Below are 57,671 nucleotides of genomic sequence, written 5' to 3'. Positions count from 1 at the left end.
AGAAGATTCAAGCGAGGCGCACTCCGGTACAAAGTTGGTTTTTAGACCAAAGTTTGGTACTGGGGTATTGGAGTGGCAAAGGTAAGCGCAGCTACCACCATACAGCCCCGGTAAATAGTCTATACGCTCTTCATGAGTCTTTAGTTATGCTAAAGAATGAAGGGCTTGAAAACACATGGAAACGTCATCAAGAGATGCACAATAAACTTAAGAATGGCCTTGATAAATTAGGCTTTGAGTTTGTTGTTGAGCCCGATATACGCTTACCGCAGTTAAATACCATTTTGGTACCTCAAGGTATAGATGATGCTAAGGTCCGAGGTCAGCTGTTAAACCAGTACAACCTTGAAATAGGTGCTGGGTTAGGGGACTTAGCAGGTAAGGCATGGAGAATAGGGCTTATGGGCTATGGTGCGAGAAATGAAAATGTATCGCTATGCTTAAGGGCGTTAGAAGAAGTTATGGCTTTATAAATGGCAATAATTCTATCGGGCGGTCTATTCGACCGCCAGTACTTACTCTGATAGTTGATTGATGTCTGGTTTGAGCGCATCGATGTTTGGGGCAATATATTGAACATTAGAAAAATCACGTTTGGGGAATAGATACTGCGCTTCGCTACGTACTTGCTCTGCTCTAACCGTGTCTCCTAACCCTTGATAGGCAATAATCAGGTTGTTATACAACGCGGGCCTTGGCTTGTTTCTAATGGTTCTAAGTGACCAATCTATATAAGGCTGGATATAGTTAGCTTCTTGTTGAAGCAGACCTATATTGAGGTAAGTGCTGTAAATATCCCAATCGTACCTGTCTTTCCATAGGATAGGGTTTGTGACCTTATCAAGAAGCTTTGGATCTTTGACAGTCGAAGTTTCAAACTTAGTCAGTATGTAGTTAGTATGTAAAGCGGTGAGCATATAGAAGCTGACAACAACAGGGATGATTAAACTCATCACTCTAAGAGAAGTTCTTGTGATAAAAGTAATTGAAGTACTTCTGTATGAACGTGCACGTTGATCAACCCAAAAAAGTAAAATGATAAATGTTATCCAATGGATTGCCGAATGGTAGAAAGGATATTCGAGTTGACTATGCAATACGATAGGAACAAACAAAGCAAACATTGCAAGCCGAGTTCCTTTTTTGGCACTGTAGATCCTTAATAACACGATTATCGCTGCGATAATGATAGCTAAAACGGGTAGTAGCCCACCTTCAACGCCCCAAAAAAGCAATTCATTATGAGGGTGATCTAACGAAGGAAAGCCAGGATCGTAATTGGCATTCAGCTGATGCTGTCGAGCAGTGTAAGTGATATATTCTGGTTCAAATCGACCGTAACCATAGCCGGTAAAGGGCTTTTCAATCAACATATCCAATGACTGTGGAAAAAACAGAGATCTAGCTTTATCGCTTACCCGAGCTTTCTCTGTCATAAGTTCCGTATCACCTATTAATACGGTGATACTACTACCAATAATGAGTCCTATTAAAACTGATACAATCCAGCCCCAGAATCGTTTCGCGGTTGCAAATCGATATAGATAGGGTAATAGCAATAACACAGCTAAAAAGCCACTTAACCAGCCTGTTCGAGAAGCGAGAAATAGTATTAATGGAATAGTCAAAGTGGGCATCAGGTATAGAAGTGAAACTTCACTGATCCTACTGTGATATTTTTTTGGGTGCTTGGTAAGCAGGTAACCTGATAAAACTAGGCCAGTTATAAGGAAGCTAGCCATAACATTGGGCTGCTGAAAAATCCCATAGGGACGATTGACACTAGTACTATAGCCAAAAGCATTGTTGGGTTCGAGTACAAGATATTGCACCCAACCAAATAAAGCCTCAATCAATACGGCAATAGTAATAAACCACAGTAAGCGCTGTTTTTGTTTGTTACTAAATCGAAATTGCTGAAGCAATAAAAATAACGCCATGCCAGACCATAGCCCAAACAATCGACCCAATGAAAGATAAATATCTGACTTTGGATAGAAAACAGGGAGAGTTAATAATACGCAGCAAATAAATAAACCTATGCTGAGTTTGTTGTATCTTATGATCCCTTGGGTGCCTATCTGATAAAGCCCTATTGCCAAAGATATGCTAACTGCAATCCATGTTGTCGTATTGAATGACAACTCAAGTCCAGAACCACCCGGATTAGGCATGAATACATGCATGCCAAGAAGAAAAATGATTGCAATGGATACAAGAAAAGGCTTAGTCATTGGCAACTTAGGCTTCTGGGGTTCCAAATTTGTGCCAGTAAGGTGAGTACTTGCCATTGGTTACAATATCCTTGAGAGATAACAGGCCAAAGGTGGCCTGTTATGCTTAGTTTTTTGTTTATTTTAACATAGGCTTGAGAAATCTCGCTGTGTGAGAGCCAGTTATTTTAGCGACATCTTCTGGTGTGCCTTGAGCAATAATCTCTCCTCCTCCTTGTCCACCCTCAGGTCCTAAATCGATGATCCAATCGGAGGTTTTGATGACATCGAGGTTATGCTCAATGACTACCACTGTATTACCATGATCTCGAAGGCGGTGAAGTACGATGAGTAGCTGCTGGATGTCATGAAAATGGAGACCTGTGGTAGGTTCATCCAAAATATACAATGTTTTTCCAGTGTCTCTCTTCGAAAGCTCTCGGGCTAGCTTTACTCGTTGCGCTTCGCCTCCTGATAAGGTTGTTGCGGCTTGACCAAGACGGATATAAGACAGCCCGACATCGATTAAGGTTTGCAACTTTCGAGCAATAACAGGTACAGGATCAAAAAATGCGCGTGCATCTTCGACTGTCATGTCTAGAACTTGGTCAATGGTTTTGCCTTTGTAATGCACCTCTAAGGTTTCGCGATTATAGCGCTTACCCTTACACACATCACAAGGAACGTATACATCTGGTAAAAAGTGCATCTCAACTTTTATGACGCCGTCGCCCTGACAAGCTTCACACCTTCCTCCGCGAACATTGAAGCTAAAGCGTCCGGGTTTGTAACCACGCGAACGTGCTTCTTGGGTTCCAGCAAACAATTCTCTAATTGGAGTAAAAATACCTGTGTAAGTCGCTGGATTTGAACGTGGAGTACGCCCGATTGGGCTCTGGTCAATATCAATGACTTTGTCAAAGTGTTCTAGACCCATTATTTTCTTGTACGAGGCTGGTGTGGCAGTGGTTGCCCCATTCAGTTGGGTATGGGCAATTTTAAAGAAAGTATCATTAATTAATGTTGATTTTCCAGAGCCAGACACGCCAGTGATACAACTAAACAGGCCGACTGGAATATCTAATGTGACGTTTTTTAGGTTGTTTCCTGATGCGCCGCTAAGTGTTACTACTTTATTCTCATCTTTTGGCGTACGTTGAGTGGGTATAGTGATTTCTTTCTTTCCACTTAGGTACTGTCCTGTGAGCGATCTTGGTGTTGCAATAACATCTTCAACTGTGCCTTGTGCAACTACTTCTCCACCATGCACCCCAGCACCTGGGCCGATATCAATCACATGATCAGCCATTTTTATTGCATCTTCATCGTGTTCGACGACCAGTACTGTATTACCTAGGTCACGCAGGTGAGTTAATGTTTTTAATAGTCGTTCATTATCACGTTGATGCAGGCCAATTGACGGCTCATCAAGCACATACATCACGCCAACTAACCCGGCACCTATTTGGCTTGCTAGTCTGATGCGCTGAGCTTCTCCGCCAGAAAGTGTCTCTGCGCTTCGTGAAAGATTGAGGTAATTTAGGCCGACATTGACTAAAAACTGCAGGCGGTCATTCACTTCTTTCATCACCTTTTCGGCTATTTGTGCCCGTTGGCCTTCTAATTTCAGTGATTCAAAGAATTTTAGCGCATCCGCAATGCTAAGTTCGACAATTTCCGGTAGGCTGGTTTCGCCAATGAAGACATTTCGAGCTTCAAGCTTTAATCGGCTTCCATCACAGCTGCTGCAAGTTCGAGTGGAAATATATTTGGCCAGATCTTCTCGAACAGAATTGGATTCAGTATCCCTATACCGGCGCTCCAAATTATTTAGAATACCTTCAAAAGGGTGACGTTTGACTCTGATATCTCCTCTGTCATTGATGTACTTAAACTCTATCTCAACTCTTCCTGAGCCTTTAAGAATAATATCCTGAATTTTATTTGAGAGGGACTTAAAAGGAGTGTCTAGGTCAAATTTGAAATGCTCAGCCAGTGAAGACAACATCTGAAAGTAATAGTAGTTCTTTTGATCCCAACCTCGTATTGCGCCTTTTGCAAGACTAAGATTGTCATCAATCACTATCCTTTGAGGATCAAAGTATTGCTGAACACCTAGTCCATCACAGGTATGGCAAGCTCCAGCTGGGTTATTGAATGAGAAAAGCCTGGGTTCGAGTTCTTGCATACTGTATCCACAATGTGGGCACGCAAAATTAGCAGAAAAAATGATTTCTTCTTCATCGCCTTCCATTGAAGTGACAACAGCAATGCCTCCTGATAACTCAAGTGTCGTTTCGAAAGATTCAGCCAGTCTTTGCTGAAGATCTTTACGTACCTTAAATCGGTCAACGACCACTTCAATTGTGTGCTTTTTATGTAGCTCCAACGTAGGTGGATCGGATAAGTCACAAATGTCACCGTCAATTCTTGCTCGGATAAACCCTTGCGCTGCTAGATTTTCAAGTGTTTTAACATGCTCTCCTTTGCGCTCCTTAATGATAGGGGCGAGTAGCATCATTTTAGAGCCTTCAGGGAGTTCGAGTACTTTGTCGACCATTTGCGAAATGGTTTGGGCACTTAGTGGAACTTGGTGCTCTGGGCAGCGTGGCTCTCCAACTCGTGCATAAAGCAAACGAAGATAGTCATAAACTTCAGTGATGGTCCCTACGGTTGAGCGAGGGTTATGAGAGGTTGACTTTTGCTCAATAGAAATGGCCGGAGATAAGCCTTCAATATGGTCGACGTCGGGTTTTTCCATTAATGACAAAAATTGTCGAGCATAGGCAGAAAGGGATTCTACGTAGCGACGCTGCCCCTCGGCATAAAGAGTGTCAAAGGCTAAGGAAGACTTACCAGAACCAGATAACCCAGTAATAACGACAAGCTTATCGCGTGGGATGGAGAGGTTAACATCTTTGAGGTTGTGAGTTCGTGCTCCGCGAATATCGATCTTATCCATTACTATCGCCCAATGTAAAAGTAAGTGGGCTAAGTATTACATAGAGTGATTGATGTTCAAAGAAAATACTGGATAAAAAAACAGTGACCTATATCTAGTAAGCTATGGGTCACTGTTTAGTCTAATGACTACGACTCTTTTGTTGTCGATTGCTTATCCAGCTCAGACTTTTTGCTGTCTTTAAGGTATAGATTTTCAAAGCAGTAGTTGGTTGCTTCGATGTAACCTTCAACGCTTCCGCAATCAAAGCGCGTTCCCTTAAATTTATAAGCGAGTACACAACCAGCTTGCGCTTGCTTTAATAGAGCATCGGTTATTTGAATCTCACCACCTTTTCCTGGCTCCGTATTCTCGATTAACTCAAAAATATCGGGCGTCAAGATATAGCGACCTATGATGGCTAAATTACTTGGTGCCGTTCCTGGTTCTGGTTTTTCAACCATGTTGTCAATGCGATAGATATCATCTTTGATCATCTCACCTGAGATAACTCCGTACTTATGGGTTTCATCAGCAGGCACTTCTTGAACCGCAACAATAGAACAGCGAAATTGCTTAAATAGCGCAACCATTTGTGCCAAAACACCGTCTTGATCGTTAACGCATAAATCGTCAGCTAAAACCACAGCAAAAGGTTCATCACCAATCAATTCACGGCCAGTCAATATAGCATGCCCCAATCCTTTCATTTCACGTTGACGGATATAGGTGAAATTGGCACTGTCAATAATGTCACGAATGTCAACGAGGAGTTCTTCCTTGTTGGTACCACTGATCTGGTGCTCTAATTCATAGTTCTTGTCAAAGTGATCCATGATTGAATGTTTGCCACGGCCAGTCACAATGCACATGCCGTTCATTCCAGCTTGGATTGCTTCTTCAACACCATACTCAATAAGGGGTTTGTTGACGACTGGCATCATCTCTTTTGGCATTGATTTGGTTGCTGGTAGAAAGCGTGTGCCATAGCCTGCAGCCGGAAAGAGGCACTTTTTAATCATGATAATACCTTTGTCATCAATTGTTCTAAAAAATCGGCGCTACTATAGCATTTTTTATTCCATTACTAAATTTTAATAAAGCTGATTTGAGCTCCTTGACTCATATTTAAGACAGCATATGCTGATTAGCCCAAGCAATAGCCTGCACTCTGTTTTTTACTGATAGCTTTTTAAAAATCTGATAAAGGTGCGACTTTACAGTGAATTCACTGATAAACAGGTCATCCGCAATTTGCAGGTTGGAAGCTCCCGTTTTTAGGCAGCGTAAAATCTGGATTTCTCTTGAGGTTAGGTCGACCGTTGCTGGAGAAGTTTGACTCAGTATGACGTGCCTATAATAGTGAATCAGTTGTGCTGTGACTTTGCGTGGCAACCAGTTTTGACTATTGATGACTTCTCCACATCCTCGAGCAATCGACTCTATAGACTCATGGCGATAAAATAGGGCTTTTATATTCCCAAAGCAGAGTATTTCCTCTGTAGTTAGCCGTTTTTCTACATTAAATAAAATCGTTTCAAACATTTTATTGGATAGTGGTAGATCACGAATTTGATTGTTTAGTGTTTGGTAATTCTGATGATCTATCATCAATATCTTATGCTTGTGTAGTTGCATCGCGTACATGAGATCGTTAGGCTCAATATAAGGAATTTCAACGCACAGCTGTTCTTGGACTTGGTCGATGACAGGATCATTTTGCTGATTTTTTTCGGTAAGAAAGTAAATCGTTCGAGCATAGATATTTTTAGCCATAGAAGTTAATCATTACACTTAATTGAAACATGCCCACAGAGTGAAGGAGAATGTTTCAAAGTGCGAATCTTGATCACAGTATTGCGTTAAGTTTCATATAAATAAGTAAATTTTAGATCTATCAATCACGTAGTGACCGGTGTTTATTCTAGAATAGTGCATGAGTATTGGTGGGAAAGCTCCATTGCGTGGATTGCAATTTGTTCATGGACTAAAGCGTGTTATCCTTGCTGTTTATGTGTTAGTGAATCAATTTAGACGGAGCGAAACATGGCGAGCCGTGGAATCAACAAAGTTATATTAGTCGGTAATCTGGGCTCTGATCCAGAGGTACGTTATATGCCAAATGGTGGCGCCGTTGCAAATATTACAATAGCGACCTCTGAAAGTTGGCGTGATAAGACGACAGGAGAGCAGCGCGAGAAAACAGAGTGGCATCGCGTGTCTCTGTTTGGCAAGTTAGCTGAAGTAGCTGGTGAGTATTTACGCAAAGGTTCCCAAGTCTACATTGAAGGTCAACTTCAGACGCGCAAGTGGCAAGATCAGAATGGCCAGGATCGTTATTCAACGGAAGTGGTGGTTCAGGGCTTCAATGGTGTTATGCAAATGTTGGGTGGTCGTGCTCAAGGCGGTGCGCCAGCTCAAAGTATGGGACAACAGCAACAGCAAGGTGGTTGGGGCCAACCTCAACAGCCTGCAATGCAACAAAATCAAGCTCCTCAAACACAGCAAAACTATTCTCAGCCCTCGAATCAAGCGCCCAGTCAGCCTCAGTATAATGAGCCGCCGATGGATTTTGATGACGACATCCCATTCTAACTATCTGAATCTTGAAAAAAGCCGCGAATTTCGCGGCCTTTTTATATAGTAAAAAAATAAACTTATCACTGAGTATAATCAGAGTTCATTTCCCCATTATTTAGGACTTTGAGCTAATAATTTCCATGAAAAGGAATTCGTCATCTATGAGGTATACACCTACCTTAAAGCTGAGCACTCGCTTAGTTGCTTTTGTTACTCTTATTGTCATTAGTGCGATGTTTATTTTGTTTTTAGGTGGAACTCTTTCATTCAAACGCTTGGGCCAAGAATACCTTGAGCATTCATTACAAGGCATTGTTGAGGTCTTAGATAAGGAACTGGAAGATCCAGATGCAGCGGACTCGCTACAGCGATGGATGCCTAAAATGCTCAGAGCTTCAAATATCATAGAAATGGAGCTTCTGTCTGATAATGGCGCCATTTACCGCTATATAGATACTTCTTCTAATGTCGAACCAGCATTGCTCTATGACACTGAATACAAGTTGGAGCGAAACCCTGACTACCGCCTTCATTTCAAGGCTGTTCCACCATATATTGGTTATGGCTATTCTCTTGAAGCATTGTGGTCCATTACTCTGGCTGTCATTTTGATTATTTTTTGTCTTGTTCGCGGAGTTAAATGGTTAAAGGAACAGCTGGCTGGATCTGAGTTGCTTGAGGAGCGCGGAAGAATGATCCTTGCAGGGCGTGTAGAACAATATGCGAAAGGCGACATTAAAGAATGGCCTTACACGGCTAGTGAAGCTTTAGATAGTCTAATCGAAGAATTACAAGATGCTCGCCAAGAACGCAGCCGCTTTGACACTTTTATCCGTACGCAAACTTTTTTAGATCAACTGACAGGAACAGCTAACCGAGTTTTATTCGATAGCAAACTTGAGGCTGCTTTATCTGAACATGGTTCTCATGGTGGTGTTTTACTGCTGCGTATTGATGATTGGGAGCAGTTGCGAGAAGAGTCAGGTAAACAAATGGCTGATGATTTTGTGATAAGTGTTGGTGAGAGTCTAAATAATATTATTCAACGCTATCCTGATGTGATTTTATCTCGATACTATGAATCAGACTTTGCTATCTTCGCACCTCACCTAGGCAGTAAAGATGTATCCAACATTGCCACAAGCAGCCTCAATCAATTAACTAAATTGCAAGCTCCAGCACCATTAGACAAGGATAACTGGGTACATATAGGTATTACTATGTATCGTGAGGGAGAAAGCCAGGAGCGAATTTTAGATGAAGCGGAAACTGCTTTAAAAAGTGCTCAGTTACAACGCGTCAATACGTGGAATAAGTTCAAGAAACGTCAATCCCAAGATGAAGAGCGAGGCAATGTGCGTTGGAGAACCTTGTTTGATTTATCTATCCAAGCAGACAAGTTGGTTATCTATTATCAGCCTTGCTATTTGTTGGATTCCCATAAAGAAAGAATATTTGACCATAATGAAGTATTTATCAGGCTCAATGAGCCTGATAAAGGACTGATTAAAGCTTCTCGATTTAGTTCAGCTATTGAATCTGTTGGGTATGAAGCGGTATTGGATCGTGAAGTATTTACATCTATTATAAAATTTCTAAAAGTATCACCAAAATTAATGTGTTACGCTATTAATATACATGTAGTTCCATTTGCAGATAGAAGTTATCTGAAGTGGTTTCAGTATGAGCTACTACAATTGACTTCAAGACAACGCAAACAGTTAGTGTTTGAATTTGCTGAGGCAAGATTGATTAAACATTTGGACTATATGAGACCAGTAATAAAAATGATAGCTGGATTGGGCTGTAGAGTTGCTGTTGGGCAAGCGGGACGTTCTATAGTCAGTACTCACTATCTCAAAGATCTCCCAATTGATTTCCTAAAACTACATAGGAGTTTAGTTAAGCAAATCGAGCAGCGTGATGAAAATCAACTTTTTGTTCGAAGTCTATTGGGAGCCTGTGAGGGACTAAAAACACAAGTTATTGCTGTTGGTGTGGACAACAAACAAGAATACAAAACCATGATTCGTTTAGGTGTCCAAGGAGTTCAAGGGCGTTATTTTCAGCCGGAACAACAGTTGTTGCCAACAGTGACACCAAAAACAAAAGCGTTGATGCCCAGTCAAGTTAAGATCGGGCGTCGCAATCGGTGGCGAAAAGTTAGCGGTAAATGAATATTCAGTCATTAATAGAAAAGTTCAAGTCTAACAATCAAGTACGTAATTGCTTGACAGTTGTCGTTTTGCCGAGCGAACTGTATTTTTCACGGCTAGATAAGCATGATCTAGCTTCCAAAGTCGCGGTCGAAGGAACCTCTTGGCAAGATACCTTGCGTAGTGCGCTTGATGAGCTTGATATTTCCAATTTGACTCTCGACTTAGTTCTAAACTCAAAGCTTTACCAGACATATCAAATCGATAAACCCAACATCCCCGCAACGGAACTAACAGGGGCCCTGCCCTTTTTATTAAAAGATCTAATCAGTGAAAAAGTGACAGATATTATTGCCGATGCGACAGAACTGCCTGCTGGCAACAAGCTGCAAGTTTATGTAGTGGCGAAGAGCCTGATTATTGAGCTGCAACAAATGCTATTGGCACTAGATATACAACTCGGGCGAGTCTTAGTTGAAGATGAAGTATGGGGCGTTTCAGCGCCTGAAGAGAAAAGTTTTTTGCTGTTACAGCGAAGTAAACAGCGGAGTTTTAGAGTCAGTGCCTTTGTTGAGCAACACTGTGCTTTCCAGAGAACCATGCGTGGGATAGCGTCACCACTAACTGGTGTAGCAACCAGTGTTCTGCAACTGGACGGTATTGCTTTAGAGTTGCAGCGATCTATCGATTATCTTTCATCACAACTAAGAGGCACCTCTTTGCACAAAATGAAAGTGTGTTGTGATGAAGAAGAATTACATGACTTAGTGGAAGCATTAAATGAGCGCCTAAATGTCGGTGTGTCCGCCTTAACAGAAACATCGTGTGAGTCGGGAGAGGTCTTAGTTAAATTTGCCTCTGATTTAGGACCGAATGCAATTAACTTGTATCCAGAGTCACTTAAACCTAAGACCGAATATTTTACGCTAGCTAACATAGCCATAGGTTGGGCTCTTGTCGCGGGCTTTTTGCTCACAATAATCGGTTATCTCTACTTTCAGCATGCGTATTTAAACGGTGATCTTGAGGAGTACCTTAGTCAACAGCAGCAAGCCGAGCAAAAACTATCCGAACTTAATCAGAAGCTTGCCAAACACAAACCTTCTGCTGCCAAGATTGCGGCGGTTGAAAGACTCAAAACAGATATCCAAGCTAAGCAGGCTTCACTAAAAGCGGTGGCCAAGTTTGATGAATCTCAGCAGTTGGGGTATTCGGGAGTAATGAAAGCCTTGGCTAAATTAAGCCGCCAGGACATTTCTCTTAATCGTATCTTTATTGATGCCGATACTATGGATATACAAGGTTTTGCTCGTGAGCCTAAAGTGATACCAAATTGGGTCGGTCAGTTTCAATCAGAGGTCAACTTAGTCGGTCGTACATTTGAGCAATTGCGTATTGGACGTAACGACCAAGACATAGTGACTTTTGAATTAAACAGTCAGCGGGAGCGGGAGTGATGCATCCTCTATTGACTCAATTGGACACTAAGTTTAAAGCTCTAAACCAGAGAGAAAAGCTTTTGTTGGCTATATGCGGTTTAGTCGTCATTACTTTGACAATGTCGGCTTGGCTCATCGAACCTTTGGTAAAATCAAATCAGGAATTAGAACGCCAAGTCACCTTGACATCGCAAAATTTCCAAAGGTTAGAAGCAGATATATTGATAGTAACTGCTAAGCTGAACAAAGACCCTAATGAAAACTTGAACAAAGAGTACAAGAAGCTTCTCACTGAGAGTCAAAGGTTATCCGAGCAACTCGCCTTACTAATGGAAGACTTTATTTCACCCAGCGAAATGGCTCAGTTATTAGACAAGGTACTTGCTGAAACTCAAGGGTTAAAGCTGGTGTTACTGGAGTCGTTGCAACCTAAACCGATAATGGGAGTTGATAATCAAAATCAGACTGGGTATTTCATGCACCCAGTGAGAATCGAGCTTACTGGTGGTTATTTTTCAATCCTGGCTTATTTAACCACATTGGAGACTATGCCGGTCAATTACTATTGGAGTAGCTTTACCTATGCAGTCGATGCTTACCCTAACGCACGAGTGACCCTAGAGGTTTATACTTTGGGGACAAGACAGGAGTTTATTGGTGGTTAGAGTACTAGGTAGTGTGCTGTTTGTTTATGCATGTGTGGTGGTTGCATCTCAAGATCCCACTGCACCGCTTGGCTGGCAAAAGCCTGATTTAATAGAAGCAAAAAATAAGAAGAAACAGCAACCTTTGCCTAAACTGCAAAGTATAGTGTGTACAAACCAAGTTCAATGCCGAGCGGTACTGAGTGATAAGGCAGTATTGGTTGGTGACACAGTAAATGGTTTTAAAGTCAGTCAGATTGAAGCTCAATCGGTGACGATTTCTCGGGGAGGAAAGCAATGGAAGCTAAAGATTTTTACTCAAGACATCAAAAATTAAGGTAACTTGTATTGTATGCGTAAACTCGTTTTGGCAGTTGTTGTTGCATTACTAGCTGGTTGCTCAATGGGGCATCGTGATCCGGTCGAAATAAAAGATGAACTTGACCAAGCTATCGGTGATCTAGAAATATTGCCTCCTTCTGTTGAAGCAGATCTAATGCCGGAGCTTGACCAAGCGGGGTTGCTCGAATCTAAAACGGTTAAGCGTTTTAGAATACAGGCTAATGAGGTCGAAGCGAAAGCTTTCTTCACGAGTTTAGTAAAGGGTACGGAGTACAGTATCGCTCTACACCCAGATGTATCCGGCACCATCACAGTCAATCTACTCGACGTGTCACTCGACGAGGTCTTGTCTGTGGTCAGGGATCTGTATGGTTACCAAGTTGAGACAACAGGCAAAGTCATCCACATATATCCAGCTGGGCTAAGGACCGTGACCATTCCAGTTGATTACCTACAGTTTAAACGAAGTGGCCGCTCAAATACATTTATCACTACTGGTACAATCACCAACACTAGCTCGTCGACTTCGTCATCAAGTGACTCAGATAGTTCCACCTCTTCTACAACCAGTTCTGCTAAAGGTGGAACTGAGATAGAAACCACCAGCGAAAGTGACTTTTGGCCACAACTAGAGCAGGCGGTAGGCCAGTTGATTGGTTCGGGGGAAGGTCAAAGTGTCGTCATCACTCCACAAGCGGGGATTATCACAGTTCGAGCTTTTCCAGATCAAATACGTGAAGTGCAAAACTTTATTGGTGTGTCTCAGCAAAGGTTGCATCGTCAAGTGATCCTAGAAGCGAAAATTTTGGAAGTCACATTAAGCGACGGCTACCAGCAAGGAATAGACTGGTCAAAAGCCTTTACATCGAATGGAACAAACTACCAATTTGGTCAGGGCAGTCCAACCAATCCCGTACCAGATTTACCAGGCTTAGATTCGATCGGATCTTTACTTGGCGGTCCTGGCAATTTGGTCATATCGAGTGGCAGCTTTGATGCAGCGATTAGCTTTATGTCCACACAAGGCGATCTTAATGTGCTCTCTAGCCCAAGAGTGACAGCTTCGAATAATCAAAAAGCAGTCATTAAAGTCGGCAACGACAGCTATTTTGTGACAGATTTTTCTAGCAATACTAGTAGTGGAACGACAGCTTCTGATACTAGTACCGATATCGAGCTCACGCCTTTCTTCTCAGGTATTTCCTTAGATGTGACACCACAAATTGATAATGATGGCAGTGTCTTACTTCATGTTCACCCTGCTGTCATTGATGTTAAGGAAGAGACCAAAGATATTACCAACGGTACTGACAGGGTAACACTGCCCGTTGCGACAAGCTCTATTCGCGAATCTGACTCTGTTATCCGGGCTCGAGATGGTGATGTTGTCATCATTGGCGGCTTGATGAAATCCAATACTTTTGACCAAACCACCAAAGTGCCCTTCTTGGGTGATATACCCGGGCTAGGCCATTTATTTCGTAATACAACTCAAATAACAGAGAAAACAGAGTTAGTGATTTTGCTTAAGCCAACCATAGTTGGCGTGAATACATGGCAAAAAGAATTGGAGCGTTCGCGAGATCTACTTGAAGAATGGTTCCCAGATGAGTAATAACCGCCTATGTATCTTGAAAACTTTGGTTTAACCCAACTTCCCTTTCACTTGACCCCAAATACAGAATTATTCTTAGGTTTGGAGCCTCACTATGAGGCTATTCAGACGGTTCATTCTGCGATTCAAATGGGTGAAGGCTTAATCAAGGTCACAGGCGAGGTGGGGACAGGAAAAACTATGGTGTGTCGCATTTTAGTTAATCAATTAGATAAAGAGGTGCAGCTGGTTTATTTACCTAACCCTGCTCTTGATGGGGATGAGTTACGTAGAGCGATTGCCACTGAACTTGATGTGATACCTACCGATAGCACCACGCTTGTTGGAGATATTCAAGCTAAACTCATAGAGCTAGCCCGTATGGGTGAGCAAGTGGTTTTATTCGTTGATGAGGCTCAGGCATTGAGTGATGAAGCGTTGGAAGTGTTGCGCTTGTTTGGAAATTTAGAGACAGAGCACAGTAAATTACTACAAATTGTTTTGCTCGGTCAGCCTGAACTAGATGTTCGCTTGGAGCAACATCACCTGCGTCAGTTTAGACAGAGAATTACTTTTAGTGCTCAGCTACGAAGACTTACTTTGTCTGAAGTGGTGGCTTATATTGATAACAGACTGGAAAAATCAGGTGCTGAAAATAAGTTATTTACACTTGGACACAAAAAAGCGATTTGGAAAGCAAGTCGAGGAATACCGAGATTGGTTAATCAAATTTGTCACAAGTGTTTAGTGCTAGCATCTAGCCAAGGGTATGAAATGGTGTACAACCGGCATCTGTATAGCGCTATTCATGACACTTATGACAGTTGTAAACCCAAGTTTAAAAGCCCGTTGATATGGGGGTGGAGCATATCATGAGTGTAATTAATAATGCGCTTTCTGAGCTTGCGAAAGGTCGATCGCAACAGTCTGAGCCAGTGGTGAAAGCGCATATCCAACCGATTAAACAGCGTAAAGTATTTCCTTGGGTTGTTGGTAGCTTTACGCTGAGTCTTGCCATTGGCGGCTGGACTCTCTCCGCTCAATCTCCACTTGAAAAGGAGCAAGTGTCAAAGTCTGAAACCTCATCACCAGTGCCTGAAAAAGTACTATCGCCTACGTCCAAACCTTCTGTGAGTACTGACACTATTTACATGGCGGATTCCACACATGTAACCCCTGAAAAAAAACGCGCTGTTATCAGCCTGAGTACGGCTCCTTCAACGTCCTCACCGTCCAGAACGTATAAGGTTACTCAGATAGATAAACCCATCCAACATACACCAGCTCAGTCAGGTGAAATGGTGATCCACCAAGTTGAATTAACGCCAGTACAGTTGGCAGAAAAGGCTCAGCAGAGAGCACGCAAAGCATTAGACAATAATAATCTTGAACAAGCATTAGATGAATATCATCTTTCTCTTCGCTATGAACCCAGCAATATTGAAGTACGCAAGAAGTTGTCAGCTTTGTATTACGGCAAAGGGGATCTGAGAAAGGCAGTTGAAATACTAAACAAAGGGATTCAAATTAATAAAGAATCGGCGGTTCTCAGGTTGTCTCTTGCCAAGTTACTTATTAAAGAAAATCAAAATGATGCCGCACTAACGGCTTTAGTGCATGTTCCAACAAATGCATCTGTTGATTACATCTCACTGAGAGCAGCATTGGCACAGAAGTCGAACCATGATGACATAGCACTAAACAGTTACCAAAGCCTAGTGTCTCTGGATCCTGATTCTGGCCGTTGGTGGTTGGGGTTAGGTATTCAGCAAGAAAGAGCTCTAGATTTACCCAGCGCTGAAGAAGCGTATCAACAAGCCCTAAGTAAACTTGGTCTATCGAGTCAGTCTCAACAATTTATTCGCGATCGCTTGGCTCTTATACGTAAGTTAGAGGAGCGGCCTGATGCAAATTAAACTAAGAAAGCGTCTTGGTGACCTATTGGTTGAAGAAGGAATTATTACAGAACCTCAGGTAGAAGAAGCGCTAGCGGCACAAAAAAGTTCAGGTAGAAAATTAGGGGATACACTGATTGAACTGGGCTTTTTGACTGAGAGCGATATGCTCAACTTTTTATCTCGGCAGCTAGATATACCTTTGATTGATTTAGCCAGAGCGCATGTCGATGTTGATGCGGTACAGATCCTGCCTGAGGTTCATGCACGTCGACTGCGCGCAATGGTGATTGGTCGTCAAGACAATACACTCAGAATTGCGATGAGCGATCCTGCGGATCTATCGGCTCAAGAAGCTTTGCTCGATCAAATGTCACAATACACCGTAGAATTCGTCATTACGCCTGAAAAACAGCTAGTTGATGGCTTTGATCGCTACTATAGGCGTACCAAAGAAATTGCGTCCTTTGCCGAGCAATTGCAGGCTGAGCACCAGGTTACTGATTCATTTGACTTCAATATTGAAGATGAAGACAGTGATGAAGTTACAGTGGTCAAACTGATCAACTCCCTATTTGAGGATGCGATTCAAGTTGGAGCCTCAGATATTCATATTGAGCCTGATGCTGATTTATTGCGTCTACGCCAACGTATTGACGGCGTGCTACATGAAACTCTGCTTAACGAAGTGAATGTCGCACCAGCACTAGTGTTACGGCTTAAATTGATGGCTAATCTGGATATTTCAGAAAAACGTTTGCCGCAGGATGGGCGTTTTAATATTCGCTCCAAAGGGCAATCAGTAGACATTCGTATGTCGACCATGCCAGTGCAGCACGGTGAATCTGTGGTAATGCGTTTACTTAACCAGTCCGCTGGAGTGCGTAAGCTGGAAGAGTCTGGCCTACCAGAACATCTATTAGAGCGCCTAAGGCGCCAGCTGAAGCGTCCACATGGCATGATATTGGTCACAGGTCCGACAGGTTCAGGCAAAACCACCACGCTTTATGGCGCGCTGACAGAGCTCAACCAGCCGGGCAAAAAAATCATCACAGTCGAAGACCCTGTCGAATATCGCTTGTCGCGTGTTAATCAGGTTCAGGTTAACCTCAAAATAGATCTCGACTTTGCCACAATCTTGCGCAGTTTTCTACGCCAAGATCCAGACATTATTCTTGTTGGGGAGATGCGTGACCAAGAAACGGTTGAAATTGGATTGCGAGCAGCACTAACCGGGCATCTGGTTTTAAGTACTTTGCACACCAATGATGCTGTAGATAGCGCGCTGCGTATGATGGATATGGGGGCGCCAGGTTATCTTGTGGCGAGCGCCGTGCGAGCGGTTGTTGCTCAGCGACTAGTCCGTAAGGTATGCCCAGATTGCAAGACAGATGACAAATTAGAAGAGGCCAAAAAACAATGGCTAGCGCAGCGTTTTCCTAATCAAGAACAAGCGTCATTTGTCAAAGGACGAGGCTGCCAAAATTGTAACCTAACAGGGTATCAAGGCAGGATAGGTGTGTTTGAAATGCTCGAATTAGAGCATGAGATGATGGATATGTTAAGGGCCGGGGATGCCGTTGGGTTTGCGTCTGTTGCTCGCCAAGCTGAAAGTTATAAACCCCTTCTGGCATCGGCGATGGAACTGGCTTTACAAGGCGTGGTGAGTTTGGATGAAGTTATGACGCTTGGGGAAGGCGATGCGTCAGGCTCTGTCGATGCTATTTATCTGTAGGGTGTATAGATGCCAATTTTTCGCTATGAGGGAAGAAATTTGGATGGCTCTGCAGCAGCAGGGCAAATAGATGCAGCTAACGAAGAAGCTGCGGCAGAGTCTTTAATAAATAAAGGGGTGATTCCAACCACTATCTCTGTTGGCGGTGGCGGTGGCAGTGCATTAAATTTTGACCTCAAAGCTCTATTTACCCCTTCAATTCCGCTAGAAGTGTTGGTGATATTTTGTCGTCAATTGTACAGCTTGACCAAAGCCGGCGTGCCATTGCTGCGCTCTATGAAAGGGCTGACGCAAAATAGTGCCAATAAGCAGCTCAAAGAAGCCTTGGAAGATGTCGGCCATGAGCTTACTAATGGTCGAGGCTTGTCGGCATCAATGCAAATGCATTCGAAAGTGTTTAGCCCCTTGTTTGTGTCCTTAATCAACGTGGGTGAAAATACAGGTCGTTTAGACCAAGCCCTACTGCAATTGGCAAATTATTATGAACAGGAGGTGGAAACTCGTAAGCGAATCAAAACCGCAATGCGTTACCCAACGTTTGTGATCAGCTTTATCCTCGTTGCTTTATTCGTTCTTAATGTCAAGGTTATCCCTCAGTTTGCGAGTATGTTTTCTCGTTTTGGGGTTGATTTGCCTCTTCCCACTCGGATCATTATTACTACCTCGGACTTTTTTGTGAATTATTGGGGGCTAATTTTGGCGGTTCTACTAGGGGCCTTATTTGCCTTTAAAGCTTGGCAGCGCACTCCCAATGGTCAGGAAAAGTGGGATAAATTTCGCTTACGTATGCCTGTTATTGGTGACTTAGTTAATCGTGCCCAGCTGTCTCGTTTTTCTCGCACTTTTGCTCTAATGCTAAAAGCTGGTGTCCCCCTGAATCAATCATTAGCACTTTCAGCGGAAGCTTTAGAAAATAAGTTCCTAGAAAATCGTTTGCTTGAGATGAAATCATCGATTGAAGCGGGCGGCACTATCTCATCCACAGCCAGCAACAGCCAAGTGTTTACTCCTCTCGTACTGCAGATGTTATCTGTCGGTGAGGAAACAGGTCGTATTGACGAGCTGTTACTTGAAGCGGCAGATTTTTACGATCGTGAAGTCGATTATGATCTTAAAACGCTAACCGCGCGAATTGAGCCTATATTATTAGTAGTAGTTGCAGCAATGGTGCTTATCCTTGCCTTGGGTATATTCCTGCCTATGTGGGGAATGCTTGATGCTATCCAAGGTTGATATGGTGATAAGCCCTGATAGATCGCGACTTGTCCTCTGGCTGGTTGTGATTTGTGTATTACTTTTAACTTTACTGACTGCTGTAGAAAAATTGCAAAGAGATATGTACGAAACAGCTTTTCAGTTGGCGAGTAAAAGAATGCTTGAGAGAGCAGGGTTTTACAAACAGCAATGGATGTTAAAAGGGCAACCAGACCAATTAGAGATTGAAGGACTGCAGATTGTTTTCTCACCCAGCGGGTGGTTGCTGCCGACAAATAATGAGAATACGTCTAGCTGCCAGTCTTGGTTCAAACTCTTGTATCCAGAGCAAAGGGTGCTCGATGAAATACCACAGCAGATAATCGAGAGATTCGATACAGGGTACTATGATTGTAAATATGTCTTTGCTCAGGGTAGGCAAATTCGGGTTCAGTTAGTAGAAGGTAAGTTCAGCATTGGTATTGATAATGGCGAGATTAAAAATTAAAACATTTGACTTGGTTATAATTGGCGCATTAAGTATAATTCGAGCAGCTATTTGGCGGGTTGATAATTATGCAAAGTAAGCAGTCAGGTTTCTCCTTAGTTGAGCTTGTGGTTGTGATTGTGATTGTCGGTTTGTTAGCAGTGGCAGCCTTGCCACGTTTTTTAGATGTCACAGATAGCGCTAAAAAAGCCAGCGTGGAAGGCGTTGCAGGAGGGTATGCCACTGGGGTTTTATCTGCGCGAGCCCAGTGGGAAGCGGAGTCTCGCCCTTCAATCACTCTAAATACAGAAACGTACAACAGTGTTAATTATGATGGCGTGGAATTTTGGCTTACTAGGGCCAAAAACGCCAGCAATACCGATACTGGGTTTCGAGATGGCTATCCATGGGCGGTCAAAAAAACCGGTGATACCAGCTTTCCGGCAGCCTTGACCGATGATATCTGTGTTGATTTGATGGAAAATTTACTGCAAAACCCTCCAGCTGTTGAGGCTGCAACAACGGCCAGTGGTAGCGATAATGTTAAATACTCAGCACAAGCCGAAAATGATGAACGCTGTACTTATATCCAAAAAGTCGGCGGTGTTGACAATCAATTTGTATATGAAATTAAAACAGGCCGCGTTATTGTCACCTTGCAATAGCCGCCCAAGTAATGGATGAGAGAGATGTAGCATGATGAAAAGACAAGCCGGATTTACCCTGATTGAACTGGTTGTGGTGATTGTAATTTTAGGTATCTTAGCCGTAACAGCAGCCCCTCGTTTCCTCAGCCTACAGGGTGATGCACGTGAGGCGAGCTTACAAGGCCTCAAAGGAGCTATCGATGGTGCTGCTGGTATTGTATATGGCAAGGCCGCCATCGAAGGTTTGGAGACTTCCACTACAGCAACTGATGTAACCGCAGGTGGAATAACAGTGAGTACTATTTTTGGTTATCCTACTGCTAATGCCGCTGGAATTGGCGCTGCTGTTACGGGCTTAGACACCGATTGGGCAGTGGCCACAAGTGCTGCTACCTCTATTACTTACGGTTTTACTGGAAGCCCCTCAGCAACTTGTGCTGTGACCTATACACAGGCCACTTCAGGAGCTGTTGCGACTTCTAGTGTTACTGATTCTGGTTGTTAGACACTTGCTAAAAAGGGCCAGCAATGCTGGCCTTTTTCTTATTAAAACTGTTAAGGCGCTAGACTTTTACTTTATGGCAGTCCTAGCGCCTGCAATACTATTTACTACCTATACTCAAAATACACCCACTCTCATGCAAGGTTGATATGTCCAGTAAGCAAAACCAAGGCTTTACCTTAGTTGAACTTATCACCATTGTTATCCTACTTGGGATAGTATCTGCATACGCTTCGAGTCGCTTTATTGGTAAAAGCAGCTTTGATGCCCAGCTTATCGAGCAAGAAGTGCTTTCCTCTATACGCTTAACTCAGCTTCGCTCTATGAATCGCAGTGGATTTTGTGGCCGTTGGTTGATAAGCAATAGCCAAATGATGCAAGTCTCGCCAGCGGTGTCCGCAGGCTCATGCGGCACCACCCTTCCCACAGATACCAGTGACAGCAGTTATGTAAATGGCCAAGAAGCCAATGTTCAGCTTAGCCTCGATGCTGATGGTAATGTCAATTTTATTGATTTTGATGGACTAGGGCGCCCAGCTCAGTGTACCTCCGATTGCACAGTGACTTTAACTGGTCAATCCGGCACGCAGCGCTATATCTGTATCAATGCACAAGGGGGGATCTATGCCAATGCATCAAGTTGCTAAGGCGCGTGGTTTTACTCTGATTGAAATGATCATCGTCATCACTATTTTAGCAATTGCTGTTGGCGGGGTTTCTACTGCGCTGTTTCCAAGAAGTAAACAAAGCGCCGATCAAATTGCGGCCGTTAAGGCGGCTGAGCTTGGTCGTGCCGTGATAGATGAAGTGCTAGGCAGAAACTTTGATCATAATTCAGGTCCAAATGGTGGCTTACCTGAATGCGTTTTGTCCGGCGTGTCAGGGGCGACTTGCACCATATCAGCCGCTTTAGGGCCGGAAACGGGTTCAGGAGAGAGTAACAACACGCTGTATAATGATGTTGATGATTTTAATGGTTTTAATGGCAGCGCGCGAGATGTGCTGGGCGCGCCCCTCAATCAGGGCTATCAAGGTTATAACATTGCTATTGCGGTTTATTATGAGGATTTTAATGGTGGGGTGATGCAAGGCACGCTTTCTGCCAACATCACCAATTATAAACGAATAGAAGTGACGGTAACTGACCGTCAGGGTAACCAGTACCCGTTTGCGGTTATCAGAGGGAACTATTAATGCAACTAGAGCGCTGGCGTGGTTTTACCTTAATTGAAATGGTGATTTCTATTACCTTACTCGGCATTGTAGGGTTATTTATCGGTGAGGTGATTCGTCAATCTTTAGTGTCTTTTTCAGACTCAGCCAGCCGCGAAGCTCTTGTACTGCAGGGGCGTTTCGTCACTGAAAGACTACGCAGAGAAATACGAGAAGCGGTGCCTAATAGCGTGGTTGTCAGCAATGATTGCATTGAAATCTTACCCATTACCAATAGTGCGATTTATATCGACCTTCCTTCTCCTTCAGCGGTTTCTTCTGCAATTCGAGTGTTGCCAATTGAAAAGAACATTCCGGCCAATGAGCGAGTTGCCGTTTACTCAACGAGTGCGGCTGAGCTTAGATCCGATGTGGTGTCGATTGGTCAAACGGCCCAAGTTCTGACAGCGGTTGATTTTGCTGTGAGTGGGGCAATGACAAGTATGGTGGATGTGACTTTGACCCAATCAAGTGGATTTGTGACGCTTAGCCCTGCTGATCGTCTGTATTTCTACCGCGAGCCTGTAGCATTTTGTCTTGTGGGTAATGAGTTATTGCGCTATTCCGGCTATTCTTTAAACAGAGCGTCTTTGGCGCCAGCGTCGCTAAATACTGGAGTTCGAGTTGCGGGTAATCTCACGGATGTGAACTTTATTGTCGAACAGCCACAGTTGCAACGCAACGGTTTAGTGAAAATGGAGCTGATATTTGAGGATAACGGAGAGCAGGTTAGGTTTGACCATGATGCGCTTATTTACAACACACCATAAACAAACTGGCAGTGGCCTGTTGCTGGTGATATTTATTATTGTGGTTGTGGTTGGTTTTGTCGCCGCAGTTGCTAACCGAAACCAAGAGCGCAGCAGCGATCAGTTTATTGCTTCTGTGATCGGAACAAGAGCGGAACTGGCGGCGCGCTCTGCTGCTCAAATCGAGCTTAGCCGTTTCTATCAAACCCCATCTAGCGGCAGCTGCCAATCTCTTTCTGTCCAATCGATTACCCTACAAGGCACTGGCTTTTTTCAGTGCTCGGCGAGCGTTAGCTGTGTCAATGTTGGTCAACTTGATGATAGCCGTAATATTTTCCAGCTCACATCTACAGGCACCTGCAATGTGGGAGATTGGCAATTGCAAAGAGTAATACAAGTCGGGCTTAAACAATGAGACGGATATCTTCTATTGGCTGTTTTTTACTGAGTTTACTCTGTTCCACCTTTGTATATGCGGCCCCCTTGTGTACTGATATTTTTACCGACCCTCCATCGGGAAATCAAAGTCCTAATGGTATTGTTCTCCCGTCTACAGGTGTTATTGGTGCTAAGCGAGGGGACTTGGAGTGTGGTAACGGAAGATGTGAGGTTAATGGGCAAGGTGTTACGGTAGATTTTCCTCCTGGAGACTGGAACTTTAATGATGGTGATCTAAAAAATGGCACCATACTGAATAGTACAGGGACCACTGCACGTTTTTATTTCGATACTCTTACACTGTCAAATGCTGATATTAACGTAGGTGGTAATCCAGAAGACCTATTTATTTATGTTGCCGGTAGTCTTTCGATCACTGGGCAGAACAACGTCAATGGGATCATTTATGTTGCAGGTTCAGTCAACGTTGCTGGTAATGCTGAGATAACAGGAGCGATTGGCGCAGGAGGGGCGTTGACAATCGGAGGCAATAGTGATGTCATTATAGATCCCGATGCGATTACTAATGCTGACTTATTGGATATGTGCGATGGTGGTTCTAATCCATCACCACAATGCTTTAGTGATGATTTCAATGCGGGGTCTTTGTCTGATTTATGGGTTACCTCAACCAGTAAAGGAAGTTTTCAGCCTCAAGTTGTAAGCAACAGACTGAGGTTTACACAGGCGGTTCGCAATCAAGCAACCTCATCGACCTATCAGCGCCTCTTTCCTGCCGCGGATAACTTAGTTGAAATTGAGTTTGATCATTTTGCTTATGGAGGTAATGGGGCGGACGGTATTGCTATTGTTCTGTCTGATGCCCTTATTACCCCCAGAGCCGGTGCTTTTGGGGGCCCTTTGGGCTATGGCTTTAAGCGAAATGAACCTGGTTTTGCAGGTGGTTGGCTAGGGGTTGGTATCGATGAATATGGTAACTTTTCTAGAGAAGGCGGACAAGGGAATAGACCAGGACGCAGGCGGCAATCTGTTGCTATACGTGGATCTGGGGTTGATGAAACAGGTTATCGATATTTGGCGGGCGCATGTAATAATGGACAGACCAATACTAGGGGCAACTGCCTATCTCCTACTGTTGATAATAATAATTCGGGTTCAGTTCATCGTTATCGTATTGTTGTTGATTCGCAAGTCAGTAATCAATCTCAGGTTGAAATTTCACGGAAAATAGGCAGTGGGAGTTGGCAGTCTATCGTTGGTCCAGTCAATGTTTTAGCTAGTCAGTTTAATCAAGCTGCAGTGCCTGCTGATTTTCTACTATCCGTAACCGGTTCAACTGGCGGAAGCACTAACATCCATGAGATTGATAACTTTGAAGTGTGTGCGCTTCGATCGCGCCCCATCGATGAGCAAATCGACCACTTTCGTATCACCCATACGGGACAAGGAGTGACTTGTAATCGCTCTGAAGTCACGATTCAGGCTTGCAAAAATGCGACTTGCAGTGAGTTATTTACCGATACGGTTACGGTTTCGCTCGACCCATCGACTGTTTCAGGTGGTGGCGGTTGGGAAGGTGGCAATTCACAGAGTTTTACTGGTGGTTCAGGGACCTTTTACATTAGAAAATATCAACCTGGCACAATAACTCTGGATGTTATGGGTTCTAATCCACCTGCTCGACCATTTTCTACCAATTTATGCCAAATAGGCAGTGGAGGCTGGAGCGCATCAAATTGCGACCTAGTTTTTTCTGACAGTGGTTTTGAAATTGATGTACCCGATAAATACGCTGCTGAAGCCGTAGAGGTGACGATAAGCGCAGTTAAGCAGGGTGACAGTAATACCAAGTGTGATGTGGGTTTTGGCAATGTGACTAAAAGTGTGGCCCTCTGGAGTCAGTATTTGAACCCTACAGCTGGTGATATTATCGGTGATCCTAAAGTGTCTGTTGATCCGACTGGAACCTATGTTGACCTTAATACAAGTGAGTCAGGAGCGGGTAATTTTAACTTGGCTTTTGATAGTAATGGCCAAACCAAGTTTAATCTTAATTATGACGATGCAGGGCAGTTACAACTGAATGCTAAATTTACTGGTACTGGCGATGAAAGTGGTTTGGAGTTAACTGGGGCTAGTAATTTTGTGAGTTTTCCTGCTTCTCTTGCTGTAGTGGCAAAGAATTCTGCTGGAGTTGAAGAAGAGTGCACCAGTATCGATGCGTTTTGTAATTGGTTTACTAAAGCAGGTGCAAGCTTTAACCTAGAGGTCACAGCGCTAGGTCAAACTAATCAGCCAACGCCCAACTATACACATAGCGGCATCGATGTTGCTCATAAATTGGCATCGCCTGATACTGCAACTTCTCAAGAGGGCACAATAAGCACCGTAAGCTATGATCACTCTGCTGTGGCTGGCAGCACCAATATTGTTCCCCAGTCTTTATCAGAAGTGGGAGTATTTGATTTTACCATTACTCCTCCAGCCACATTCAATGGCAGCACCGCAAGAACCATTGCACCCGCTAAAAGTGTGTATCTGCGTTTTATCCCCGCCTACTTTGCGGCGTCTATTTTTCAATCACCTACGCTGCAAGCGACTTGCAACAACAGCTTTAGCTATATTGGCCAGCCTTTTGGCTATCTCCTTGCTCCCCGTTTAGCGCTAAACCCGAAAGCTACCAATGGTGCTGATGTCACAAATTACCAGTTTGGTGACTTTTGGCGTTATGACAGTAGTTGGCCAACGCGTACATATAGTGATACCAATACCACTGAATCGATTAGTTTTGAACAAGGTGTAGCAAGTGTTGATAGATTTACAGATCCCAATAACGCCTCTGTAGTGCAACTAAATGACGAACAGATCACCTACACCAAAGGTGTGAGCCCTATAAACTCTTTCTCAGCAAATCTTCAGCTCACATTGGGTGTGAGCGATATCACCGATCAAGACAATGTTTGTTATAAAACAGCCGATTCGAATTCCACTAACGATTGCTTAGGTATTAGCTTTAACAGCGACAATGCAATGCAGCTACACTGGGGCAGGTTACTCCTAAATGACACCTATGGCTCTGAGCTTTCTGCACTGAGGCAAAGGCTAGAGCTTCAATATTACAACAGCAACCAGTTTGTCACTAATACCGCAGATGCTTGTACAAACTTTGGTAGCGTCACCAACTTTTCTTTTGTTTCAAGCGATTACACGGTTATCACCAGCGGCAGCCCGACGCCGCCTGTGGTTAATGTCTCCCTAACATCAGCCACGGCTAGCAGTGGCGAGTCTTGGCTTGAGTTTAGTGCCCCTGGTTCTGGGAGTACGGGGTCGATTACCTCATCTTTTGATATGCAAAATAACGGGGTGCCATGGCTTAGAGAGGATGTCGATAATGATGGCAATCTCGATGATAATAACTCGGTGTCGGGGCAAGTTCAGTTTGGTATTTACCGAGGAAGCGATCGCGTTATCTGGTGGAATGAGCAAGACTAGCGTCTTTTCTTAATGTTCAAAAAAACGTCACACTCGATAAATACGCTTTATTGTTTGCTTGATTTTTCGACTTTGGTTAGGAATCTGTTAGAAATAACGGATTTCACCCTATGTTTATAGCTCAACACCTTGCTGATATGGCTAGGCATTGGTACATTTAGTGCAAATTTCTATCTTCTAATTCTTTCAGGACGAGCGAAGAATATGTTCAAAAAACTTCGTGGCATATTTTCTAATGATTTATCTATCGATTTAGGTACTGCCAACACTCTTATTTACGTCAAAGGACAAGGTATTGTTCTTGACGAGCCTTCAGTCGTCGCTATCCGTCAAGACCGTAACAGAGCAGGTAAAAGTGTTGCTGCTGTGGGACACGGAGCGAAACAAATGCTTGGTCGTACTCCGGGTAACATTTCTGCCATTCGTCCAATGAAAGATGGGGTGATAGCGGACTTTTATGTCACCGAAAAAATGCTGCAGCATTTCATTAAACAAGTTCATGACAACAGTGTGTTAAAACCAAGCCCACGGGTTTTGGTTTGTGTTCCTTGTGGTTCTACTCAGGTTGAGCGTAGAGCGATTCGCGAATCGGCGCTTGGCGCTGGGGCTCGTGAAGTTTATTTGATTGATGAGCCAATGGCGGCTGCAATAGGTGCCGGTCTTCGAGTTTCAGAGCCTACGGGGTCCATGGTGGTTGATATTGGTGGCGGGACCACAGAAGTCGCGGTCATTTCGTTAAACGGCGTGGTGTATTCTTCGTCTGTACGTATTGGCGGAGACCGATTTGATGAAGCCATCATTAACTATGTTCGTCGTAACTACGGCAGCTTAATAGGTGAAGCGACAGCAGAAAAAATTAAGCATGAAATCGGTTCTGCTTATCCTGGTGATGAAGTCGAAGAAATAGAAGTACGCGGCCGCAATTTAGCTGAAGGTGTACCACGAAGCTTTAGCTTAAACTCCAATGAAATCCTCGAAGCATTGCAAGAACCTCTAACGGGTATCGTTTCTGCCGTTATGGTTGCTCTAGAGCAATGTCCACCTGAGCTTGCGTCTGATATTTCAGAAAATGGTATGGTTCTAACTGGTGGTGGCGCCCTATTAAAAGACCTTGATCGCCTTCTAACTGAAGAAACAGGCATCCCAGTTGTTATCGCTGAAGACCCATTAACCTGCGTTGCGCGTGGTGGTGGTAAAGCGTTAGAAATGATCGATATGCATGGCGGCGATCTTTTCAGTGAAGAATAATCAAATAGGCCTGAATTAACGTCAGGTCTATTTGAGTGAAAAAGGAACTCATATTCAATGAAGCCGATTTTTGGCAGAGGACCTTCACTTCAGTTACGGTTGTTTTTTGCGGTCATTATGTCAGCCAGCCTTATGCTGGCTGACAGTCGTTTAGGTGCTTTTGCCGAAATACGCTATCTTCTCAATAGCATGGTGGCGCCCATTCAATACTTGGCAGATGTTCCTCGCGTTATATTTGATGATGCGTATGAGCGATTTAATATTCGCCAAGACTTTATGGAAAGCAATTACAAACTTAAACGTGAAATTCTGCGTCTTAAGAATGACATGTTACTGCTTGATCAGTATCGAGAAGAAAATCAACGTTTGCGTAAACTGTTAGGTTCTTCATTTGTACGTGATGAACGTAAAGTGGTGACTGAAGTGATGGCGGTAGATACTTCACCCTATCGCCAGCAAGTCGTAATTGATAAAGGTCAGATAGATGGTGTGTATGTCGGGCAGCCCGTTGCCAATGAGAAAGGAATTGTCGGGCAAGTGACTTTTGTCTCAGCGCATAATAGTAGAGTGCTTCTGCTGACTGACAGCCAAAGTGCGATCCCTGTTCAAGTCATTCGAAATGATATTCGTGTTATTGCCTCAGGTAATGGCTCGATAGATCGGATTAACTTGGATCATATTCCCATTAGTTTGGACATTGAGGAAGGGGATCTGCTGGTTACATCTGGTCTTGGTGGGGTTTATCCAGAAGGCTACCCTGTTGCCCATGTGGTTAATGTTATGCGGGATACGGCACGAGAATTTGCGGCAATCGAGGCAGAACCTGTTGTTGATTTTGAACGTCTGCGCTACTTACTCCTCGTTTGGCCAAATGATTCTCGACAGCATAAAATTCAACAGGCATTGCCGCAAAACACGCAAGAGGTAACCGCTGGTGGCGAATAGTGTCTTGAAAGGCAAAATGGTTATTGCCTTTTCATTTTTAATTGCTTTAACCCTGCAAACCATTCCATGGCCGGGTGTTTTTGACTTATTGCGCCCCTCTTGGCTACTCTTGGTTACTTGCTACTGGGTGCTGGCTTTACCTCATAGAGTGAACGTTGGTACCGCTCTGGTACTGGGGCTTCTCTGGGACCTTTTGCTCGGCTCTACTCTAGGCATACGTGGCATGATGATGTCTATCGTTATTTACCTAGTCGCACTGAACTTCTTAGTATTGAGGAACATGGCACTTTGGCAGCAAGCCATACTGGTTGGTTTGCTTTCTATGATGTTAGATGTGCTTATCTTCTCTGGTGAATACTTGGTTCAAGAGGTGGCATTTAATCCATTATTACTTTGGAGTGGTCTTATCAACGCCATTCTTTGGCCATGGCTGTTTTTATTGATGCGAAGGATCAGAAGACATTGGCATGTGAGGTAAAAATGGAACAGAAATTAATATTGGCTTCGGGCTCACCGAGGCGCAAAGAGTTATTGTCACAGCTAGGCTATCAATTTAGTGTTATCCGAACCGATGTAGAGGAGTCTCAAAGTTTGGATGAAACACCGACACAATATGTTGAACGTCTTTCTCAAGATAAGGCTTTAACCGGGTTAGAGATAAAGAGTGACGCTGTGGTGATCGGTTCAGACACAATCGTAGTGTGTGACAACAGGGTAATGGAGAAGCCCAATAATCTGGACCAGGCTAAGCAGATGCTGATGTCATTGTCTAACCGCGCTCATCAAGTGATGACGGCCGTGACTATAGTAAGTAGTGAGCAACAAGAGACGATAGTTGTAACTACCGATGTTTGGTTCAAGCCTCTGTCAGAGGAAGAAATTGAACAATATTGGCAAACGGGTGAACCGTGTGACAAAGCTGGTGCTTATGGAATTCAGGGGATTGGAGGACGTTTTGTAACACGTATTGAGGGTAGTTATCATGCCGTAGTCGGCCTACCATTGTTCGAAACAGACCAGCTCTTGCACAAATTCTTATAATTTTAACATATTGAGGTGTACTCATGAGTGCAGAGTTGTTAATCAACGTCACCCCAAGCGAAACTCGAGTCGCTATGATTGAAGGGGGTAGCCTTCAAGAGATCCATGTAGAACGGGAAGCAAAACGAGGCATTGTTGGTAATATCTATAAAGGCAAGGTGAGCCGTGTTTTACCCGGTATGCAAGCAGCCTTTGTTGATATTGGTCTTGATAAAGCTGCGTTTCTTCATGCATCCGATATTGTTCCTCACACAGAGTGTGTTGCTGAAAATGAAAAGCAGCAGTTTCAAGTTCGAGATATCTCGGAATTAGTCCGCCAAGGCCAAGATATAGTTGTTCAAGTTGTCAAAGATCCTCTTGGCACTAAAGGTGCTCGTCTTACTACCGATATTACGCTTCCCTCTCGCTACCTAGTTTTCATGCCTGGTGCCAGTCATGTCGGTGTCTCACAACGGATTGAAAGCGAAGAAGAACGTAATCGTCTAAAAAAAGTAGTAGGTCATTATTGTGACGAGGAGGGCGGGTTTATTATCCGTACCGCAGCAGAAGGTGCTGATGATAAAGAGTTGTCCCAGGATGCCGCTTTTCTGAAACGTCTTTGGTCTAAGGTCAATGAGCGTCGTGCTAAATATAAAACTCGTTCTACTTTGTATGGCGAGTTAGGGCTTTCACAACGAATTTTACGCGATTTTGTCGGTACAGAGCTGACCAAAATATTAGTCGACTCGCGATTAGAATTTGAGAACCTAAAAGTGTTTACCTCAGAATACGTACCAGAGCTTACCGATAAGCTTGAACTTTATGATGGTGATAAGCCAATCTTTGATATGTATGACACCGAAAACGAGGTGCAGCGTTCACTAGAGCGCAAAGTGGAGTTGAAGTCGGGCGGCTATCTTATCATAGATCAGACAGAAGCAATGACAACGGTTGATATTAATACTGGAGCTTTTGTTGGTCGCCGTAATTTAGAAGAGACTATCTTTAATACTAATATTGAAGCCACTCAGGCAATAGCACGTCAACTGCGGTTACGGAATCTAGGCGGCATTATCATCATCGACTTTATTGACATGATGTCTGAAGAACACCGTAAGCGAGTACTTACTTCATTAGAGATCGCTCTTAATAAAGATAGAGTAAAAACGAATATTAATGGGTTTACTCAGTTGGGTTTAGTCGAAATGACCCGTAAACGAACCCGAGAGAGTATTGAACATGTTTTATGTTCAAGCTGCCCCACTTGTGAAGGGCGAGGTAGTGTTAAGACAGTCGATACTGTGTGCTATGAAATTTTGCGAGAGATCACCAGAGTGAATCGAGCATATGAGGCGGACAAGTTTGTGGTTTATGCCTCTCCTGCAGTGGCAGATAATTTGCAGGGTGAAGAGTCTCACGCATTGGCGGAATTAGAGGTTTTTATTGGAAAGCAGGTTAAAGTGCAAGCTGAACCTTTATATGTTCAAGAGCAATTTGACGTAGTCATGATGTAGGCTGTTTGTGAATAGACTAACGACTCAATTTATTCTTCGAGGACTTTCGTGGCTAGCGGTTGTCCTCTGTGTCACTTTAGCTGTGTTTGTCACAACCTTGAGGATAGCTCTACCACAACTTAACCATTTCAAGGGAGAAATTCAGCATTGGGTCAACCAAGGTTCGCAGCTGGACTTTGAAATTGACCAAATCAGTGGTTTTTGGCGTAACACCCATCCTTCAATATCTCTTAAAAATGTTCGGGCGAATACACCCGAGTCGAGTGGCATCCATTTTTCTGTACAAACGGTTGAAGTTGAGTTTGATCTCATCCAATCGCTGTTAGATATGAGACCTGTGATAGCCGATCTTAACATGTACCAACTTAATTTAGATTTAAGTTCAATTACATGGGCTGAATCTGATGGGACAAAGGTATTGCAGCCGAAAACAGAGCAGCGAAGCGTGATTGAAAAACTCGATCAGTTGTTGCTACGTCAGCTGGATAGTTTTCTTTTGCAAGACTCGAAAATCCGGCTCCAAGGAATTGATGGTTCAGTTCGAGAGCTTGATATCAGTCAGTTGTTTTGGCAAAACAGGGGACGAAATCACATCGCAGATGGTGAGATTAGTATTGTGGATACCAATCTAAACTCTGCACAAGTCAAAGCGAATTTTGTTGACCATGGTTCTTTAGCTGATGTTAGTGGCGAGTTTTATTTAGCCGTCGACAATGTATTAGTCACACCATGGCTAACCCAGTACTTGCAAACAGAAACGGGTATTGAGAGAGGCCAAGTCAGCCTCAATAGTTGGATAAATCTTGAGCATAATCAACCCGTCAGCGCTTATGTTGAATTAGAACCGTCGGAACTGATTTGGCAAGAAGGTCAACAGCATGAGCTGATTATTGAGTCAGGGATTTTACAACTAGAACCAAGTGTACAAGGTTGGCAAGTTAATGCTCATGGACTTAAGCTACGAACCGATCATGAGCCTTGGCCTGAGCTTGATGCTGCGTTTAGATGGAAACCTGAAGATTGGTCTCTAAATGTGTCACAGCTTGATCTCAAGACTATCTCTCCTCTAGCCAAGCTTTTCCCAGACTCAAAACAAGTATCGCAACTACTAGAAACAATAAATGTTGGGGGGACTCTTGAAGATATTCGCCTCTCAATGAAAGGCTCAGATCTTGATTCACTCAAGTATTCGATGCAGCTTCATGATGGGTCGATGAAGCATTGGGAGCTATTACCTGGTATCAAACATCTTTCAGCTGATATATCCGGTAGCCGTTATCAAGCTAGTTCAAAGGTCACTATTATCGATGATGTTTTACCTTATGGTGATGTATTTCAGGCGCCGCTTAACATTAAACAAGGTGAGCTAGATATTGTATGGCAAAGCGATACTAATGGTTGGTCGGTATGGGCAGATAAAGTTACGTTGGCGACCCCTGACCTTCAAGTCTTAGGAGAGTTTCGCCTTGATTTTCCCAAAGATAAAAGTCCATTCCTATCTTTTTATACTGAAGCAGATCTTTATAATGCCGGAGAAATTTGGCGTTATTTACCAGCATTAGCTCTAGGGCGTGATTTAACCGATTACCTATCGAGTGGCATTCAAGCGGGTAAGGTAAAAACTGCCAAACTACTTTGGTATGGCGAATTAGGTGACTTTCCATACAGCAATAATAATGGTGTATTTCAGGCATGGGTCGGTCTTAACAATGCCAAATTTAGCTTTGATACCGCTTGGCCAACCATTACCGATTTGCAGCTTGATTTACTCTTTCAAAACGACTCGCTTTATCTCGACTCTCATGGTGCAACTCTCACTGATATCAAAGCAACGCGTATTAAAGGGCAAATACCAAGGCTTGGGCGTGGTGGACACATAGAAATAGAAGCTAGTGCAGCGGGACAGGGTAATTCAGTAAGAGATTATATGATGTCATCTCCCTTGGTTGACTCAGTTGGCGCTGCATTGACCACGGTCCAAGTAAAAGGGGAAGTGAAATCAAGTTTTAAACTCAATGTACCTTTTGATTCTGAAAAGGAAGTTCGAGCTTGGGGTTATGCAGATCTGACCAATACTAAAGTTGCGATTAAAACCCCAGAAATGAATCTAGACAGGGTGTCAGGACGTATTAAGTTTGATAATGATGTCGTTCGTGCTGCGGGGTTAACAGGTAGGTTACTAGAACAACCAGTTGCATTGGATTTTAGAGGAGAAAATGCAGAACAAGGGTACGATGTTAATATCGACGTGGTTGGCGATTGGGAGCTGAAACCTTTAGCTTCTTATCTTGGCAAACGCTGGATAGATCCAGTTAATGGCCATGCCCCATGGCAAATGGGCATTGCTATTCAACTTGATGATGTTGGATTTGCTTACCAAATTGATGCTAATGCTGATCTAAACATGGTATCTAGCGACTATCCGTATCCTTTCAAAAAAAAGCTCAATCAAACTTGGAAAGCGCGTATACAAGCTTCAGGGAACCAAGAAAGTATCAGCGCTCGTTTGCAATTACCCAACCTTAAATACCAAACCGAAATTGATATTCGCCCAGAGACCCCTGTGCTCAAAGCCACGAATCTGGTCCTTGGTAAAGGTAGCTTTAAAATCAGCCCGATTTCTGGTCATCACGCGCAGGTTCGTCTAGATAAGCTCAACTTTGACCAGTGGGTGGATTTGATATCCAACTCGGACAGTGAAGGCAAAGCAGCCTTAGACAGTATGAATACGCCAGAAATTCCCATGCCTCATCGTATTGATCTTGATGTTGAGGAGCTAACGTTGGGAGGTATTTGGTGGAATGACGTAGATTTCAGAGCCAAAAGGAAGAACTTGGGTTGGCATATGAGTCTAGAAAGTCAAGAGGCAGCAGGGGAGGCAAACTATATAGCGCCTTATGACCTTTCTGTATCTTTAGATAGACTACATGTCTATGTTCCTGCTTTAGATAAAGAATATAAAGATGTCACCTTGTTTAAAGCGGGAAGAGATCAACAAGAACTTATTAGTGACTTTGAACGTTCTTTCCATGAGCATATTCCCAACATTACCTTAGCCATCGAGGACTTTTGGCTGCAAGGATATAAAGTTGGCAAAGCCTTTTTGGATCTTGAACGCCATGGGGAAGTGCTTGAATGGAAAAAGTTAAATTTTGAGACTGGTCGGAGCAAGGTCGATTTGAGCGGCTCGTGGCGACTTGGTGAGCAGCAAAGCCATACTCAGTTTAATATTAGTATGTCGGGAGAAAATAATAGTGATGTTATGGAGCGTTTTGGCATTACTTCTGGGATCCAGCAGGCCCCATTTGATCTCGATTCTAAAGTCGAATGGGATGGCTCACCATGGTCGATGAAAGTTAATACCCTTGAGGGTCATGTCGCTATGAAGTTAGGCAAAGGCCAAGTGACAGGTGCTTCTGGAGCGGCAAGGCTTTTAGGCTTGTTTAGTCTAGATTCCATCATACGTAAGATGCAGCTGGACTTTAGTGATGTGTTTGATGGCGGAATGGCATTTAACTCCATAAACGGAAGCGGTGATATCAAAAATGGAATATTCCTTACTAATGATATCAAAATGGATGCTTTGGCGGGTGAAATGACAATTAAAGGTCTAGCGAACCTTAACTCTAAAACCGTCGATGCAGAAGTTAATTTTGTACCCGATATTACTTCGGGAATTCCAGTTCTTACAGCATTTGCAGTGACACCTACAACGGCTTTGTATGTTCTAGCAATCACAACGGTGATATCTCCGGTGGTTGAAGTCTTTACCCAAGTTAATTATGAAGTTAAAGGGCCACTTGATAATCCTGAGGTTAAGGAGCTATCGAGGAGTAAAGGAGAGTTTGAGTTACCAGAAACTCTGCGCGAAGCGATTAAATAGGGAAAATAAACCATGCCCAAGATAGCAATTATTCAGATGACTTCTGGGCCAGATCCACAAGAGAATCTGGCCTATATTAAGCGTCAGGCGACATTGTTGGCCGAACAAGGTGCAAAGCTCATTGTTACACCTGAAAATAGCTTGGTCTTTGGAAATGGTGATAATTATCATAAGGTTGCAGAGCTATTGGCTGAAGGGGAGCTTCAGAGAGAGTTATCACAGTTAGCAAAATCTACTGCGACCTTTCTGGTTATTGGGAGTATGCCGATTCGCCGAGCAAAAGGAGTAACGACGACATCCTTGGTATATAATTCCCAAGGTGAGTTAATGGCACACTATGACAAATTGCATATGTTTGATGTTGATGTTGCGGACTCTCACCAGCGTTATCGGGAATCTGAAACATTCACGCCAGGGGATCAAATAGTCACAGTTAATACTCCCGTTGGTCATCTAGGTTTATCAATTTGCTACGATGTGCGTTTTCCTCATTTATATAGTGAATTGGCTCAGCGAGGAGCCAATGTTTTATTGGTTCCAGCAGCCTTCACGGCAGTGACGGGGGCGGCGCACTGGGAATCACTGCTACGTGCCCGTGCAATTGAAACTCAAAGCTGGATTATAGCGTCAAATCAAACTGGCACTCATCCATGTGGTAGAGAAACTTGGGGGCACTCAATGGTAATATCCCCATGGGGAGAGGTTATTTCAAGTTTAAGTAACCTTCCAGACAATCTGATCGTTGACTTGGATTTAGACCGAGTTGAAGCAGTGCGCTGTGCGATGCCAACACTCAAGCACATTCGCTTTGAAACCCATTTAAATGTTTAAGAGCTAACTATGACAATAAATCATGTAGAAGAGGCATTGCTATCTTCAGGGGGCCTGACCGCACAGGACATAGAACAAACTTTGGCAAGTATTGCCACGCGTCAGATCGATTATGCCGACATTTATTTTCAGTCGAGTTGGCACGAGTCATTAGTTCTTGAAGACAGTATTATTAAAGACGGCTCTTTTAATATCGATCGTGGTGTCGGTGTTAGAGCGGTTGCTGGTGAAAAAACAGGCTTTGCCTACTCGGATCAAATCCAGCTAGACGCACTTAAACAAAGTGCTCTCGCGGCAAGAGGCATTGCTCAGCAAGGTCAGAGCGCTCAAGTTCAGGCTTTGAAACCGAGCAGCAACCAGCAGGTATATGGTGCTGTGAATCCATTGGAAAGTTGGCAAAAACAACAAAAAACCCAGCTGCTCAAAGAATTGGATGCTTATATTCGAGCTAAAGAGCCCCTGATTAAAGAAGTATCGATAAGTCTCAGCGGTGTACATGAACAAATACTCGTTGCTGCAACCGATGGTACATATGCAGGTGATATTCGCCCATTGGTTCGACTATCAATTAGTGTCCTAGCTCAGCGTGGTGAGCGTCGTGAACGAGGCAGCTCTGGTGGCGGTGGACGGTTCAACTATGATTTTTTCCTCACTCAAGAACAGGGCAGTAAAGTCGCCTACCAATATGCAGATGAGGCAATCCGCATGGCACTGGTTAACCTTGACGCAGATGCAGCGCCTGCTGGAGCTATGCCAGTAGTATTGGGTGCAGGTTGGCCTGGTGTGTTACTGCATGAGGCTGTTGGACATGGATTAGAAGGGGACTTTAACCGTAAAGAGTCGTCAGTTTTTAGTGGTAAGGTGGGACAGAAAGTCACGTCGGAGCTTTGCACGATTGTCGATGATGGGACTTTGAGAGATCTCCGCGGTTCACTCAACATTGATGATGAAGGTGTTGCTGGTCAGTACAATACTCTGATTGAAAATGGTGTATTGAAGGGCTATATGCAAGATAAGCATAATGCCCGCTTGATGGGGGTAGAGCCGACAGGTAATGGACGCCGTGAGTCTTATGCGCACTTACCTATGCCTCGTATGACTAACACTTATATGCTGCCCGGAAAGCATACTCCTGAAGAGATAGTTTCTACAGTAGAGAAGGGGTTGTACGCACCTAACTTTGGTGGCGGACAAGTTGATATTACCTCTGGTAAATTCGTATTCTCAACCTCAGAAGCTTATCTGATCGAAAAGGGCAAAATCACACGTCCAGTTAAGGGAGCGACTTTAATAGGCTCAGGCATCGAAGCCATGCAGCAAGTTTCCATGGTAGGTAATGATTTGAGCATAGATCGCGGAGTTGGTGTATGCGGTAAGGCGGGTCAGAGTGTTCCTGTTGGAGTAGGACAGCCAACGCTTAAGTTGGATTCCCTGACGGTCGGCGGTACTGACTAGTCACTCTAATATGGGTTGGCATAGTCCGCCAACCCTAGAAGATATAATTGAGCTAAGTGTATAAAAAAAGCCTCATCAAATGATGAGGCTTTTTTAAAAGTGGCTCCCCCTGCGGGACTCGAACCTGCGACATACGGATTAACAGTCCGCCGTTCTACCAACTGAACTAAGGGGGAATTATATGGTGCCGACTACCGGAATCGAACTGGTGACCTACTGATTACAAGTCAGTTGCTCTACCTACTGAGCTAAGTCGGCACTTTATCAATGATAATAATCACTGAGTTTAGATATGGCTCCCCCTGCGGGACTCGAACCTGCGACATACGGATTAACAGTCCGCCGTTCTACCAACTGAACTAAGGGGGAATAAATGGTGCCGACTACCGGAATCGAACTGGTGACCTACTGATTACAAGTCAGTTGCTCTACCTACTGAGCTAAGTCGGCACATTTTATTTCTTATTGCTGGATACTTGACACCAACAATGTATAAATTGTGGTGCCCGGAGGCGGAATCGAACCACCGACACGAGGATTTTCAATCCTCTGCTCTACCGACTGAGCTATCCGGGCAACGAGTTGTATTAAACGGTTTTTCGTCTTTGAGGTCAATATTAAATTGCAAAAAAAATATTGTTTGCTGATTTTCTATACTTAGTGGGCTGTTTTTACTCATTTAGTGAGAAAAGTGTATAGCCTGTATTAAAAGTTAACATTCAAAGCATAGAAAATGTTGGAGCAATATCGCGATAAAACCTGTATTGAACTCAGACTTCTTTGGCTTGTGATGGCAAACTATTGCCAAAGCTGGTTCATTTGACAATCGATGTGTTTAAAGTATTAAGTCTTAATACTTTAGATATAAAAAAGCCTCATCATTTGATGAGGCTTTTTAAAAGTGGCTCCCCCTGCGGGACTCGAACCTGCGACATACGGATTAACAGTCCGCCGTTCTACCAACTGAACTAAGGGGGAATTATTTGTGTTACCTATCAGGTAAAGCACCAAATAATGGTGCCTCGAGGCGGAATCGAACCACCGACACGAGGATTTTCAATCCTCTGCTCTACCGACTGAGCTATCGAGGCAAATAAATGGTGCCGACTACCGGAATCGAACTGGTGACCTACTGATTACAAGTCAGTTGCTCTACCTACTGAGCTAAGTCGGCACACTTTATTTTGTTACTGCTTGTGAATAAACACCAGCAATAAATAAATTGTGGTGCCCGGAGGCGGAATCGAACCACCGACACGAGGATTTTCAATCCTCTGCTCTACCGACTGAGCTATCCGGGCAACGGAGCGCTATTAAACGGATTTTCACTCGTGTCGTCAACTTGTTTTTAGAAAAAAATGTAAAAAACGAGTTGAATGCCGATAATTTAGACACTTTGTGTCGTTATGATTTGCCTGCGTTAAAATCCTTTTTAAATTTTGTTACTTTTTCAAGGTAACGACGCGCTTCCGCATTGGGGTGTTTTTTAGTTAACGCCCAATAAACTTGATTGGGTTGCAGCGAGTTAAGATCACGCATCGCCCGTTTTCTATCGCCGCGATTAAATGTATTTAATACTCCTCCCGTGCCACCGTTATAAGCTGAAATCATGCTGTATTCTAACGAGGTTGGATGTTGTACATCCTTAAGGTAGCGGTTTTTCAATATGTAGAAATAGGCGGTGCCTGTATCAATGTTATTTTCCGGATTAAACAGGTATTCAGGAGAGGGTTGGCCTGATGTCTTCTTGACTAATTTGAACACATCACGTCCGGCTGTTTTGGGTACAACTTGCATTAACCCATAAGCATTAGCCCAACTGACTGCATACGGGTTAAAACTGCTTTCGGTTTTAATAATGGCGTAAATCAAGTCTTCAGGAATACCGTAGCGGCGCGATGCTCGCTGGACAATATCCGCATACTTATAGCTGCGAATTTCGACTTGCTCTTCAACCATGGGTATTTCAACGTAGTATGCCTTTTTAAAGTCGACATCTTTTATTTTGAGCTTATTGGCAATCAAATAATCGGCGAAACGGTTAGCGCGCCATGACCATTGAATGGGTTTGTTATCCTGATCGACAACCTGTTTGTATAAAAACGGCTCTCCCTCTAGTTTGATGTTTTTAGAGGAGAATAAATCGACATTCGCGGGGTCGTCTGGAGTGAGTAAGGTAGTGATAATAGCGTTTTTGAGGTGGCCTTTAGGATCCGTTGGCGAAACTGTCTCTATGATAATCGTGCCTTTGTTGAAGTTAACTTCAGAGCGGCTGAGATAGTTATCTATATATTTTACGTAGTTACTTTTGCCCGCAAATTTAATTTCTTTTCGACCCCAACGTTTTGCGATATTGCCGGAAAAGCTGTCGATCAATGCATCCAGCGCTGCGGTATCTTTTTGAAATTGTCCCGGTAATTCAGCCAGGTGCTTTGCAAAGCGATTCGTCGGTTCATAGTTTACGTCATAGATGCTCTCGATAAATTCACGGCTGCACCCAGTAAGAACTATGGCTAACAAAAAATAAGCTAACTTATTCATATAAATCCTAAAAAAATGGCATCAAGTATGAGTTTTGATGCCATATCGCTATGTTTAATTCTAAGGCTTATTGCCTACTCACTTGGTGGAGTATAGCCTTCAATATGAACATCTTTGCCTTCAAACAAGAAGTTGACCATTTCCGTTTCTATCAGTTTTCTGTGCTCAGCATCCATCATGTTGAGCTTTTTCTCGTTGATAAGCATGGTTTGTTTGTGTTGCCACTCAGCCCAAGCCTGCTTGGAAATATTATCAAAAATCCGTTTACCAAGTTCTCCTGGGTATAGCTGAAAATCTAATCCTTCAGCGTCTTTTTGTAGTCGAGCACAAAATACGGTGCGGCTCATAGTGGCTCCTTCGAGTGGTTTAGTTGTGAAGTTCTGCAGGTAAGCTATCCAATAGTTGTTTCACTGGCGCGGCTAAACCTACCTCTTCCGGTTGTGATAAGTTATACCAAAGACCTTTGTTTGCTTCCATAACGATATCAGGTTGCTTCGATAGGTCCACCAAAATTGGGGTGATATCGAGATGGTAGTGACTAAAGGTATGGCGAAATGCGATCAAATGATGATGGCGTATAACTGTGCTCTCTTTAATCTGGCGCTGATCTAGAGTGTTATCAAGCTCTTGGTTCGGGCTTTCTGGAAAACAGAACAACCCTCCCCATATTCCAGATTGTGGGCGTTGTTCAAGCCAGACATAGCCTTGATAGTGAATGATTACAAACCAAGTTGCTTTGATGGGCTTGTCTTTTTTAGGCTTTTTACCCGGATAATCAAGAGGGTTACCTTGCTGGTGTGCAACACAAAATGAAGAAACTGGGCAAAGGGTGCATTTGGGTTTGCTTCGCGTACACACCATAGCTCCCATATCCATCATCGCCTGATTGTATTTATCTGTATCTTGGTGTGGCGTATGTGTTTGTGCATGCTGCCACAATTGGTTTTCAACCTTCTTTTGACCAGGCCAGCCTTCGACAGCAAAGCAGCGTGCCAAAGTGCGTTTCACATTTCCATCTAAAATTGCATGAGGCTGCTTGTACACAGAGGAGAGAATGGCAGCAGCCGTCGAGCGGCCAATGCCAGGCAATGCATTCATTTCATCAATATTCAGTGGAAACTCGCCTTGATACCGATTTGCAACCATTTGAGCGGCTTTGTGTAAGTTTCTTGCTCTTGCATAGTAACCTAAGCCTGTCCAAAGGTGCAGAACCTCATCTTGATTCGCGTTGGCCAGATCTAAGACGGTTGGGAATCGCTCTAAAAAACGTAGATAGTAGGGAATTACCGTAGTTACCTGTGTTTGCTGAAGCATAATTTCGGATAACCATACGCTATAAGCAGTTTTATTTTGTTGCCATGGAAGGTCTTTTCTTCCATAGCTTTCATACCATGTCAGAATGGCGTTGGCAAAAGGGGTCACGACTTGCTCAATATTATTGTGTAGTTAGGTAAAATTGCATCACAGAATATGGGTAAAGTTCAACCGATAAAGAGTAAGGGTTTATTCTATGCCAAATACATTAAAAAACTTGCACCAGTGCTGATTCTTTGGATAATCACAATCCCCTAAAGTCGAGAGCAATTTTTAAACAGGCAAAATCATGAGTGAAGTGACCACTAACGAATACAATCAAGACGGTAAGCTGATACGGAAAGTACGCAGTTTTGTGCGCCGTGAAGGTCGGTTAACCAAAGGTCAGGAAAACGCAATGAATGAATGTTGGCCGACGATGGGGATCGACTATCAGCCAGAACTTCTTAATTGGAAAGAAGTGTTTGGTAATGATAACCCCGTCGTACTTGAAATTGGCTTTGGTATGGGTGCGTCTTTGGTTGAAATGGCAAAAAATGCACCAGAAAAGAACTTCTTAGGTATTGAAGTTCATAGTCCAGGTGTTGGTGCCTGCCTTTCTGATGCTCGTGACGCTGGTCTGACAAATCTTAGAGCCATGTGTCATGATGCGGTGGAAGTATTTGCAAATATGATTCCAGATAGCAGTCTTTCGACTTTGCAGTTGTTCTTCCCAGACCCTTGGCATAAGAAACGCCATCACAAGCGTCGTATTGTTCAACTAGACTTTGCTGAGATGGTCCGTCAGAAATTGACCATCGGAGAAGGCGTCTTTCATATGGCAACTGATTGGGAAAATTATGCCCAGCATATGATTGAAGTGATGAATCAAGCGCCAGGATATGAGAATATCGCTCAGGATGGTGACTTTGTTCCTCGCCCTGAAGATCGTCCTTTGACCAAGTTTGAAGCTCGTGGTCATCGCCTTGGACATGGTGTTTGGGATATTAAATTTAGACGTGTTAGCTAAGTCGCCCGCATATTAATGTGAATGAGGAAGCCAGCATCAAGTGTTGGCTTTTTTTACCCTACAAGAAAAATAATAAGCCTTTACAAAATAGGTAAGCAATGAAACCAACAAAAGAGATATTAGCCGATATTTTACAAGAAGTTCGGCCATTGATCGGACAAGGGAAAGTGGCTGATTATATTCCTGCTTTAGCAAACGTTCCTGCGAAAAAACTGGCGATCGCTGTTTTTACCAATCAAGGAAAGGTGATTAAAGCTGGTGATGCAGATGAAGCCTTTTCCATCCAATCTATTTCAAAAGCGTTAAGTTTAACCTTAGCCATGGATATCTATACGCCAGAAGAAATCTGGTCCCGAGTAGGTAAAGAACCGTCAGGGCAGGCGTTCAACTCTCTTATTCAGCTCGAAATGGAACAAGGCATTCCGCGAAATCCTTTTATTAATGCAGGGGCGATTGTTGTCGCGGATATGTTGCAAAGCCGCTTGTCAGCACCTCGTCAAAGGCTGCTTGAATTTGTTCGCCAACTCTCTGGTGACACTCATATTTGCTACGACAAAGTCGTTGCGGCATCAGAAATGATGCACAGCGATCGTAACGCCGCGATTGCTTATTTGATGCGCTCATTTGGCAATTTCGATAATGATGTTATTCCCGTATTGAATAACTATTTTCATGCATGTGCCTTGAAAATGAGCTGTGTTGATTTAGCAAAAACCTTTAGTTATCTGGCCAATAAAGGTACGTCTGTTCAGACTGGCAAACCTGTCGTGACCCCAACTCAAACCAAACAATTGAACGCATTGTTGGCAACTTGTGGTTTATATGATGGTGCTGGAGAGTTTGCTTATCGGGTAGGAATGCCGGGTAAGTCTGGTGTTGGTGGAGGTATTATTGCCATAGTGCCTGGAGAAATGACCATTGCGGTTTGGTCTCCAGAGCTTGACCCTTCAGGAAACTCTTTGGCCGGCACAAGGGCATTAGAGCTTTTGTCAGAGCGCATTGGACGTTCGATCTTTTAGTATTCAAAATCGCGACTACATGGTATCAAACATCCCGCAGTAATACGGGATGTTTGTATTAGTCACTATCCACCATAAACGCTTCTAGCAAGTCATTAAGAAAGAGTTTACCTTTTTCTGTCACTTGCCAGTGTGTTTCGCTTTCGCTGATGTAGTTCATACTGATAGCCCAATCCATGGGCTTTCTTATCGCTTCAAAGCTAAGGCCTGTCGTGCTTTGAAAATCTTTCTGAGGGCAAGCTTCGAGAAGGCGGAAGCGGTTCATAAAAAATTCAAATGGGCGATCGTCTAGTGCCACTTCTTCCTCATTGTAGAGGTAGGGTTTAACCATATTATCGTAGGCGGCGAGGTAGCCCTTGGGATGCTTGATTTTAGTCGTGCGAATGATTCGCCCATCAGCAAAACTAAGCTTACCGTGAGCCCCGCAACCAATACCTAAGTAATCGCCAAAGCGCCAATAATTGAGGTTATGTTGGCACTGATGATCAGGCTTACTGTAACCAGAGATTTCATACTGCACGTAGCCAGCCTCAGTAAGCTTTTGGTGTCCTTGTTCGAAAATGTCCCACAAGGCATCGTCGTCAGGTAAGGTTGGGCGCTTGTAATGAAATAGTGTATTGGGCTCAATGGTCAATTGATACCAAGACAAATGAGGTGGTGAGAGTTCAATCGCTTTTTCTAAGTCGTTTAAGGCTTGGTCAAGTGATTGATCCGGTAGACCGTGCATTAAGTCGAGGTTAAAGCTGTACAAGCCTATGTTATGAGCCAGCTTGGCGGCATTTACCGCTTCATCTTGACCATGAATACGGCCAAGCTTATTGAGTTTGGATTGCTCAAAGCTCTGCACGCCAACTGATATGCGCGTGATGCCTGCTTTTTGGTACCCAACAAAGCGCTCAGCTTCAATCGTACCCGGATTGGCTTCCATGGTTATCTCAATACCAGATTTAAACGGAATTCTCGTTTCTATGCCTTGAAGTAGCTCGGCGATTCCCTTTGCTGAAAATAGGCTAGGGGTGCCACCACCGATAAAAATAGAGTGCAGTTGTCTCGGGTTCGAGCTTATTTGATAACGCTCTATATCTGTATCGAGATCTTGCAGCAGTGCAGCAATATAATCTTGCTCTGGGATATCCGCTTTTAGTGCGTGAGAGTTAAAGTCGCAGTAGGGGCACTTTTGTACACACCATGGAATGTGTACATAAAGGCTTAATGCTGGAGGTATTAATTGACTCATTTCAGGCAAGACTACAAAGGCTGCGCAGATAATTGACTAAAGAGCTTCTGTAGAGCTTTACCACGATGTGAAAGCTGTTTCTTTCGCTGTGGTTCAAGTTCTGCTGAAGCGCAGTTTTCTTCTGGAACAAAGAACACAGGATCGTAGCCAAAACCATTTTGACCATGAGCCCTAGTAAGAATTTTACCTTCCCATGTGCCGTGACAAATAATTGGAGTTGGGTCGAGTTCATGGCGCATCATCACTAGAACGCAGTGAAAACGAGCACTTCGCTGCTCCTGAGGAACATTCTGCATAGCGGCAAGTAACTTATCGATATTTTGTCTATCTGTAGCCTCTTCCCCTGCATAGCGAGCAGAGTAAACGCCAGGTGCACCATTAAGAAAGTCGACTTCTAATCCTGAATCATCAGCGATCGCGGGCAGCCCTGTTTCTTTGGCGGCATGTCGAGCTTTGATGATGGCGTTTTCTATAAATGTTGTACCCGTTTCAGCGACCTCTGAAACCTCAAATTCACTTTGAGCGACCACATCGAACCCAAAATCAGCGATCAGGTCAGCCATCTCCCGAACTTTGCCTTGATTACCAGTGGCGAGGACAATTTTGTTTTTATTCATGGTTTTGCCTTGGAAGTTGCCCTTATGCTTATTCTTCTACATAAAATTTCTGGGAGAACTTTAACCTTCCAGTGCCTTTATTACCAGCATTGATGTCAATATCGAAAGTTAGATTCTCTTTGTCAGAAATAGAAAACTCGGCCAAATAGTATATTGCACTGCCTTCTTTTACTTGGGTGAATTCAAGAGGTTTGATTTGACCAATCAGATTTTTCGCCTGTCCTTTCACTTTGGCAGTTATCGCAGGCTTTCCTGCTTGGTAAGTATCTAGAACACTGATGTTTAGAACGGCGGAGTAACCATTACGCTTAAGTTGGTAGCTGTTGGCAACTTGTGGAGTAAGGAAAGTTGAGTTGAAGGCTGAGTAATGAACTTCAATTTCTTTGATGTTTTTGAATTGTCCAGCAAAGCTTGGCAGAGCAAATAAACTCGCGAGTGTTAGAGTGATCCATGTTTTCATTTTTTCTTCCTAAATAACTAATTTATATCGATAGCTGAGACACTTCTATCCGATGATACACTGGTGCACAAAGCTTCTCATCCATAATATACGGCTTTACAAATACGCTAGGTCAATAAAGAAAAAGCCATCTCGCGATGGCTTTTCTATCTAACTGTTTGGGGTATGTGTTGGTTACAGTTGGTACCAAATTGATCCAATAAGATCGCCCATTAAGAAGTTAGCGAACTGCAAGCCAATGAAAAGGACTAATACACTTAAATCAAATCCACCCATGGCTGGGATGATGCGTCTAATTGGCGCAAGCATAGGTTCAGTTAATTGATGGAATACATACTCAATTGGACTGCGACCTTGACTGACCCAACTTAAAATTGCACGAATGAGAAGTACCCAGAATAATAACCCACCCGCAGCTTTAATCAGAGAAAGCAGGCCTAGGTAGAAGAAATCGGCACTAAAAGATACTGAGCCGCTGGAGGCGATAAATATAATCGCCACAAACTTCAGAATGCACAGTACATAAGCAAAGAACACGGTAGCAAGATCGATACTACCCACCGAGGGTATGATTCGGCGAAGTGGTGCAACCACAGGTTGAGTCGCTTTAACAATAAACTGTGAAAACGGGTTGTAGAAATCTGCGCGTGCAGCCTGCAACCAAATACGTAAGATCACTACCATAATGTAAAGATCAAACAGGGTGGAAATTAGAAAACTCATTGAATTCATAGATTACCCTTAATTTCATAGAGCTCAAGGCTCAGAAGATTTAAAACTGTTGTTCCATTTCTTCGGCACGTGCAACTACAGCCTGCATGGCTTTTGACACTATATCCGAAAGTTGGTGTTGGTTAAATGTGCGCAATGCTTCTGCTGTAGTTCCACCTTTTGACGTTACTTGCTCTCGTAGCGTCGATAACTCTATATCTGGGTTGGCAACGACCATGTGTGCGGCGCCTAAAGCAGATTGCTGAACCAGCTCTCGCGCGGTATGTTTATCAAAACCTTGCGTAATAGCTTCAGCTTGCATGGCCTCTAAAAACAAAAAGAAGTAGGCAGGCGCACTTCCGGCTGCTGCAATTACGTTGTTGATACCACTCTCTTTTTGTACCCAGCAAGTTTTGCCTACCGCGCTCATCAAAGTGTTAGCAAAAGCCTTATCCGATTCACTGACTTGCGTTGGTGCAAACATGCCGCTCATGCCTAGGCCAAGCTGTGAAGGCGTATTTGGCATGACGCGAACAATGTTTAAGTTGTGATCGAGCATTTCACATAAACGCTGACAATTAATGCCAGCTGCAATCGAGATAACAAGTTTGTTTGACCAGTCTATCGATTGCAGGTCAGCGCACACGTCTTGCATCATCTGCGGCTTGACGGATAATACGACGACATCGGCTTGCTCTGCGGCGGCAATATTGTCGCTCGTAGTGTTAATTGAAAACTCTTGTTCTAGCGGCCTACGTCTTGTTTCTGAAGGTGCCGTTGCTGTGATGCAAGAGGCTGGGTAGCCCCCAGTGACTAGACCAGAGACGATAGCCTTCACCATATTACCCGCGCCAATAAAGGCGATGTTTTTATGTTCCATTGTTACTCTTTCTATTTGGTTTGAGGCTTACTTTTGTAATCACGAGCCCCAAAAATCGCCGTCCCGATGCGTACCATAGTGCTGCCTGCTTCAATCGCGGCCTCCATATCTCCACTCATCCCCATAGATAGCGTATCGATGGGCAGATTTGGAGAGCGTTTGGCAAGAGCCTCTTTGAGTTCTGCCAAGTGAGTAAATGCAGCCAATTGTAAGTCATAACTAGCGACATTGGCAGGAATTGACATCAACCCTCTTAAAGTGAGGTTTGGTAGTGAAGAAATCAACTCTGCGAGTGCAAAGATTTCTTGCTCTTCACTAGCTCCTGATTTTGAATCTTCACTGCTGGTATTGACTTGGATAAGCACTTGCAGGGGCGGCATGCCTTGTGGACGTTGATCGTTTAGCCGCTGGGCTATTTTCGCTCTATCTATGGTATGTACCCACGCAAAGCTTTCCGCGACAAGGCGAGTTTTATTGGACTGTATCGGTCCAATAAAGTGCCACTCTAGAGCTAAATCCGGATGGTTGTCAGAAAAATAAGCAACTTTATCAACACCTTCCTGAACATAATTCTCCCCAAAGGCTACTTGGCCAGCGACAGCTGCTTCGAGAATCGCTTGTGTGGGTTTCGTTTTACTGACCGCCAGAAGTTGCACAGAGCCCGTAGGGCGTCCACACTTTTGTTGTGCCATTCTCATTTGTGAGCTTATTTGTTCAATATTTTGTTCAATACTACTCATAGCTAACTTTAGTAAGGGGTTGAAATGGATATTGCTGAATTACTGGACTTTAGTGTAAAGCATAACGCGTCAGATCTACATCTTTCTGCAGGTGTATCCCCAATGATACGTATTGATGGAGAAGTCAGAAAGCTTGGAGTACCAGCGCTGAGTCATTCTGAGGTTCATCGGTTAATCTCAGATATTATGAGTGACTCCCAGCGTAGCGAATTTGAGGAGCATTTAGAAGTTGATTTTTCATTTGAACTTCCAGATGTTGGTCGTTTTCGTGTTAATGCGTTTAATCAATCGCGAGGATGCTCTGCTGTATTTCGGACTATACCTACTGTGATCCCCACGTTAGAACAATTGGAAGCGCCTGCGATCTTTGAAAGTATTTCTAATATGGAAAAAGGTTTGATCCTTGTAACAGGACCAACTGGATCAGGCAAATCCACGACACTGGCTGCCATGGTTGATTATATTAATCGCAACCATAACAAACATATTTTGACCATTGAAGATCCAATTGAATTTGTACATACCAATAACAAGTGCTTGCTGAACCAGCGTGAAGTGCATAAAGACACTCATAGCTTTAATAATGCTTTGCGTAGTGCTTTACGTGAGGATCCTGATGTTATTTTGGTTGGTGAGCTTAGAGACCAAGAAACAATAAGCCTTGCTCTTACTGCAGCGGAAACAGGACACCTTGTGTTTGGTACCTTACATACTAGTTCAGCTGCGAAAACCGTCGACCGTATTATTGATGTATTTCCGGGTAGTGATAAAGGCATGGTTCGCTCAATGCTCTCAGAATCACTCAGAGCTGTCATTGCACAGAAGCTACTAAAGAAAGTGGGCGGGGGCCGAGTAGCTTGCCATGAGATTATGATGGCGACGCCAGCGATTAGAAACCTAATCCGTGAAGATAAAGTTGCTCAGATGCAGTCTGTTATTCAAACCGGTGCGGCGCATGGTATGCAGACGATGGAGCAGCATTCGAAACAATTGATTGCTCAGGGACTTGTTGATGCTGAAGAAGTGGCGAAGAAAATTGAAGCTGAATCTGGAATGATGTAGAGAGGATATAATGGATATCAATGCTTGCTTACAAGGGATGTTGAGTGAAAAGGCATCGGATTTATATATCACTGTCGGTGCACCTCTTCTCTATCGCGTTAACGGGGAATTGAAGCCCATTGGTGATACTTTGTCATCTCAATCGGTATTCACTTTATTACACAGCATGATGGATGAAGAGCGTCAAAAGGAATATGCTCAAAGCCGAGAAGCCAATTTTGCTGTAGTGAAAGATTTTGGCCGTTTTAGGATCTCGGCATTTTTCCAGCGAGAGCTACCTGGGGCTGTCATTCGACGTATTGAAACCAGTATTCCGACTTTTGAGCAATTGAAACTGCCAGAAACCCTGAGAGATTTGTCGATTGCCAAACGTGGGTTGGTTTTAGTGGTGGGCGCGACAGGTTCTGGTAAATCGACCACTATGGCGGCCATGACAGGATATCGAAACAGTCATCGAAGTGGGCATATCCTTACTGTTGAAGATCCCATAGAGTTTGTACATGATCACGATAAATGCATTGTTACTCAACGTGAAGTTGGTCTAGATACTGACAGTTATGAAGTGGCTTTAAAAAACTCTTTGCGACAAGCGCCAGATATGATTTTGATCGGTGAAATACGATCTCGAGAAACGATGGAGTTTGCGATGAGTTTTGCTGAAACGGGTCATTTATGTATGGCGACGTTACACGCAAACAATGCCAATCAAGCGCTTGAACGTATTCTTCACCTTGTACCTAAAGAGCAAAAAGAGCAGTTTTTATTCGATTTGTCGATGAACTTACGAGGTGTGATCGCTCAGCAATTGCTTCGTGATAAAAATGGCAATGGTCGACATGGTGTGTTTGAAATCTTGCTCAATAGCCCAAGAGTCTCGGATCTGATCCGCCGCGGCGATCTTCATGAACTTAAAGTAACCATGGCTAAATCCCAACAATCGGGGATGCAGACGTTTGATCAGGCACTGTATCAGTTGGTCATTGACGACAAGATCACAGAAGATGATGCGCTTCACAGTGCTGATTCAGCGAATGATTTACGCATCATGCTCAAAACGAACCGAGGGGATAGTTTTGGTGGTGGTGCTTTATCCGACGTGAAAATCGATATGGATTAATTGAGCTCGATATTTTAGCTAACCATATTGGGCTTCAAACCAACTCTCAAGGATCACGACTGCAGACTGACAGTCGACATTGCCTTTACTCAGCGCCTTATATCCACCTCTGTTGAAGAGATCTGATCGGGCTTCTGTAGTTGAAAGCCGTTCGTCATGAAGTTCCACTGGCAAACCAAAACGACCGTGCAGCCTTTTGGCAAATTTCCGTGCTCTTTGTGTAATACTCTCAAGATCTTTACCATGGAGATCTGTCGGTAAACCGACAACTAATAAATTGGGTTGCCACTCTTCAATCTGCTTTTCGATGTCATTCCAGTTAGGAATACCATCATTGGCTTTGAATGCCTTAAGAGGGGACGCTGTACCAGTGACTTCTTGGCCTATGGCACTACCAATACTTTTAGTGCCAAAATCAAAAGCCATAATTGTTTTAGACATAATAATAAATAAAAAATGTTAGGCGTGACCAATATCACTGGATAGTTGGGAGGCATCGATACCGAGCATTTGTACGGCTTTTTGCCAGCGTTCATTGATGGGGGTGTTAAACATCACATCAGGGTCGGCTTCAATGGTTAACCAAGAGTTTTCAGAAAGCTCGACTTCCAGTTGCCCAGGCTCCCAACCCGAGTAACCCAAAGCTACGATATATTCAGTGGGTTCTTCTTCTGTGCCGAGTACTGCCAGTATATCTTTCGATGTAGTGACAGATATAGCGTCAGTCATTTGAATACTGGATTCATAATGATCTTTTGGCTGGTGGAGAATGAATCCTCGGTCGCCAGATACAGGTCCACCATTGAGAACGGGCTTTTCTAGACTACCTGTTTTGAGCTGAGGCTGCGCTGCCTCAACATCAACTTGTTTGAGCATTTTACCCACTGTGATGTCGATAGGAGCATTAATCATTAAACCCATAGCTCCGTCATCATTGTGCTCACACACATAGATGACACTGCGTTGGAAGTAGGGATCTTTCATCCCTGGCATCGCAACTAAAAAGTGGTTGGTTAAATTCATAGTTACTCCAGCGTAAACTCAGGTGCACCTTATGCACCTATGATCCTTGGGCAGTTACTGCTTGCCGATACGACGCTCTATTGCATCCATTAGCTTGCCCGTTATTGAGATATCAAACTCAGCCTCTATTTCACGAATACAGGTTGGGCTGGTTACATTTATCTCAGTCAGCTTATCCCCAATGACGTCCAGACCTACAAATATCAAACCTTTCTCTTTAAGTGTAGGCGCTACAGCCGCTGCTATCTGTTTATCTGTATCAGTCAGAGGCCTTGCTTCCCCTGTCCCTCCTGCGGCAAGGTTGCCGCGAGTTTCTCCTTTTGCCGGAATACGAGCGAGGCAATATGGCATAACTTCACCGTCGACAATCAGAATCCGTTTGTCACCGTTGCTGATGTCTGGTACAAAAGTTTGCGCCATGGCATAGTTCTGGCCATGATTAGTCAAGGTTTCAATGATCACAGACACATTTGGGTCTTCAGCTTTGACACGAAAAATAGATGCACCTCCCATGCCATCTAATGGCTTGAGGATCACATCTCCATGCTGTTGACGAAATTGCTTAATTTTATCCGCTTTACGCGTGACAATTGTTGTCGGTGTCAGCTCAGGGAACCAAGCGGTAAATAGCTTTTCATTACAATCACGTAGGCTTTGAGGCTTATTAACGATTAAGCTACCTTGTTGCTCTGCACGTTCCAAAATGTAGGTTGCGTAGATGTATTCTGTGTCAAACGGAGGATCTTTACGCATCAATATTGCGTCAAGACTCCCTAGCTCAATGGTTTGCTGAGATTTAAATTTAAACCAATCATTTGGATCTTCTTTTAAACAGACGATTCTGGTATCTGCAATCGCAATGCCTTGATCAAGATGAAGATCAGCCATTTCAATGTAGTGGATCTCGTAACCACGACGCTGAGCTTCTAACATCATGGCAAAACTTGAGTCTTTCTTGATGTTGATGGCCTCTATTGGATCCATCACTATGCCTAATTTGATCATTGTTTTCTCCATTAGCCAAGATCACCAAAGCGAACTTGTAGGGCTGTTATAGCAGTTAAAGCAGCCGTTTCCGTGCGCAGCACTCGTGGGCCTAGCAGGATATCCTCAAACTGGTAATGTCTTGTTTTTTCGATTTCTTCACTGGACAGCCCGCCTTCTGGGCCAATAAGCAGACGTATTTTGTTAACCGGTGTCGGTAGAGTATTAATCGAATACCTTGCTCTTGGGTGTAAATTGAGCTTTAAACCATCGTACTTCTCTGTGCACCACTGCTCTAATGACATGACAGGGCGGATTTCAGGGACGATATTTCTGCCGCTTTGTTCACAAGCGCTGATGGCAACTTTCTGCCATTGAGACAGCTTTTTATCAAAGCGCTTTTGGTCGAGTTTTACCCCGCATCTTTCCGATATTAGTGGAGTGATGGTATTGACGCCGAGTTCAACCGACTTTTGGATGGTGAATTCCATCTTATCACCACGCGATATCACTTGCCCCAAATCAAGATTAAGTGGAGATTCACTATTTCGCTCGATGCGCTCAGTGACCTCTACTTGGACGGCTTTTTTTGTGACTTCTGTGATGACAGCGGGATACTCTGCACCTAGTCCATCAAAGAGTATCACTTGCTGTTCGGTTTTCATACGCAGAACTCTTCCCACATGGCCTGCTGCATCTTCGCTTAGGTTTAGGTTTCCGAGCTGAGTGATTGCTTGAGGGTGGTAAATTCGTGGGATTCGCATCAGGGTAAATATCCGGAAAAGAAATAATTTAACTCCTAACATGGATGCGTTAGGGGTAAAAAACAAGGGTAGGTCGAACAAAGTTAGCGGTGGTTTTTTTCGGCTTTGCGATGGGCTTAGCGTCATCGAGCAGGCAACTAGTGACAAGTAGTTATGACTCTACGTAAATCAATGTTTGTTGGCAGGCCTTGCAGCTATACGAATTTTGATTGCGCTGAATTTTATTATGGCGACGTATGGTGAGTGGGTGGCGCCGACATCCGCATTGGTATTGATAGATTTTTCCTTGCACTGAATCTAGAGCGAAATCGTGAGTGGTGTTGGCGTTGATACCAAATACGGATGTCATTATGCTCTGCCACTCTTTTCCATGGGGTTTGACTCTGCCATACATCTGATAGGTAATAAGATGAGCAACTTCATGTGGAATCACTTCTTGTAAGAAGGCTTGTTGATTCTCGATGAAAAGAATGGGATTTAAACGGATTTCATTGAGCTGTAAGTACGCTTTTCCCGCTGCTTTACCTTTGAGGCGATAGTTGATTGTTGGCATGGTAAAGGAGTGCTGAAAGTGCTGTTTAGCTATGACTACATACTTTGCCATAATTTGTTGTGCGCGATAGCTAAGTTCTTTGTCCACAACGACTCCCAATAAATTCGCCCCAAGTAATGGGGCGAATAGTATAACGAATCAAGCAAGAGTACTAATGGTGCTTTTTCCTTATTGCCTCATGGTAAGCATGCCAGGTTCCGTAACCTAAAATGGGTATAGTGAAAAACATGCCTATCCCGTATGTCGCAAACCCAATTAAAATCCCGCCACAAATAATGCCAGCCCAGACAATCATGGCTGGAATGTTGGATTTGACAGCGTTAAAGCTGGTGAATACTGCCGTCATCATATCGACTCTGCGCTCCATCATCAGCGGAATGGAAAAGGCTGAAATACTAAATACGATGGCTGCTAAGACAAACCCTACAAGTGAACCTATTACCAGAAAAGGCAGAAAATCGGTAATAGGAGCACCTTGGACAGAGGGATAAAGAGCATGAAGAAGGGCAGCAATCCGCATCCAGAAAATCATACATACTGCGAGCATCACAGCAAACGCCCATTGTGACGAAGAGTTACGTCCAATGGCTTTCATTGAGTGTAATAGCTTTGGCTTGTGACCTTTTTCCAGTTCCCAAGCCGCATCATAGAGTCCTAAAGCAAGGAAGGGACCTATCAATCCGTACACAATTAAACTTGGCATTACAACCAGATGCGTGCCTTGCCACTGAACAAGTAATACGATTCCTATTGCTGCGGCCATAAAACATAAACCATAAAACCCGCTAATTAGAGGAACACGTATAAAATCTTGTAAACCGAGTGATAACCAATGAAAAGGCGCCGATACATTGAGCTCGTTACATGGGATTGTACGCGCATATTCACTGTCCGGCACGGGTTGTTGTTTTTGATCCATATCTTCTTGTTGGTTCACCGTACGAGGCATATATCCTCCTTGATCGATTCTCAGTCATAGGCCACTTTTCTTTGAAAGTGGCGTGTTGGAACACGATGCTCGGCTTTGCGACCGCTGGTTAAGCTGCGCATCTGTAACTTGTGGGTTAAGAAATCACCATTCGTTTCTTAACCTTTTGTTAACTATTGACCCCTTAACAAAAAATTACAAATTTGCTTATTGCTTTTTGTGGCATAAAACAAAGGGCTTCTAGATATCCAGAAGCCCTTTGTTAATAGGTCAATTTAATTAGATTAATTTAGGCCTGCAAACTCACGCAGTAGCACTGCTTTATCTGTCGCTTCCCATGGGAATTCTTCACGACCAAAGTGACCGTAGGCTGCAGTCTTTTTATAAATTGGTTGAAGAAGATTAAGCATCTCTTGAAGACCGTATGGGCGTAAATCAAAGTGTTGACGAACTGCTTCGACAATGACTTCCTTAGACACTTTTTCTGTACCGAATGTTTCCACCATAATAGACGTTGGATCGGCGATGCCTATGGCGTAAGAAAGCTGAATTTCACAGCGTTCTGCAAGTCCAGCAGCAACAATATTTTTTGCTACATAACGTGCTGCGTAAGCGGCACTGCGGTCCACTTTAGATGGATCCTTTCCTGAGAATGCACCGCCACCATGTCGGGCTGCACCACCATAGGTATCGACAATGATTTTACGACCCGTTAGACCACAGTCACCCATAGGTCCACCAATAACAAAGCGGCCTGTTGGGTTGATGAAGTAAGTGGTATCTTTGTTTAACCATTCAGAAGGAAGAACAGGTTTGATAATCTCTTCCATTATCGCTTCACGAAGATCAGGTGTAGAGATAGATTCACTGTGTTGAGTTGAAAGTACAACTGCATCAATGCCTACGATCTTGCCTTGATCATACTGAAACGTAACTTGAGACTTAGCATCAGGTCTTAGCCAAGGGAGGGTACCGTTTTTACGTACTTCGGCTTGTTTTTGAACCAGCAGATGAGAGTAAGTGATTGGAGCTGGCATTAACACATCGGTTTCATTGGTTGCGTAACCAAACATGATGCCTTGGTCACCAGCGCCTTGCTCTTTAGGGTCGCTCTTATCGACACCTTGGTTAATATCTGGTGATTGCTTACCTATGGTGTTTAGAATGGCACAAGAATCGGCATCAAAGCCCATTTCTGAGTTGATGTAGCCAATATCACGAACGGTTTGACGAGTTAGCTCTTCGATATCTACCCATGCTGAGGTTGTGATTTCACCACCTACCATCACCATGCCAGTTTTGACGTAGGTTTCACAAGCAACGCGAGCTTTAGGGTCTTGTTCAATAATCGCATCAAGCACTGCATCGGAAATTTGGTCTGCAATTTTATCTGGATGACCTTCTGATACTGACTCAGAAGTAAACAGGTGTTTAGCCATGATAGCTCCGCTTTAATTTGGGATAGTGAATGCGCTCATTCACTAGTATAGAATAGGTTCAATAATAGTAGGTGTATCTACTTCTAGACGTCTATTTTAGTTTTGCGAGTGCTAATTTCAAGCTTTTTTTACTATTTCATATTCAATTGTTTGCTTTTTAGAATCCAGATATTGTTGATTGTTATATTAGTTTTTAAAGTTACTAGAGAGCGCGTATTAGTCAGTAAAACGTTTGCAGTGGCCTGAACGCTCTGAGAGAATAAAGGACATTCAAATCTGTTTTTCGCTTAATGCACTCAGGAGCAAACATGTCTTCCCGCAAACACCTAGCTAACGCTATTCGTGCCCTTAGCATGGACGGCGTACAACAAGCCAATTCTGGTCACCCAGGCGCCCCAATGGGCATGGCGGATATCGCTGAAGTTCTTTGGCGCTCACACCTAAATCACAACCCAGCAAACCCTGAATGGGCCGATCGTGACCGTTTCGTACTGTCGAACGGCCATGGCTCTATGCTGATTTACTCTCTGCTGCACCTTTCAGGCTACGCGTTGTCGATTGATGAGCTGAAAAACTTCCGCCAATTGCATTCCAAAACGCCAGGTCACCCAGAATATGGTTACGCGCCAGGTGTTGAAACAACTACAGGYCCWCTTGGCCAAGGTATTACCAATGCAGTTGGTATGGCCCTTGCGGAAAAAACGCTAGCGGCGCAGTTTAACAAGTCAGGCCAYGACATTGTCGATCACTACACCTACGCCTTTATGGGCGATGGCTGTTTGATGGAAGGGATCTCACACGAAGCGTGCTCTCTGGCGGGTACGCTAGGTCTTGGTAAGCTTATCGCGTTTTGGGATGACAACGGCATTTCAATCGATGGTCACGTTGAAGRCTGGTTCTCTGACGATACGCCTAAGCGTTTTGAATCTTACGGCTGGCATGTTATTCCAGCGGTGGATGGCCACGATCCTGAAGCGATCGATGCGGCGATCAAAGCGGCAAAAGCCGATCCTCGTCCAACATTAATTTGTACTAAAACTATTATTGGTTTTGGTTCACCGAATAAATCAGGTTCTCACGATTGTCACGGTGCCCCGCTTGGCGCTGATGAAATTGCAGCTACTCGCAAGCAATTGGGTTGGGAACATGGTCCATTTGAAATTCCTGCGGATGTGTATGCCCAGTGGGATGCCAAAGAAGCTGGTACAGCCAAAGAAGCGGCGTGGAATGACAAATTTGACGCTTATGCTGCGGCTTACCCAGCAGAAGCGGCAGAGCTTAAGCGTCGTCTAAATGGCGAACTGCCTGCTGAGTGGGAACAAAAAACCAGCCAAATTATTGCAGACTTGCAAGCTAACCCAGCCAACATTGCTTCACGTAAAGCGTCGCAAAACGCGCTGGAAGCCTTTGGTCAAATGCTGCCAGAGTTTCTGGGCGGCTCTGCCGACTTAGCGCCTTCCAACCTTACCATGTGGTCTGGCTCTAAATCAGTATCGGCGGAAGATGCGTCAGGTAACTACATTCACTACGGCGTGCGTGAATTTGGTATGACGGCYATCATGAATGGTATTGCTCTGCACGGCGGCTTTGTCCCTTACGGCGCAACTTTCCTCATGTTTATGGAATACGCGCGTAATGCGATGCGTATGGCTGCGTTGATGAAGATCCAAAACATCCAAGTCTACACGCACGACTCGATTGGTTTGGGTGAAGATGGCCCAACACACCAGCCTGTTGAGCAAATGGCTTCGCTGCGCATGACGCCAAACATGAACACATGGCGCCCATGTGATCAGGTTGAATCTGCCGTGGCTTGGAAACTGGCGATTGAGCGGAAAGATGCGCCAACTGCTCTGGTTTTCTCTCGTCAAAACCTCGCGCAGCAAGAGCGCAGCGCAGAGCAAGTGGCGAACATTGCCAAAGGTGGTTATATCCTAAAAGACTGCCAAGGCCAGCCAGAGCTTATTTTAATTGCTACGGGTTCCGAAGTAGAGCTTGCCGTTAATGCGGCGGCTGAGCTAAGCGCGCAAGGCAAGCAAGTACGCGTGGTGTCTATGCCATCGACTGATGCCTTTGACAGACAAGACGCAGCGTATCGTGAAAGCGTTCTACCATCAGATGTAACAGCGCGTGTGGCTATTGAAGCCGGTATTGCC

General features: G+C 43.8%; 52 protein-coding genes and 9 tRNA genes (1 of these 61 running past the window's edge). 32 read left to right on the top strand and 29 right to left on the bottom strand.

What is annotated here, in order from left to right:
* On the top strand, positions 1 to 473 hold the 3' portion of the coding sequence (locus DPF90_RS16830) for a pyridoxal-phosphate-dependent aminotransferase family protein (protein WP_114787484.1). 649 nt of this gene lie to the left of the window's left edge; 473 of the gene's 1,122 nt are visible here — the last part of the coding sequence; the start codon falls outside the window, past its left edge; the stop codon is at positions 471 to 473.
* Between the two features lie 42 nt (positions 474 to 515).
* On the opposite strand, the gene DPF90_RS16825 is transcribed toward DPF90_RS16830, so the two are convergent.
* The 4 genes from DPF90_RS16825 to DPF90_RS16810 form a co-directional block, all read right to left on the bottom strand.
* Complete coding sequence (locus tag DPF90_RS16825) at positions 516 to 2,291, bottom strand: PglL family O-oligosaccharyltransferase (RefSeq protein WP_114787483.1); 1,776 nt, start codon at positions 2,289 to 2,291, stop codon at positions 516 to 518.
* 61 nt (positions 2,292 to 2,352) lie between these two features.
* Positions 2,353 to 5,175: an excinuclease ABC subunit UvrA gene (uvrA, locus tag DPF90_RS16820; RefSeq protein ID WP_114787482.1), complete on the bottom strand. Its 2,823-nt coding sequence runs from the start codon at positions 5,173 to 5,175 to the stop codon at positions 2,353 to 2,355.
* Between the two features lie 128 nt (positions 5,176 to 5,303).
* Positions 5,304 to 6,176: a UTP--glucose-1-phosphate uridylyltransferase GalU gene (gene galU / locus DPF90_RS16815; protein WP_114787481.1), complete on the bottom strand. Its 873-nt coding sequence runs from the start codon at positions 6,174 to 6,176 to the stop codon at positions 5,304 to 5,306.
* A gap of 106 nt (positions 6,177 to 6,282) precedes the next feature.
* A complete protein-coding gene (locus tag DPF90_RS16810) occupies positions 6,283 to 6,930 on the bottom strand; it encodes a LuxR C-terminal-related transcriptional regulator (protein WP_114787480.1) in 648 nt (215 codons plus the stop codon).
* A gap of 270 nt (positions 6,931 to 7,200) precedes the next feature.
* Between DPF90_RS16810 and DPF90_RS16805 the strand changes: the two genes are divergently transcribed.
* The 26 genes from DPF90_RS16805 (at position 7,201) to tldD (ending at position 37,117) form a co-directional block, all read left to right on the top strand.
* A complete protein-coding gene (locus DPF90_RS16805; RefSeq protein ID WP_114787479.1) occupies positions 7,201 to 7,749 on the top strand; it encodes a single-stranded DNA-binding protein in 549 nt (182 codons plus the stop codon).
* A gap of 146 nt (positions 7,750 to 7,895) precedes the next feature.
* Positions 7,896 to 9,911 carry an RNase E specificity factor CsrD gene (gene csrD / locus DPF90_RS16800; RefSeq protein ID WP_114787478.1) on the top strand — a complete coding sequence of 672 codons (2,016 nt, stop codon included), beginning with the start codon at positions 7,896 to 7,898 and terminating at the stop codon, positions 9,909 to 9,911.
* Positions 9,908 to 11,347 (top strand): MSHA biogenesis protein MshI, encoded by a 1,440-nt coding sequence (locus DPF90_RS16795; RefSeq protein ID WP_114787477.1) that lies wholly within the window; start codon positions 9,908 to 9,910, stop codon positions 11,345 to 11,347. The genes csrD and DPF90_RS16795 overlap by 4 nt, the downstream gene beginning before the upstream one ends.
* The gene (gene gspM / locus DPF90_RS16790; RefSeq protein ID WP_114787476.1) at positions 11,347 to 11,994 is read left to right on the top strand and encodes a type II secretion system protein GspM; all 648 of its coding nucleotides are present in this window, start codon (positions 11,347 to 11,349) and stop codon (positions 11,992 to 11,994) included. The genes DPF90_RS16795 and gspM overlap by 1 nt, the downstream gene beginning before the upstream one ends.
* Positions 11,987 to 12,310: an MSHA biogenesis protein MshK gene (locus DPF90_RS16785; RefSeq protein ID WP_114787475.1), complete on the top strand. Its 324-nt coding sequence runs from the start codon at positions 11,987 to 11,989 to the stop codon at positions 12,308 to 12,310. Before gspM ends, DPF90_RS16785 begins: the two co-directional genes overlap by 8 nt.
* 15 nt (positions 12,311 to 12,325) lie before the next feature.
* Positions 12,326 to 13,930 carry a pilus (MSHA type) biogenesis protein MshL gene (gene mshL, locus DPF90_RS16780; RefSeq protein WP_114787474.1) on the top strand — a complete coding sequence of 535 codons (1,605 nt, stop codon included), beginning with the start codon at positions 12,326 to 12,328 and terminating at the stop codon, positions 13,928 to 13,930.
* Positions 13,931 to 13,939: 9 nt separating this feature from the next.
* Complete coding sequence (locus DPF90_RS16775; protein WP_114787473.1) at positions 13,940 to 14,785, top strand: ExeA family protein; 846 nt, start codon at positions 13,940 to 13,942, stop codon at positions 14,783 to 14,785.
* Positions 14,782 to 15,825 carry a tetratricopeptide repeat protein gene (locus tag DPF90_RS16770; protein WP_114787472.1) on the top strand — a complete coding sequence of 348 codons (1,044 nt, stop codon included), beginning with the start codon at positions 14,782 to 14,784 and terminating at the stop codon, positions 15,823 to 15,825. The genes DPF90_RS16775 and DPF90_RS16770 overlap by 4 nt, the downstream gene beginning before the upstream one ends.
* Complete coding sequence (locus tag DPF90_RS16765) at positions 15,815 to 17,539, top strand: MSHA fimbrial ATPase MshE (RefSeq protein ID WP_114787471.1); 1,725 nt, start codon at positions 15,815 to 15,817, stop codon at positions 17,537 to 17,539. Before DPF90_RS16770 ends, DPF90_RS16765 begins: the two co-directional genes overlap by 11 nt.
* A 9-nt stretch (positions 17,540 to 17,548) precedes the next feature.
* Complete coding sequence (locus DPF90_RS16760) at positions 17,549 to 18,772, top strand: type II secretion system F family protein (RefSeq protein ID WP_114787470.1); 1,224 nt, start codon at positions 17,549 to 17,551, stop codon at positions 18,770 to 18,772.
* Positions 18,756 to 19,241: an MSHA biogenesis protein MshF gene (locus DPF90_RS16755; RefSeq protein WP_114787469.1), complete on the top strand. Its 486-nt coding sequence runs from the start codon at positions 18,756 to 18,758 to the stop codon at positions 19,239 to 19,241. The genes DPF90_RS16760 and DPF90_RS16755 overlap by 17 nt, the downstream gene beginning before the upstream one ends.
* Positions 19,242 to 19,309: 68 nt before the next feature.
* Positions 19,310 to 19,885: a prepilin-type N-terminal cleavage/methylation domain-containing protein gene (locus DPF90_RS16750; protein WP_114787468.1), complete on the top strand. Its 576-nt coding sequence runs from the start codon at positions 19,310 to 19,312 to the stop codon at positions 19,883 to 19,885.
* Positions 19,886 to 19,919: 34 nt separating this feature from the next.
* Complete coding sequence (locus tag DPF90_RS16745; protein ID WP_114787544.1) at positions 19,920 to 20,372, top strand: type II secretion system protein; 453 nt, start codon at positions 19,920 to 19,922, stop codon at positions 20,370 to 20,372.
* A 146-nt stretch (positions 20,373 to 20,518) separates the two neighbouring features.
* Complete coding sequence (locus tag DPF90_RS16740) at positions 20,519 to 21,016, top strand: pilus assembly FimT family protein (protein WP_114787467.1); 498 nt, start codon at positions 20,519 to 20,521, stop codon at positions 21,014 to 21,016.
* A complete protein-coding gene (locus tag DPF90_RS16735) occupies positions 20,994 to 21,563 on the top strand; it encodes a prepilin-type N-terminal cleavage/methylation domain-containing protein (protein WP_114787466.1) in 570 nt (189 codons plus the stop codon). Before DPF90_RS16740 ends, DPF90_RS16735 begins: the two co-directional genes overlap by 23 nt.
* The gene (locus DPF90_RS16730) at positions 21,563 to 22,351 is read left to right on the top strand and encodes a PilW family protein (RefSeq protein ID WP_114787465.1); all 789 of its coding nucleotides are present in this window, start codon (positions 21,563 to 21,565) and stop codon (positions 22,349 to 22,351) included. The genes DPF90_RS16735 and DPF90_RS16730 overlap by 1 nt, the downstream gene beginning before the upstream one ends.
* The gene (locus DPF90_RS16725) at positions 22,323 to 22,745 is read left to right on the top strand and encodes an MSHA biogenesis protein MshP (protein ID WP_114787464.1); all 423 of its coding nucleotides are present in this window, start codon (positions 22,323 to 22,325) and stop codon (positions 22,743 to 22,745) included. Before DPF90_RS16730 ends, DPF90_RS16725 begins: the two co-directional genes overlap by 29 nt.
* The gene (locus DPF90_RS16720; RefSeq protein WP_114787463.1) at positions 22,742 to 26,221 is read left to right on the top strand and encodes a DUF6701 domain-containing protein; all 3,480 of its coding nucleotides are present in this window, start codon (positions 22,742 to 22,744) and stop codon (positions 26,219 to 26,221) included. The genes DPF90_RS16725 and DPF90_RS16720 overlap by 4 nt, the downstream gene beginning before the upstream one ends.
* Positions 26,222 to 26,425: 204 nt before the next feature.
* On the top strand, positions 26,426 to 27,469 hold the full coding sequence (locus DPF90_RS16715; RefSeq protein WP_114787462.1) for a rod shape-determining protein: 1,044 nt from the start codon (positions 26,426 to 26,428) through the stop codon (positions 27,467 to 27,469).
* A 57-nt stretch (positions 27,470 to 27,526) separates the two neighbouring features.
* The gene (gene mreC / locus DPF90_RS16710) at positions 27,527 to 28,414 is read left to right on the top strand and encodes a rod shape-determining protein MreC (RefSeq protein ID WP_114787461.1); all 888 of its coding nucleotides are present in this window, start codon (positions 27,527 to 27,529) and stop codon (positions 28,412 to 28,414) included.
* A gap of 16 nt (positions 28,415 to 28,430) precedes the next feature.
* On the top strand, positions 28,431 to 28,892 hold the full coding sequence (gene mreD / locus DPF90_RS16705; protein ID WP_420855782.1) for a rod shape-determining protein MreD: 462 nt from the start codon (positions 28,431 to 28,433) through the stop codon (positions 28,890 to 28,892).
* 2 nt (positions 28,893 to 28,894) lie between these two features.
* Positions 28,895 to 29,455 (top strand): Maf family protein, encoded by a 561-nt coding sequence (locus tag DPF90_RS16700; RefSeq protein WP_114787459.1) that lies wholly within the window; start codon positions 28,895 to 28,897, stop codon positions 29,453 to 29,455.
* Positions 29,456 to 29,478: 23 nt separating this feature from the next.
* A complete protein-coding gene (gene rng, locus DPF90_RS16695; protein WP_114787458.1) occupies positions 29,479 to 30,948 on the top strand; it encodes a ribonuclease G in 1,470 nt (489 codons plus the stop codon).
* 7 nt (positions 30,949 to 30,955) lie between these two features.
* Positions 30,956 to 34,831 carry a YhdP family protein gene (locus tag DPF90_RS16690; RefSeq protein WP_205395200.1) on the top strand — a complete coding sequence of 1,292 codons (3,876 nt, stop codon included), beginning with the start codon at positions 30,956 to 30,958 and terminating at the stop codon, positions 34,829 to 34,831.
* A 12-nt stretch (positions 34,832 to 34,843) separates the two neighbouring features.
* Positions 34,844 to 35,662 (top strand): carbon-nitrogen hydrolase family protein, encoded by an 819-nt coding sequence (locus tag DPF90_RS16685; RefSeq protein WP_114787457.1) that lies wholly within the window; start codon positions 34,844 to 34,846, stop codon positions 35,660 to 35,662.
* A gap of 9 nt (positions 35,663 to 35,671) precedes the next feature.
* Positions 35,672 to 37,117, top strand: coding sequence for a metalloprotease TldD (gene tldD, locus DPF90_RS16680; protein WP_114787456.1), 1,446 nt, complete (start codon positions 35,672 to 35,674; stop codon positions 37,115 to 37,117).
* A 100-nt stretch (positions 37,118 to 37,217) separates the two neighbouring features.
* On the opposite strand, the gene DPF90_RS16675 is transcribed toward tldD, so the two are convergent.
* The 12 genes from DPF90_RS16675 to mutY all read right to left on the bottom strand — a co-directional run bounded on the left by DPF90_RS16675 (position 37,218) and on the right by mutY (position 41,080).
* Positions 37,218 to 37,293: transfer RNA gene (locus DPF90_RS16675), tRNA-Asn, on the bottom strand.
* A gap of 6 nt (positions 37,294 to 37,299) precedes the next feature.
* Positions 37,300 to 37,375: transfer RNA gene (locus DPF90_RS16670), tRNA-Thr, on the bottom strand.
* A 35-nt stretch (positions 37,376 to 37,410) separates the two neighbouring features.
* Positions 37,411 to 37,486, bottom strand: a tRNA-Asn gene (locus tag DPF90_RS16665).
* A 5-nt stretch (positions 37,487 to 37,491) separates the two neighbouring features.
* Positions 37,492 to 37,567 (bottom strand) — tRNA-Thr (locus DPF90_RS16660).
* A 50-nt stretch (positions 37,568 to 37,617) separates the two neighbouring features.
* Positions 37,618 to 37,693, bottom strand: a tRNA-Phe gene (locus tag DPF90_RS16655).
* A 326-nt stretch (positions 37,694 to 38,019) separates the two neighbouring features.
* Positions 38,020 to 38,095: transfer RNA gene (locus DPF90_RS16650), tRNA-Asn, on the bottom strand.
* 37 nt (positions 38,096 to 38,132) lie between these two features.
* Positions 38,133 to 38,208, bottom strand: a tRNA-Phe gene (locus DPF90_RS16645).
* Positions 38,209 to 38,215: 7 nt separating this feature from the next.
* Positions 38,216 to 38,291, bottom strand: a tRNA-Thr gene (locus tag DPF90_RS16640).
* 51 nt (positions 38,292 to 38,342) lie between these two features.
* Positions 38,343 to 38,418: transfer RNA gene (locus DPF90_RS16635), tRNA-Phe, on the bottom strand.
* 103 nt (positions 38,419 to 38,521) lie between these two features.
* On the bottom strand, positions 38,522 to 39,658 hold the full coding sequence (gene mltC / locus DPF90_RS16630; protein WP_114787455.1) for a membrane-bound lytic murein transglycosylase MltC: 1,137 nt from the start codon (positions 39,656 to 39,658) through the stop codon (positions 38,522 to 38,524).
* Positions 39,659 to 39,732: 74 nt separating this feature from the next.
* Positions 39,733 to 40,005: an oxidative damage protection protein gene (locus DPF90_RS16625; protein WP_114787454.1), complete on the bottom strand. Its 273-nt coding sequence runs from the start codon at positions 40,003 to 40,005 to the stop codon at positions 39,733 to 39,735.
* Between the two features lie 19 nt (positions 40,006 to 40,024).
* Positions 40,025 to 41,080, bottom strand: a complete 1,056-nt coding sequence (gene mutY, locus DPF90_RS16620) for an A/G-specific adenine glycosylase (protein WP_114787453.1) — start codon at positions 41,078 to 41,080, stop codon at positions 40,025 to 40,027.
* A 181-nt stretch (positions 41,081 to 41,261) separates the two neighbouring features.
* Between mutY and trmB the strand changes: the two genes are divergently transcribed.
* Both trmB and glsB read left to right on the top strand, forming a co-directional pair.
* Positions 41,262 to 41,981 (top strand): tRNA (guanosine(46)-N7)-methyltransferase TrmB, encoded by a 720-nt coding sequence (gene trmB / locus DPF90_RS16615; RefSeq protein WP_114787452.1) that lies wholly within the window; start codon positions 41,262 to 41,264, stop codon positions 41,979 to 41,981.
* 98 nt (positions 41,982 to 42,079) lie between these two features.
* Positions 42,080 to 43,000 (top strand): glutaminase B, encoded by a 921-nt coding sequence (gene glsB / locus DPF90_RS16610; protein WP_114787451.1) that lies wholly within the window; start codon positions 42,080 to 42,082, stop codon positions 42,998 to 43,000.
* Between the two features lie 58 nt (positions 43,001 to 43,058).
* Here glsB and hemW read toward each other — a convergent pair whose 3' ends face one another.
* The 6 genes from hemW to DPF90_RS16580 all read right to left on the bottom strand — a co-directional run bounded on the left by hemW (position 43,059) and on the right by DPF90_RS16580 (position 47,645).
* On the bottom strand, positions 43,059 to 44,237 hold the full coding sequence (gene hemW / locus DPF90_RS16605) for a radical SAM family heme chaperone HemW (protein WP_114787450.1): 1,179 nt from the start codon (positions 44,235 to 44,237) through the stop codon (positions 43,059 to 43,061).
* An 11-nt stretch (positions 44,238 to 44,248) separates the two neighbouring features.
* Positions 44,249 to 44,854: an XTP/dITP diphosphatase gene (locus DPF90_RS16600; RefSeq protein ID WP_114787449.1), complete on the bottom strand. Its 606-nt coding sequence runs from the start codon at positions 44,852 to 44,854 to the stop codon at positions 44,249 to 44,251.
* 28 nt (positions 44,855 to 44,882) lie between these two features.
* The gene (locus DPF90_RS16595; RefSeq protein WP_114787448.1) at positions 44,883 to 45,314 is read right to left on the bottom strand and encodes a DUF4426 domain-containing protein; all 432 of its coding nucleotides are present in this window, start codon (positions 45,312 to 45,314) and stop codon (positions 44,883 to 44,885) included.
* Positions 45,315 to 45,488: 174 nt separating this feature from the next.
* Positions 45,489 to 46,046, bottom strand: a complete 558-nt coding sequence (locus DPF90_RS16590; RefSeq protein ID WP_114787447.1) for a YggT family protein — start codon at positions 46,044 to 46,046, stop codon at positions 45,489 to 45,491.
* A 40-nt stretch (positions 46,047 to 46,086) separates the two neighbouring features.
* Positions 46,087 to 46,905 carry a pyrroline-5-carboxylate reductase gene (proC, locus tag DPF90_RS16585; RefSeq protein ID WP_114787446.1) on the bottom strand — a complete coding sequence of 273 codons (819 nt, stop codon included), beginning with the start codon at positions 46,903 to 46,905 and terminating at the stop codon, positions 46,087 to 46,089.
* An 11-nt stretch (positions 46,906 to 46,916) separates the two neighbouring features.
* Positions 46,917 to 47,645: a YggS family pyridoxal phosphate-dependent enzyme gene (locus DPF90_RS16580; protein WP_114787445.1), complete on the bottom strand. Its 729-nt coding sequence runs from the start codon at positions 47,643 to 47,645 to the stop codon at positions 46,917 to 46,919.
* A gap of 24 nt (positions 47,646 to 47,669) precedes the next feature.
* On the opposite strand from DPF90_RS16580, the gene DPF90_RS16575 reads away from it, so the two are divergent.
* Both DPF90_RS16575 and DPF90_RS16570 read left to right on the top strand, forming a co-directional pair.
* A complete protein-coding gene (locus tag DPF90_RS16575; protein WP_114787444.1) occupies positions 47,670 to 48,707 on the top strand; it encodes a type IV pilus twitching motility protein PilT in 1,038 nt (345 codons plus the stop codon).
* Positions 48,708 to 48,717: 10 nt separating this feature from the next.
* Entirely contained in the window at positions 48,718 to 49,824 is a 1,107-nt protein-coding gene (locus tag DPF90_RS16570; protein WP_114787443.1) for a PilT/PilU family type 4a pilus ATPase, read from the top strand.
* A gap of 18 nt (positions 49,825 to 49,842) precedes the next feature.
* Here DPF90_RS16570 and ruvX read toward each other — a convergent pair whose 3' ends face one another.
* The 7 genes from ruvX to metK form a co-directional block, all read right to left on the bottom strand.
* Positions 49,843 to 50,265, bottom strand: coding sequence for a Holliday junction resolvase RuvX (gene ruvX, locus DPF90_RS16565; protein ID WP_114787442.1), 423 nt, complete (start codon positions 50,263 to 50,265; stop codon positions 49,843 to 49,845).
* Positions 50,266 to 50,283: 18 nt separating this feature from the next.
* Positions 50,284 to 50,847: a YqgE/AlgH family protein gene (locus tag DPF90_RS16560; protein WP_114787441.1), complete on the bottom strand. Its 564-nt coding sequence runs from the start codon at positions 50,845 to 50,847 to the stop codon at positions 50,284 to 50,286.
* A 54-nt stretch (positions 50,848 to 50,901) separates the two neighbouring features.
* Positions 50,902 to 51,852: a glutathione synthase gene (gene gshB, locus DPF90_RS16555; RefSeq protein WP_114787440.1), complete on the bottom strand. Its 951-nt coding sequence runs from the start codon at positions 51,850 to 51,852 to the stop codon at positions 50,902 to 50,904.
* An 11-nt stretch (positions 51,853 to 51,863) separates the two neighbouring features.
* On the bottom strand, positions 51,864 to 52,595 hold the full coding sequence (gene rsmE, locus DPF90_RS16550) for a 16S rRNA (uracil(1498)-N(3))-methyltransferase (RefSeq protein ID WP_114787439.1): 732 nt from the start codon (positions 52,593 to 52,595) through the stop codon (positions 51,864 to 51,866).
* A gap of 151 nt (positions 52,596 to 52,746) precedes the next feature.
* Positions 52,747 to 53,235 carry a SprT family zinc-dependent metalloprotease gene (locus tag DPF90_RS16545; RefSeq protein WP_114787438.1) on the bottom strand — a complete coding sequence of 163 codons (489 nt, stop codon included), beginning with the start codon at positions 53,233 to 53,235 and terminating at the stop codon, positions 52,747 to 52,749.
* A gap of 64 nt (positions 53,236 to 53,299) precedes the next feature.
* Positions 53,300 to 54,097 (bottom strand): DUF2189 domain-containing protein, encoded by a 798-nt coding sequence (locus DPF90_RS16540; RefSeq protein WP_114787437.1) that lies wholly within the window; start codon positions 54,095 to 54,097, stop codon positions 53,300 to 53,302.
* Between the two features lie 263 nt (positions 54,098 to 54,360).
* Complete coding sequence (gene metK, locus DPF90_RS16535; RefSeq protein ID WP_114787436.1) at positions 54,361 to 55,515, bottom strand: methionine adenosyltransferase; 1,155 nt, start codon at positions 55,513 to 55,515, stop codon at positions 54,361 to 54,363.
* 308 nt (positions 55,516 to 55,823) lie between these two features.
* Between metK and tkt the strand changes: the two genes are divergently transcribed.
* On the top strand, positions 55,824 to 57,671 hold a 1,848-nt coding region (tkt, locus tag DPF90_RS16530), incomplete at its 3' end, for a transketolase (RefSeq protein ID WP_114787435.1).

The sequence above is a fragment of the Vibrio tetraodonis genome, from assembly GCF_003350295.1.
Taxonomy (GTDB): domain Bacteria; phylum Pseudomonadota; class Gammaproteobacteria; order Enterobacterales; family Vibrionaceae; genus Vibrio; species Vibrio tetraodonis.
The sequence above is the reverse complement of the archived record's forward strand: the minus strand, read 5'-3'. Positions and strand labels throughout refer to the sequence as shown.

Coding starts and splice junctions, on each gene's coding strand:
- DPF90_RS16715 (WP_114787462.1), top strand. CDS start 26,426: ATGTTCAAAAAACTTCGTGGCATATTTTCTAATGATTTATCTATCGAT.
- DPF90_RS16755 (WP_114787469.1), top strand. CDS start 18,756: ATGCTATCCAAGGTTGATATGGTGATAAGCCCTGATAGATCGCGACTT.
- DPF90_RS16770 (WP_114787472.1), top strand. CDS start 14,782: ATGAGTGTAATTAATAATGCGCTTTCTGAGCTTGCGAAAGGTCGATCG.
- gspM (WP_114787476.1), top strand. CDS start 11,347: ATGCATCCTCTATTGACTCAATTGGACACTAAGTTTAAAGCTCTAAAC.
- glsB (WP_114787451.1), top strand. CDS start 42,080: ATGAAACCAACAAAAGAGATATTAGCCGATATTTTACAAGAAGTTCGG.
- DPF90_RS16740 (WP_114787467.1), top strand. CDS start 20,519: ATGTCCAGTAAGCAAAACCAAGGCTTTACCTTAGTTGAACTTATCACC.
- DPF90_RS16685 (WP_114787457.1), top strand. CDS start 34,844: ATGCCCAAGATAGCAATTATTCAGATGACTTCTGGGCCAGATCCACAA.
- DPF90_RS16720 (WP_114787463.1), top strand. CDS start 22,742: ATGAGACGGATATCTTCTATTGGCTGTTTTTTACTGAGTTTACTCTGT.
- DPF90_RS16570 (WP_114787443.1), top strand. CDS start 48,718: ATGGATATCAATGCTTGCTTACAAGGGATGTTGAGTGAAAAGGCATCG.
- DPF90_RS16600 (WP_114787449.1), bottom strand. CDS start 44,854: ATGAATAAAAACAAAATTGTCCTCGCCACTGGTAATCAAGGCAAAGTT.
- proC (WP_114787446.1), bottom strand. CDS start 46,905: ATGGAACATAAAAACATCGCCTTTATTGGCGCGGGTAATATGGTGAAG.
- DPF90_RS16580 (WP_114787445.1), bottom strand. CDS start 47,645: ATGAGTAGTATTGAACAAAATATTGAACAAATAAGCTCACAAATGAGA.
- DPF90_RS16775 (WP_114787473.1), top strand. CDS start 13,940: ATGTATCTTGAAAACTTTGGTTTAACCCAACTTCCCTTTCACTTGACC.
- DPF90_RS16810 (WP_114787480.1), bottom strand. CDS start 6,930: ATGGCTAAAAATATCTATGCTCGAACGATTTACTTTCTTACCGAAAAA.
- csrD (WP_114787478.1), top strand. CDS start 7,896: ATGAGGTATACACCTACCTTAAAGCTGAGCACTCGCTTAGTTGCTTTT.
- rsmE (WP_114787439.1), bottom strand. CDS start 52,595: ATGCGAATCCCACGAATTTACCACCCTCAAGCAATCACTCAGCTCGGA.
- DPF90_RS16735 (WP_114787466.1), top strand. CDS start 20,994: ATGCCAATGCATCAAGTTGCTAAGGCGCGTGGTTTTACTCTGATTGAA.
- metK (WP_114787436.1), bottom strand. CDS start 55,515: ATGGCTAAACACCTGTTTACTTCTGAGTCAGTATCAGAAGGTCATCCA.
- DPF90_RS16595 (WP_114787448.1), bottom strand. CDS start 45,314: ATGAAAACATGGATCACTCTAACACTCGCGAGTTTATTTGCTCTGCCA.
- DPF90_RS16625 (WP_114787454.1), bottom strand. CDS start 40,005: ATGAGCCGCACCGTATTTTGTGCTCGACTACAAAAAGACGCTGAAGGA.
- trmB (WP_114787452.1), top strand. CDS start 41,262: ATGAGTGAAGTGACCACTAACGAATACAATCAAGACGGTAAGCTGATA.
- gshB (WP_114787440.1), bottom strand. CDS start 51,852: ATGATCAAATTAGGCATAGTGATGGATCCAATAGAGGCCATCAACATC.
- DPF90_RS16730 (WP_114787465.1), top strand. CDS start 21,563: ATGCAACTAGAGCGCTGGCGTGGTTTTACCTTAATTGAAATGGTGATT.
- DPF90_RS16560 (WP_114787441.1), bottom strand. CDS start 50,847: ATGAATTTAACCAACCACTTTTTAGTTGCGATGCCAGGGATGAAAGAT.
- uvrA (WP_114787482.1), bottom strand. CDS start 5,175: ATGGATAAGATCGATATTCGCGGAGCACGAACTCACAACCTCAAAGAT.
- DPF90_RS16750 (WP_114787468.1), top strand. CDS start 19,310: ATGCAAAGTAAGCAGTCAGGTTTCTCCTTAGTTGAGCTTGTGGTTGTG.
- DPF90_RS16765 (WP_114787471.1), top strand. CDS start 15,815: ATGCAAATTAAACTAAGAAAGCGTCTTGGTGACCTATTGGTTGAAGAA.
- tldD (WP_114787456.1), top strand. CDS start 35,672: ATGACAATAAATCATGTAGAAGAGGCATTGCTATCTTCAGGGGGCCTG.
- ruvX (WP_114787442.1), bottom strand. CDS start 50,265: ATGTCTAAAACAATTATGGCTTTTGATTTTGGCACTAAAAGTATTGGT.
- mltC (WP_114787455.1), bottom strand. CDS start 39,658: ATGAATAAGTTAGCTTATTTTTTGTTAGCCATAGTTCTTACTGGGTGC.
- DPF90_RS16760 (WP_114787470.1), top strand. CDS start 17,549: ATGCCAATTTTTCGCTATGAGGGAAGAAATTTGGATGGCTCTGCAGCA.
- rng (WP_114787458.1), top strand. CDS start 29,479: ATGAGTGCAGAGTTGTTAATCAACGTCACCCCAAGCGAAACTCGAGTC.
- DPF90_RS16795 (WP_114787477.1), top strand. CDS start 9,908: ATGAATATTCAGTCATTAATAGAAAAGTTCAAGTCTAACAATCAAGTA.
- DPF90_RS16590 (WP_114787447.1), bottom strand. CDS start 46,046: ATGAATTCAATGAGTTTTCTAATTTCCACCCTGTTTGATCTTTACATT.
- DPF90_RS16540 (WP_114787437.1), bottom strand. CDS start 54,097: ATGCCTCGTACGGTGAACCAACAAGAAGATATGGATCAAAAACAACAA.
- DPF90_RS16805 (WP_114787479.1), top strand. CDS start 7,201: ATGGCGAGCCGTGGAATCAACAAAGTTATATTAGTCGGTAATCTGGGC.
- galU (WP_114787481.1), bottom strand. CDS start 6,176: ATGATTAAAAAGTGCCTCTTTCCGGCTGCAGGCTATGGCACACGCTTT.
- DPF90_RS16745 (WP_114787544.1), top strand. CDS start 19,920: ATGAAAAGACAAGCCGGATTTACCCTGATTGAACTGGTTGTGGTGATT.
- DPF90_RS16825 (WP_114787483.1), bottom strand. CDS start 2,291: ATGGCAAGTACTCACCTTACTGGCACAAATTTGGAACCCCAGAAGCCT.
- DPF90_RS16575 (WP_114787444.1), top strand. CDS start 47,670: ATGGATATTGCTGAATTACTGGACTTTAGTGTAAAGCATAACGCGTCA.
- hemW (WP_114787450.1), bottom strand. CDS start 44,237: ATGAGTCAATTAATACCTCCAGCATTAAGCCTTTATGTACACATTCCA.
- DPF90_RS16700 (WP_114787459.1), top strand. CDS start 28,895: ATGGAACAGAAATTAATATTGGCTTCGGGCTCACCGAGGCGCAAAGAG.
- mreD (WP_420855782.1), top strand. CDS start 28,431: ATGGTTATTGCCTTTTCATTTTTAATTGCTTTAACCCTGCAAACCATT.
- DPF90_RS16725 (WP_114787464.1), top strand. CDS start 22,323: ATGATGCGCTTATTTACAACACACCATAAACAAACTGGCAGTGGCCTG.
- mshL (WP_114787474.1), top strand. CDS start 12,326: ATGCGTAAACTCGTTTTGGCAGTTGTTGTTGCATTACTAGCTGGTTGC.
- mreC (WP_114787461.1), top strand. CDS start 27,527: ATGAAGCCGATTTTTGGCAGAGGACCTTCACTTCAGTTACGGTTGTTT.